This is a genomic window from Actinoplanes flavus (genome assembly GCF_017592555.1).
Taxonomy (GTDB): domain Bacteria; phylum Actinomycetota; class Actinomycetes; order Mycobacteriales; family Micromonosporaceae; genus Actinoplanes; species Actinoplanes flavus.
Genome location: NZ_JAGFNS010000037.1, coordinates 1 through 57293, shown reverse-complemented (window position 1 = coordinate 57293; position 57293 = coordinate 1). Strand labels below are relative to the sequence as shown.

At 71.4% G+C, this 57293-nt stretch carries 51 protein-coding genes (1 of these 51 running past the window's edge); 24 read left to right on the top strand and 27 right to left on the bottom strand.

Annotated features, from left to right (window positions below):
- Nucleotides 1-810, top strand: the end of a protein-coding gene (locus J5X75_RS38135) for a non-ribosomal peptide synthetase/type I polyketide synthase (protein ID WP_208472579.1). It extends 13902 nt beyond the left edge of the window; 810 of the gene's 14712 nt are visible here — the last part of the coding sequence; its start codon lies beyond the left edge, outside the window; the stop codon is at nucleotides 808-810.
- A gap of 71 nt (nucleotides 811-881) precedes the next feature.
- Here J5X75_RS38135 and J5X75_RS38130 read toward each other — a convergent pair whose 3' ends face one another.
- Entirely contained in the window at nucleotides 882-1604 is a 723-nt protein-coding gene (locus J5X75_RS38130) for a GntR family transcriptional regulator (RefSeq protein WP_208472578.1), read from the bottom strand.
- A gap of 69 nt (nucleotides 1605-1673) precedes the next feature.
- On the opposite strand from J5X75_RS38130, the gene deoC reads away from it, so the two are divergent.
- A complete protein-coding gene (gene deoC / locus J5X75_RS38125) occupies nucleotides 1674-2369 on the top strand; it encodes a deoxyribose-phosphate aldolase (protein ID WP_208472577.1) in 696 nt (231 codons plus the stop codon).
- Between the two features lie 183 nt (nucleotides 2370-2552).
- A complete protein-coding gene (locus J5X75_RS38120) occupies nucleotides 2553-3464 on the top strand; it encodes an aminotransferase class IV (protein ID WP_208472576.1) in 912 nt (303 codons plus the stop codon).
- Nucleotides 3465-4383: 919 nt separating this feature from the next.
- Here J5X75_RS38120 and J5X75_RS38115 read toward each other — a convergent pair.
- Nucleotides 4384-5091, bottom strand: coding sequence for a sulfotransferase-like domain-containing protein (locus J5X75_RS38115; protein ID WP_208472575.1), 708 nt, complete (start codon nucleotides 5089-5091; stop codon nucleotides 4384-4386).
- Nucleotides 5092-5110: 19 nt separating this feature from the next.
- Nucleotides 5111-5290 (bottom strand): hypothetical protein, encoded by a 180-nt coding sequence (locus J5X75_RS38110; RefSeq protein ID WP_208472574.1) that lies wholly within the window; start codon nucleotides 5288-5290, stop codon nucleotides 5111-5113.
- A gap of 219 nt (nucleotides 5291-5509) precedes the next feature.
- On the opposite strand from J5X75_RS38110, the gene J5X75_RS38105 reads away from it, so the two are divergent.
- Nucleotides 5510-6022 (top strand): flavin reductase family protein, encoded by a 513-nt coding sequence (locus J5X75_RS38105; protein ID WP_208472573.1) that lies wholly within the window; start codon nucleotides 5510-5512, stop codon nucleotides 6020-6022.
- Between the two features lie 159 nt (nucleotides 6023-6181).
- On the opposite strand, the gene J5X75_RS38100 is transcribed toward J5X75_RS38105, so the two are convergent.
- The 3 genes from J5X75_RS38100 to rfbB all read right to left on the bottom strand — a co-directional run bounded on the left by J5X75_RS38100 (nucleotide 6182) and on the right by rfbB (nucleotide 9457).
- On the bottom strand, nucleotides 6182-6934 hold the full coding sequence (locus J5X75_RS38100) for a sulfite exporter TauE/SafE family protein (protein ID WP_208472572.1): 753 nt from the start codon (nucleotides 6932-6934) through the stop codon (nucleotides 6182-6184).
- 700 nt (nucleotides 6935-7634) lie between these two features.
- Nucleotides 7635-8480, bottom strand: coding sequence for a dTDP-4-dehydrorhamnose reductase (gene rfbD / locus J5X75_RS38095; RefSeq protein WP_208472571.1), 846 nt, complete (start codon nucleotides 8478-8480; stop codon nucleotides 7635-7637).
- Nucleotides 8480-9457, bottom strand: a complete 978-nt coding sequence (gene rfbB / locus J5X75_RS38090; protein WP_208472570.1) for a dTDP-glucose 4,6-dehydratase — start codon at nucleotides 9455-9457, stop codon at nucleotides 8480-8482. Before rfbB ends, rfbD begins: the two co-directional genes overlap by 1 nt.
- Nucleotides 9458-9503: 46 nt before the next feature.
- Between rfbB and rfbA the strand changes: the two genes are divergently transcribed.
- From rfbA to J5X75_RS38065, 5 genes are all read left to right on the top strand, one after another.
- Nucleotides 9504-10358 (top strand): glucose-1-phosphate thymidylyltransferase RfbA, encoded by an 855-nt coding sequence (rfbA, locus tag J5X75_RS38085; RefSeq protein ID WP_208472569.1) that lies wholly within the window; start codon nucleotides 9504-9506, stop codon nucleotides 10356-10358.
- Nucleotides 10355-10966, top strand: coding sequence for a dTDP-4-dehydrorhamnose 3,5-epimerase family protein (locus J5X75_RS38080; protein WP_208472568.1), 612 nt, complete (start codon nucleotides 10355-10357; stop codon nucleotides 10964-10966). The genes rfbA and J5X75_RS38080 overlap by 4 nt, the downstream gene beginning before the upstream one ends.
- Nucleotides 10967-11184: 218 nt before the next feature.
- Nucleotides 11185-12681, top strand: a complete 1497-nt coding sequence (locus J5X75_RS38075; protein WP_307798528.1) for a sugar transferase — start codon at nucleotides 11185-11187, stop codon at nucleotides 12679-12681.
- Complete coding sequence (locus tag J5X75_RS38070) at nucleotides 12606-14027, top strand: UDP-glucose dehydrogenase family protein (RefSeq protein ID WP_372451017.1); 1422 nt, start codon at nucleotides 12606-12608, stop codon at nucleotides 14025-14027. Before J5X75_RS38075 ends, J5X75_RS38070 begins: the two co-directional genes overlap by 76 nt.
- Nucleotides 14024-14959 (top strand): glycosyltransferase, encoded by a 936-nt coding sequence (locus J5X75_RS38065; RefSeq protein WP_208472565.1) that lies wholly within the window; start codon nucleotides 14024-14026, stop codon nucleotides 14957-14959. Before J5X75_RS38070 ends, J5X75_RS38065 begins: the two co-directional genes overlap by 4 nt.
- On the opposite strand, the gene J5X75_RS38060 is transcribed toward J5X75_RS38065, so the two are convergent.
- Genes J5X75_RS38060 through J5X75_RS38050 form a run of 3 tightly spaced genes read right to left on the bottom strand, consistent with a single transcriptional unit; the run spans nucleotide 14951 to nucleotide 17751 of the window.
- Nucleotides 14951-15619, bottom strand: a complete 669-nt coding sequence (locus J5X75_RS38060) for a polysaccharide deacetylase family protein (RefSeq protein WP_208472564.1) — start codon at nucleotides 15617-15619, stop codon at nucleotides 14951-14953. The two genes, J5X75_RS38065 and J5X75_RS38060, sit on opposite strands and share 9 nt — an antisense overlap.
- Nucleotides 15620-15625: 6 nt before the next feature.
- The gene (locus J5X75_RS38055) at nucleotides 15626-16471 is read right to left on the bottom strand and encodes a glycosyltransferase (RefSeq protein ID WP_208472563.1); all 846 of its coding nucleotides are present in this window, start codon (nucleotides 16469-16471) and stop codon (nucleotides 15626-15628) included.
- Complete coding sequence (locus tag J5X75_RS38050; RefSeq protein ID WP_208472562.1) at nucleotides 16468-17751, bottom strand: glycosyltransferase family 4 protein; 1284 nt, start codon at nucleotides 17749-17751, stop codon at nucleotides 16468-16470. The genes J5X75_RS38055 and J5X75_RS38050 overlap by 4 nt, the downstream gene beginning before the upstream one ends.
- 397 nt (nucleotides 17752-18148) lie before the next feature.
- On the opposite strand from J5X75_RS38050, the gene J5X75_RS38045 reads away from it, so the two are divergent.
- From J5X75_RS38045 to J5X75_RS38020, 6 genes are all read left to right on the top strand, one after another.
- Entirely contained in the window at nucleotides 18149-19042 is an 894-nt protein-coding gene (locus J5X75_RS38045) for a YveK family protein (protein WP_208472561.1), read from the top strand.
- On the top strand, nucleotides 19039-20418 hold the full coding sequence (locus J5X75_RS38040) for an O-antigen ligase family protein (protein ID WP_208472560.1): 1380 nt from the start codon (nucleotides 19039-19041) through the stop codon (nucleotides 20416-20418). Before J5X75_RS38045 ends, J5X75_RS38040 begins: the two co-directional genes overlap by 4 nt.
- A gap of 103 nt (nucleotides 20419-20521) precedes the next feature.
- Nucleotides 20522-21316, top strand: coding sequence for a hypothetical protein (locus J5X75_RS38035; protein WP_208472559.1), 795 nt, complete (start codon nucleotides 20522-20524; stop codon nucleotides 21314-21316).
- Between the two features lie 43 nt (nucleotides 21317-21359).
- Entirely contained in the window at nucleotides 21360-22910 is a 1551-nt protein-coding gene (locus J5X75_RS38030) for an acyl-CoA ligase (AMP-forming), exosortase A system-associated (protein WP_208472558.1), read from the top strand.
- Nucleotides 22907-24115, top strand: coding sequence for a pyridoxal-dependent decarboxylase, exosortase A system-associated (locus tag J5X75_RS38025; protein WP_307798526.1), 1209 nt, complete (start codon nucleotides 22907-22909; stop codon nucleotides 24113-24115). The genes J5X75_RS38030 and J5X75_RS38025 overlap by 4 nt, the downstream gene beginning before the upstream one ends.
- Before the next feature lie 20 nt (nucleotides 24116-24135).
- Nucleotides 24136-24396, top strand: a complete 261-nt coding sequence (locus J5X75_RS38020; RefSeq protein WP_208472557.1) for an acyl carrier protein — start codon at nucleotides 24136-24138, stop codon at nucleotides 24394-24396.
- A gap of 131 nt (nucleotides 24397-24527) precedes the next feature.
- Here J5X75_RS38020 and J5X75_RS45755 read toward each other — a convergent pair whose 3' ends face one another.
- Entirely contained in the window at nucleotides 24528-24659 is a 132-nt protein-coding gene (locus J5X75_RS45755; RefSeq protein WP_274383782.1) for a hypothetical protein, read from the bottom strand.
- On the opposite strand from J5X75_RS45755, the gene J5X75_RS38015 reads away from it, so the two are divergent.
- Genes J5X75_RS38015 through J5X75_RS37995 form a run of 5 tightly spaced genes read left to right on the top strand, consistent with a single transcriptional unit; the run spans nucleotide 24649 to nucleotide 32440 of the window.
- On the top strand, nucleotides 24649-28266 hold the full coding sequence (locus tag J5X75_RS38015) for a DUF4082 domain-containing protein (protein WP_208472556.1): 3618 nt from the start codon (nucleotides 24649-24651) through the stop codon (nucleotides 28264-28266). The genes J5X75_RS45755 and J5X75_RS38015 overlap by 11 nt on opposite strands.
- 37 nt (nucleotides 28267-28303) lie before the next feature.
- Nucleotides 28304-29407 carry a glycosyltransferase family 2 protein gene (locus J5X75_RS38010; RefSeq protein WP_208472555.1) on the top strand — a complete coding sequence of 368 codons (1104 nt, stop codon included), beginning with the start codon at nucleotides 28304-28306 and terminating at the stop codon, nucleotides 29405-29407.
- Nucleotides 29404-30402 carry an ABC transporter ATP-binding protein gene (locus J5X75_RS38005; RefSeq protein WP_208472554.1) on the top strand — a complete coding sequence of 333 codons (999 nt, stop codon included), beginning with the start codon at nucleotides 29404-29406 and terminating at the stop codon, nucleotides 30400-30402. Before J5X75_RS38010 ends, J5X75_RS38005 begins: the two co-directional genes overlap by 4 nt.
- Complete coding sequence (locus tag J5X75_RS38000) at nucleotides 30399-31229, top strand: ABC transporter permease (RefSeq protein ID WP_208472553.1); 831 nt, start codon at nucleotides 30399-30401, stop codon at nucleotides 31227-31229. Before J5X75_RS38005 ends, J5X75_RS38000 begins: the two co-directional genes overlap by 4 nt.
- Nucleotides 31226-32440, top strand: coding sequence for a rhamnosyltransferase WsaF family glycosyltransferase (locus J5X75_RS37995; protein WP_208472552.1), 1215 nt, complete (start codon nucleotides 31226-31228; stop codon nucleotides 32438-32440). The genes J5X75_RS38000 and J5X75_RS37995 overlap by 4 nt, the downstream gene beginning before the upstream one ends.
- Here the strand turns inward: J5X75_RS37995 and J5X75_RS37990 are convergent.
- From J5X75_RS37990 to J5X75_RS46260, 9 genes are read right to left on the bottom strand one after another with little or no spacing between them, the layout of a single operon-like run.
- The gene (locus J5X75_RS37990; RefSeq protein ID WP_208472551.1) at nucleotides 32425-34233 is read right to left on the bottom strand and encodes a hypothetical protein; all 1809 of its coding nucleotides are present in this window, start codon (nucleotides 34231-34233) and stop codon (nucleotides 32425-32427) included. The two genes, J5X75_RS37995 and J5X75_RS37990, sit on opposite strands and share 16 nt — an antisense overlap.
- A gap of 32 nt (nucleotides 34234-34265) precedes the next feature.
- Nucleotides 34266-35384 carry a hypothetical protein gene (locus tag J5X75_RS37985; RefSeq protein ID WP_208472550.1) on the bottom strand — a complete coding sequence of 373 codons (1119 nt, stop codon included), beginning with the start codon at nucleotides 35382-35384 and terminating at the stop codon, nucleotides 34266-34268.
- Nucleotides 35381-36424 (bottom strand): TolB family protein, encoded by a 1044-nt coding sequence (locus J5X75_RS37980; RefSeq protein ID WP_208472549.1) that lies wholly within the window; start codon nucleotides 36422-36424, stop codon nucleotides 35381-35383. The genes J5X75_RS37985 and J5X75_RS37980 overlap by 4 nt, the downstream gene beginning before the upstream one ends.
- Nucleotides 36421-37647: an MFS transporter gene (locus J5X75_RS37975; RefSeq protein WP_208472548.1), complete on the bottom strand. Its 1227-nt coding sequence runs from the start codon at nucleotides 37645-37647 to the stop codon at nucleotides 36421-36423. Before J5X75_RS37975 ends, J5X75_RS37980 begins: the two co-directional genes overlap by 4 nt.
- Before the next feature lie 12 nt (nucleotides 37648-37659).
- Nucleotides 37660-38757: a DegT/DnrJ/EryC1/StrS family aminotransferase gene (locus tag J5X75_RS37970; protein WP_208472547.1), complete on the bottom strand. Its 1098-nt coding sequence runs from the start codon at nucleotides 38755-38757 to the stop codon at nucleotides 37660-37662.
- Nucleotides 38754-39401, bottom strand: coding sequence for an acetyltransferase (locus tag J5X75_RS37965; protein ID WP_208472546.1), 648 nt, complete (start codon nucleotides 39399-39401; stop codon nucleotides 38754-38756). The genes J5X75_RS37970 and J5X75_RS37965 overlap by 4 nt, the downstream gene beginning before the upstream one ends.
- Complete coding sequence (locus J5X75_RS37960) at nucleotides 39398-40540, bottom strand: DegT/DnrJ/EryC1/StrS family aminotransferase (RefSeq protein WP_307798524.1); 1143 nt, start codon at nucleotides 40538-40540, stop codon at nucleotides 39398-39400. The genes J5X75_RS37965 and J5X75_RS37960 overlap by 4 nt, the downstream gene beginning before the upstream one ends.
- Nucleotides 40522-41487 (bottom strand): NAD-dependent epimerase/dehydratase family protein, encoded by a 966-nt coding sequence (locus tag J5X75_RS37955; protein WP_208472545.1) that lies wholly within the window; start codon nucleotides 41485-41487, stop codon nucleotides 40522-40524. Before J5X75_RS37955 ends, J5X75_RS37960 begins: the two co-directional genes overlap by 19 nt.
- A complete protein-coding gene (locus J5X75_RS46260) occupies nucleotides 41484-42551 on the bottom strand; it encodes a Gfo/Idh/MocA family protein (protein WP_208472544.1) in 1068 nt (355 codons plus the stop codon). The genes J5X75_RS37955 and J5X75_RS46260 overlap by 4 nt, the downstream gene beginning before the upstream one ends.
- Before the next feature lie 233 nt (nucleotides 42552-42784).
- Here J5X75_RS46260 and J5X75_RS37945 point away from each other — a divergent pair, with 233 nt between their 5' ends.
- Nucleotides 42785-43402 carry an acyltransferase gene (locus J5X75_RS37945; RefSeq protein ID WP_208472543.1) on the top strand — a complete coding sequence of 206 codons (618 nt, stop codon included), beginning with the start codon at nucleotides 42785-42787 and terminating at the stop codon, nucleotides 43400-43402.
- Here the strand turns inward: J5X75_RS37945 and J5X75_RS37940 are convergent.
- The 5 genes from J5X75_RS37940 to J5X75_RS37920 all read right to left on the bottom strand — a co-directional run bounded on the left by J5X75_RS37940 (nucleotide 43356) and on the right by J5X75_RS37920 (nucleotide 48344).
- Nucleotides 43356-43925, bottom strand: coding sequence for a GTP-binding protein (locus tag J5X75_RS37940; RefSeq protein ID WP_208472593.1), 570 nt, complete (start codon nucleotides 43923-43925; stop codon nucleotides 43356-43358). The two genes, J5X75_RS37945 and J5X75_RS37940, sit on opposite strands and share 47 nt — an antisense overlap.
- Before the next feature lie 4 nt (nucleotides 43926-43929).
- Nucleotides 43930-44259 carry a DUF742 domain-containing protein gene (locus J5X75_RS37935; protein WP_238490676.1) on the bottom strand — a complete coding sequence of 110 codons (330 nt, stop codon included), beginning with the start codon at nucleotides 44257-44259 and terminating at the stop codon, nucleotides 43930-43932.
- A 73-nt stretch (nucleotides 44260-44332) separates the two neighbouring features.
- Entirely contained in the window at nucleotides 44333-44758 is a 426-nt protein-coding gene (locus tag J5X75_RS37930) for a roadblock/LC7 domain-containing protein (RefSeq protein ID WP_183218178.1), read from the bottom strand.
- Between the two features lie 12 nt (nucleotides 44759-44770).
- The gene (locus J5X75_RS37925) at nucleotides 44771-46984 is read right to left on the bottom strand and encodes a sensor histidine kinase (RefSeq protein ID WP_238490675.1); all 2214 of its coding nucleotides are present in this window, start codon (nucleotides 46982-46984) and stop codon (nucleotides 44771-44773) included.
- Nucleotides 46985-47159: 175 nt separating this feature from the next.
- Nucleotides 47160-48344: an FAD-dependent monooxygenase gene (locus J5X75_RS37920; protein ID WP_208472540.1), complete on the bottom strand. Its 1185-nt coding sequence runs from the start codon at nucleotides 48342-48344 to the stop codon at nucleotides 47160-47162.
- 87 nt (nucleotides 48345-48431) lie between these two features.
- Here J5X75_RS37920 and J5X75_RS37915 point away from each other — a divergent pair, with 87 nt between their 5' ends.
- Complete coding sequence (locus tag J5X75_RS37915) at nucleotides 48432-48965, top strand: TetR/AcrR family transcriptional regulator (RefSeq protein ID WP_208472539.1); 534 nt, start codon at nucleotides 48432-48434, stop codon at nucleotides 48963-48965.
- Here the strand turns inward: J5X75_RS37915 and J5X75_RS37910 are convergent.
- The 3 genes from J5X75_RS37910 to J5X75_RS37900 form a co-directional block, all read right to left on the bottom strand.
- Nucleotides 48962-49582, bottom strand: a complete 621-nt coding sequence (locus tag J5X75_RS37910) for a hypothetical protein (RefSeq protein ID WP_208472538.1) — start codon at nucleotides 49580-49582, stop codon at nucleotides 48962-48964. The two genes, J5X75_RS37915 and J5X75_RS37910, sit on opposite strands and share 4 nt — an antisense overlap.
- 255 nt (nucleotides 49583-49837) lie before the next feature.
- Nucleotides 49838-51955: a Pr6Pr family membrane protein gene (locus J5X75_RS46495; protein WP_372451016.1), complete on the bottom strand. Its 2118-nt coding sequence runs from the start codon at nucleotides 51953-51955 to the stop codon at nucleotides 49838-49840.
- A gap of 714 nt (nucleotides 51956-52669) precedes the next feature.
- Nucleotides 52670-53632, bottom strand: coding sequence for a pectate lyase family protein (locus J5X75_RS37900; protein WP_208472536.1), 963 nt, complete (start codon nucleotides 53630-53632; stop codon nucleotides 52670-52672).
- 334 nt (nucleotides 53633-53966) lie between these two features.
- Here J5X75_RS37900 and J5X75_RS37895 point away from each other — a divergent pair, with 334 nt between their 5' ends.
- Together J5X75_RS37895 and J5X75_RS37890 are read left to right on the top strand one after the other, a co-directional pair.
- On the top strand, nucleotides 53967-55361 hold the full coding sequence (locus tag J5X75_RS37895; RefSeq protein ID WP_238490674.1) for a M28 family peptidase: 1395 nt from the start codon (nucleotides 53967-53969) through the stop codon (nucleotides 55359-55361).
- Between the two features lie 190 nt (nucleotides 55362-55551).
- Nucleotides 55552-57273, top strand: coding sequence for a hypothetical protein (locus tag J5X75_RS37890; RefSeq protein ID WP_208472535.1), 1722 nt, complete (start codon nucleotides 55552-55554; stop codon nucleotides 57271-57273).
- The last annotated feature ends 20 nt before the right edge of the window (nucleotides 57274-57293 follow it).

The following is a 57293-nucleotide window of genomic DNA, read 5'->3' as shown; positions in this document are numbered from 1 at the left end:
GCGGACCTGGCGGCCGCCCACGGAGCGCGCACCGTCTCGCTGGCGGGCATGATCCCGGCGCATACCGGCTACGGCGGGGCGCTCACGCCGTACCTCCGCTCGGGAATCAGCCTGACCACCGGCCATGCCGTGACCGCCGCTTCGGTCGTGCGCACGACGGTGGCCGCGGTGGCCGCGCCGGGACGGATGACGAGTGGGCGGAAGTTGAGCGAATGCACCGTCGCGATCCTAGGAGTCGGGTCCATAGGAACCTCGTCACTGCGGCTTCTGCTGACCGAAGAGGATCACCGGCCGGCGAGGTTGATCCTTGGTGATCTGCCGTCCGCCGCGAGCCGTCTCGCCGAGCTGGCCGCCACCCTGGACGTGCCCACGTCGATCGTGCTGAGCCCGGCGGGCGTGTACCCGGCGGACGTCATCGTGGCCGCCACCAGCGGCGGCCCGGGCACCCTGGACGTGGACCGGCTGCGGCCCGGCACGATTCTGGTCGACGATTCGTTCCCGCACTGCTTCGACACCGGCCGGGCGCTGGCCCGGATGCGGCAGCGCGGTGACGTGCTGATCGCCGGCGGCGGGCTGCTCGACTGTGGGGAGATCCGCCAGACGGTGGCGGAGGGGCTGCCGGCGGTCGCCGTCCAGTTGCCGGGTGCGATCGCGTCCTGTCGGCTGGAGTCGCTGCTGCATGCGGCGCGCCCGGAGTTGCCGCTGGTCACCGGCCCGGTCACGGCCGAGATGGCGGCCGCCTACCGGAGCGCGCTGGACGATGCCGGGATCGGGGCGGCCCCACTGCACCTACTGGATCAGCGCGTGTGAAACGGAGGGCGGTCGGACGGAGAGCGGAGCGGTCCGGGCGGAAGGTGGCGGATCGGAGGGGCGTGGCGGCGCTATCCGATCAGCGGCTCGACGCCGAAGGCGACGTCGAGGCGGTAGCGGTCCGCCGCGTACCGTGACTCGCTCAGCTCCAACGGCCGCTCATGCTGGTCGAGGATCAACCGCTCCTCCACCAGCAGGGCCGACCCGACCGGCACATCCAGCTCCCGCGCATCCTCCTCGGTGGCCGACTGCGCGCCGATCGTCGCCGTACCCCGGACCGGGGTGTGTCCGAGTTTGACCAGCGCCTCGTGGACCGACAGCGACAGGTCGGCGTCCAGCAGTCCCGGGATGCCGCCCGGGTAGATGGCCCGCTCGTACGCGATCGGCTCCTCGTCGGCGAAGCGAACACGATGAATCGCGTACACGTCACCGCGGCGGAGCCGCAAGCGCGTCGCCTCGATGGCGGTGGGCGCGCGCAGTTCGGCGACCACCACCTTGGCCCAGGGCCGTCGGCCCTGCTTGCGGATCTCCTCGCTGAGCCGGATGAGGTGGTCGGCGCGGCGCGGCCCGCTGGGCACCGCGACGAACGTGCCGCGGCCCGGGGCCCGGTAGACGAGGCCGTCGTTGACCAGCTGGGTGACCGCGGCGCGGGCGGTCATCCGGCTGACGCCGTGTTCGCGGGCGAGTTCGGGTTCCGACGGCAGCGGGTCGTGCGGCCGGGACTTGGCGATGAGCGCGCGCAGCGACTGTTCGATGCGGAAGTAGCGTGGCGCGAAATCGGGATCCCCGGACATGCCGCCACCATACCGATCCCCCGAACCTGTCTAGACAGCTACCTGTCTAGACAGCTACTGTTCGGTGCCATGAATTTCACCGTGCCGCAGATCGCCAAGATGATCGACCATTCCATCCTCCGTCCCGAGTTCACCCTGGAGGACCTGCGTGAAGGTTGCGCGATCGCCAAGAAGTACGACGTCGCCTCGGTCTGCGTCCGCCCGTGTGACGTGACCGTCGCCGTCGACCTGCTGCGCGGCACGAACGTCGCGGTCGGCACGGTCGTCGGCTTCCCGCACGGCGACATGCCCACCGGGATCAAGATCGCCGAGACCGAGCTCGCCGTGCACCAGGGCGCGTCCGAGATCGACATGGTCCTCAACATCGGGTGGCTGCGCTCCGGCGACATCGCCGCCGTCGAGCACGAGATCGGCCTCGTGGTCAAGGCCGCCGGCGCCGCCCACGTCAAGGTCATCCTCGAGACGGCGTACCTCACCGACGAGGAGAAGCTGGCCGCCTGCTGGGCCGCCGAGCGCGCCGGCGCGGCGTTCGTGAAGACCTCCACCGGATTCGCGCCACACGGCGCCACCATCGACGACCTTGCGCTGATGCGCTCGGCCGTCTCGGCGAAGGTGCAGGTCAAGGCGTCCGGCGGGGTGCGGACCCTGGACGCGATGATCGCGATGGCCGGCGTCGGCGTGACGCGTTTCGGCACGTCTGCGACGGCCGAGATCCTGCAGGACCTGGCCCGTCGCCAGGTTTCGGTCGCGGGTGGCCGGGCCTGATTCTTCTTCGGTACGGGGTGAGCGTTCCCGATCTCCGCTCCGTACTACCGGATGACGGTCCCCCGGGTCGTCCCCGCCCCCCCCAGGCCCCCCCCCCGCGGGGGGGGGGGTCCGCCCGGGCGGGGGGCCCCGCCCCCCCCCCCGGGGCCCCCCCGGCCCCGGTGAGCTCCGTATGCTGACCCGATGCTGCAGCGGTACGACGAGCGCAACGCGGACATCGTCTACTGGGTCAACGGCGAGTTGCTGCACCGTGACCAGCCCGGACTGTCCCCCTTCGACTCGGTGGTCCAGGGCGGCGACGCGGTCTGGGAGGGCCTGCGCCTCTACCAGGGAGCGATCTTCGGCCTCGCCGCGCACCTGTCCCGGCTGCGCCGCTCGGCGTGTGCGCTGGGCTTCACCGGCATCCCGGCCGACGACACGATCATCGACGCGATCACCCGCACGCTGCGGGCCAACGAGATGTCCGACGGCGTACACATCCGGCTCACCCTGACCCGTGGGGTGAAGCTGACCAGCGGCATGGACCCGCGGCTCAACACCACCGGCCCGACGCTGATCGTGCTGGCCGAGCACAAGCCCCCGGTCTACGACACCGGCGGCCTGACCCTGGTCACCTCCAGCATCCGCCGCCCGGCACCGGACGTCCTGGACCCCAAGATTCACCACAACAACCTGCTCAACTCGATTCTCGCCAAGATCGAGGCGAACGCGGCCGGCGCCGACGACGCCCTCATGCTCGACCAGCGCGGTTTCGTCGCCGAGACCAACGCCACCCACCTGTTCGCGGTCACCGAAGGCGCCCTGATCACCCCGACCACGGCCGCCTGCCCGGAGGGCATCACTCGCCAGACCGTCCTCGACCTGGCCGGCCAACACGGCATCCCGGCCACCGTCCGCGACATCTCCCTGACCGAGATGTACGCCGCGAGCGAGGTCTTCTGCACCGGCACCATGGGCGAGATCGCGGCCGTGACGACCATCGACGGCCGCGTCATCGGTTCTGGCGCGGTCGGCTCGCTCACCACCCGGATGGCCAAGCTCTACCAGTCGCACGCCGCCACCCACGGCACCCGCCTGCTCCGGGCCCTCACCTAACCGCCCTTCGTCCGGCGCTCCTCACCTGTCTTGCGCCGTCTTGCGCCCATCCTCGGCGCGATCTTGGACGTTCTGCCACCGATTCCGGTGGTCGGGCGCCCAAGGTCGCGGAGCCTGTTGCGGCGGTTGCGTGCCCATTCTGGATCTTGTGGAGTTGGCCACCGATTGCGGTGGTGGAGCGTCCAAGATTGTGGAGGCTGTTGCGGCGGTTGCGTGCCCATTTCGGATCTTGTGGGGTCGGCCACCGATTGCGGTGGTGGGGCGTCCAAGATCGCGGAGGCTGTTGCGGCGGTTGCGTGCCCATTTCGGATCTTGTGGAGTTGGCCACCGATTCCGGTGGTGGGGCGTCCAAGATCGCGGAGGCTGTTGCGGCGGTTGCGTGACCATTTCGGATCTTGTGGAGTTGGCCACCGATTCCGGTGGTGGGGCGTCCAAGATTGTGGAGGCTGTTGCGGCGGTTGCGTGACCATTCTGGACCTTGTGGGGTCGGCCGCCGATTTCGGTGGTGGGGCGTCCAAGATCGCGGGAGAGAGGGTGGGTGCGCGGCTAGCTGCGGACATTAGGCCAGCGGGGCAGTGGTCAGCGAAGCGGCGGGTCAGCGAAGCAGCGAACCAGCAGAGCAGCGGGCCAGCGGAGCAGCAGGCCAGCGGAGCGGCGGGCCAGCGGAGCGGCGGGTCGGCAGAGCAGCGGGCCAGCAGAGCAGCGGGGCGGCAGAACGGCGGGGCGGCAGAGCGGCGGGGCGGCAGAGCGGCGGGGCGGCAGAGCGGCGGGCCAGCAGAGCAGCGGGCCAGCCGAACAGCAGGCCAGCAGAACGGCAGAACGGCGGGCCGGCAGAACGGCAGAACGGCGGGGCGGCAGAACGGCGGGGCGGCAGAACGGCGGGGCGGCGGGGCCGGGGCCGGTGGGGCAGGGGGCGAGGTTAGTGGGGGCGGGCGGCGGCCAGTTCCTCGTAGTACGGGCGGGCCGCGTCGACCAGCGGGAGTAGGTGCGGCGGGACGTCGGCGGGGGACGGGTCGTAGGGGGCGAAGCCGGTGGAGGCGTGCACGGAGGCGTACCAATGTGGTGCCCAGACGCCGTCGGTGGGACGGGGACCCGGTGCCCAGGCCAGCATCGCCGGGTCGAAGGCGAAGCCGAGGCCGGTACAGAGATTCCGTAGCGTGCCTTCCGGGTCGCGGAGCACGTCGGCCGCGTCGACCACCGGGCCGCCGAAGGCGCGGAAGATCTCGCGCTGCTGCGGATAGCCGAGGTCCTCGAGGGTGGGCGTGCCCCGCACCTTCGCGTACGAGGCGACCACCCGCTCCGGTTCCCGGATCAGGAAGGCGTGCCGGAGCCCGGCCAGCCAGCCCCGGTCGATCCCCGGCAGCAGGTGGTGTGTCATGTGTTTCTGGTAGAAGACGGCCGGTTCGCCCGGCAGCGGCCCGGTCAGCCATCGGGCCACGTCCGGCCAGCGGGTCGGTTGCGCGGCCAGGATCGCCTCCCGGCCGGGATGATCGAGACCGGTCATCGCCAGGTAGTGGGCGTAGAGCGGCTCGTCGGCGACCACGGTGTCGGCGCGGGAGCCGAAACTGCGCATCATCGCTGTCGAGATGTTGCGGGGACCCGACCACATCGCCACGCGGATCGTCATCCCCACATGTTCACATCTGTTACGGCCTGGTGGGGTGGTGGTCCACGTGCGGCTGTCCCATCCAGAGTTCGCGGCTGCCCACGGTGGCGCCGCTGATCGCCTCGGCGCGCCGCATCCCGCTGGTCTGGGCCGTGTCCGGGTGCAGTGAATGGGACCCGATGTGATGCGGCCCGCGGTGGAACGGGTCCTCGTCGCTCATGCCCGCATCCTGAGCCGCCCTCCGCCGGATGTGAATGTGAACCTATCGGTTTACTAGGATTTGGGAACCGTGTTGACGCGACCGCCGGTCGGGGAGCAACGTCGGTGGTGCCGGCCGGGCAGCGCGTGACCTCGGGCATCACACGCTGGACGGACCGGCCGAGTGGCGATGGGGCCGCTCTGATGTGATCTTCGTGCACCAGCAAGATGGAGGCCCGTCATGACCCTGCAGACCGTACCGACCGGAGCCGTGGACACCGACCTCTTCCGGCAGCTGCTCCGCCGCCACGCCGCGGCGGTCGTGGTGATCACCGCTCCGGGTGAGCCGGCGACCGGCTTCACCGCCACCTCCTTCACCTCGGTCTCGCTGGACCCGCCGCTGGTGTCGTTCTGCCTGGCCCGGACCGCTTCGGCGTGGCCGGCCGTCGAGGCGGCGGACATCGTCGCCGTGCACGTGCTCGGCCAGGAGCAGGAGCACGTGGCCCGGACGTTCTCCACCCGGGGGATCGACCGGCTCGCCGAGCACGGCGCCTGGCGGCCGGGCCCGGACGGGGTGCCCCTGCTGGACGGGGTGCTGGCCCGGCTGGTCTGCCGGGTCGTCGACCGCGTCCCGGCCGGCGACCACACGATCGTTCTGGCCAGCCCGCTCGACGGCGAGCACGGGCTGGGCGAGTCGGAGACGCCGCTGGTCTATCACGCCGGACGGTATGCGGAGCTGCGTCATGCCGACTGACATGGTCGCCGGCCGGTCAGCCGGCGACCGTGAGGATCCTGGTCAGCGCGGGGCGGTGCCCTCGACCAGTTCCGGTGGCCGGCCGCGGCGCGGCCAGACCGACAGTTTCAGGGGCTCCGGCCGCGGCAGGTCGTCGCGGGCCGCCACTGCGGAAGCGGGTCAGGTGGCGTCCATCCAGAGGTAGCAGGCCAGGCCCAGGGCGGCCAGCGCGATCACGATGCGCAGGGGGCGTTCCGGGGTGCGGCGGACCAGGGACGGGCCGATCCAGCTACCGATCAGGCAGCCCAGGCCCAGCAGCAGGGCGGCGGCCCAGTGCACCGGGGCGACCACCGCGTACAGGATCGCGGCGGCCGCGTTCGACGCGCACAGCACGACGCTCTTCACGGCGTTGCTCACGGCGAGCGGTTCGACCACCGACATCGACAGGACGGCCAGCATGAGTACGCCGGCGGCCGCCCCGAAATAGCCGCCGTAGACGCCGATCAGGAACACCGCGAGGCCCAGTGGCGGCTGGGTGAACCGGGCTTTCGGCCGGGTGTACCAGCCGCGCAGCCGGTCGCGCAGCAGCAGCACCAGCGCGGCTAGGGCGATCAGCACCGGCACGATCCGTTCGAACACGGTGGCCGTGGTGTTCATCAGCAGGATCGCGCCGACGGTGCCGCCGAGCAGTGCGTAGCCGCTCTGCCGCAGGATCCGCGGCCCCTGCCCGCGCAGCTCCACCCGGGAACCGGCGGCCGAGCCGGCGCCGCTGGCGAGCAGACCCACCGAGTTCGTCACGTTCGCGGCGATCGGCGGGAGCCCCACGGCCAGCAGGGTCGGATAGCTGATCAGCGAGGCCAGCCCGGCCATCGAACCGGTCAGCCCGGATCCGACACCGCCGGCCAGCAGCAGAGCCGCATGATCCCATTGCACTTCCAGAGTCTCGCCCGGAACACCCCGCCGACCGGTCATGGATCGCTGTCGTCTTCGTCACGCGACGCCGCCCGGATCAGCAACGGTGTCCGGAAAGCCGATCTTGTCCAGCCGGTCCTCAGTGCTGCCTCAGCACCGTGGAGACAGCACTGACAGCCAGCCGATCGACTCCGGCTGGTTGTGGGCTGTTTCAGCGGCGTTGAGACAGCTCTGGGAGCTAGCCGATCGACTTCGGTTGGTTGTGGAGGTTGTTTCCGCGGCGTTGAGACAGCGCTGGGAGCTAGCCGATCGACTCCGGCTGGTTGTGGGGGCCGTCGGCATGGGCGAGACAGCGCTCGGAGCCAGCCGGATCTTCGCGGCTGGCTGTGGAGACGTTGCGGCTCGGGCGCGGCAGCGCAATGAGCCAGCCGATCGACTCCGGCTGGTTGTGGGCTGTTTCAGCGGTGTTGAGACAGCGCTGGGAGCCGGCTGGCTCTTGCCGGCTGGGTTTCGTGGGGGTGGGACAGGGCGGGGGCGGCGGCGAATGAGGGGGTGCCGGGGTGGGTGGCTCGCCCGGCCACCGATCTGAGCCCGGTGGGCGCGGCACAGGCTGGAGTGGCAGCGAGATCGCGTGGGACGGACGGGACGGGTGGGGTGCGTTTTGGGACGACGCGGCGCGTACCGGGGAAAAGGGGTGGGAGGACGTCCTGGCTGGACCACGTCAGGGCAGGAACAGGGGCATCGCTTCGGCCAGGAGGGCTCGCCAGTGGGGGAGCGGGGCGACGCCGGTGCCGGACCAGCGGGCGTGGGAGAGCACGCTGTAGGCGGGTCGGCGGGCCGGGCGTGGGAAGCGGTCGCTCGTGGCGGGGCGGATCCGGTCGGGGTCGAGGCCGGCCTGTTCGAAGACGGCGCGGGCCAGGCCGAACCAGGTGGTGGAACCGGCGGCGGTGCCGTGGTAGGCGCCGGGGGCCGCGTCGCCGGAGATCGCGGCGCGGGACAGGGCGACCAGCTGCTGGGCGAGGGCGTAGGACCAGGTGGGTGGGCCTTCCTGGTCGTCGACCACGTCCAGGGTGTCGCGGGTGGCGGCCAGGGTGAGCATAGTGCGGACGAAGTTGGGGCCGTGGGCGCCGTAGAGCCAGGCGGTGCGGACCACGTAGCCGCCGGTGTCGAGGACCGCCTGCTCGCCGACCGCCTTGCCGCGGCCGTAGGCGTTGATCGGGGCGTGCGGGGTGTCCTCGGGGACCGGGGTGGTCGCCGTGCCGTCGAAGACGTAGTCGGTGGAGATGTGGACGAGGCGTTTGCCGGCCACGTGCGCGAGCAGCCGGACCGCGTGCCCGTTGGCCGCGGTGGCGTTCTCCTCGTCGGTCTCGGCGCCGTCGACATTCGTCCAGGCGGCGGTGTTGAGGACGATGTCGGCCCCGGCCACCGCGTCGCGGACCTCGACCGGGTCGGTGATGTCGAGGTCGGCGCGGGTGGCGGCGACCACGTCGGTCTCGCCGGACTCGGCCAGGACCCTCTGGAGGTCGCGGCCGAGCATGCCGCCGGCGCCGGTGATCAGCCAGCGCATCAGAGGCCGGCCCGGGCCTTGAGGGGCTCCCACCAGGCGCGATTGTCGCGATACCAGGCGACCGTCGCGGCCAGGCCCGCGTCGAGGGTGATCCGCGGGGTGTAGCCCAGTTCGTTGCTGATCTTGCTGATGTCCAGGGAGTAGCGGCGGTCGTGGCCCTTGCGGTCGGCGACCGGGCGGACCATGTCCCAGCCGGCGCCGCACGCCTCGAGGAGACGCTCGGTCAGCTCGCGGTTGGACAGTTCGGTGCCGCCGCCGATGTGGTAGACCTCGCCGGACCGGCCCTTCTCCAGCACCAGCTGGATGCCACGGCAGTGGTCGGCGACGTGCAGCCAGTCGCGGATGTTGCCGCCGTCACCGTAGAGCGGGACCGGTTCGCCGTCCAGCAGGTTGGTGACGAAGAGCGGGATGACCTTCTCCGGGAACTGGTGCGGCCCGTAGTTGTTGGAGCAGCGGGTGACCACCACGTCCATGCCGTGGGTGCGGTGCGCGGCGAGGGCGAGCAGGTCGGAGCCGGCCTTGGAGGCGGCGTACGGCGAGTTCGGCGCGAGTGGCCACGTCTCGGTCCACGAGCCCTCGGCGATCGAGCCGTACACCTCGTCGGTGGAGACGTGCACGAAGCGGCCGACCCCGGCGGCGCGGGCCGCGTCGAGCAGGATCTGGGTGCCGAGCACGTTGGTGGTCACGAACGGGAGCGCGCCTGAAATCGAGCGGTCCACGTGTGATTCGGCGGCGAAATGGACGACGGCGTCGTGGCCGGGGAGTAAGTCCCGGAGAAGATCAAAATCGGAAATGTCTCCCTGGATGAAACGCAGTCGGGAATCCGACAGTGGGAGGTTGTCACGATTTCCTGAATAGGACAACAGATCCAGAACGGTCACCGACGCACCGGTCATGCCCGCGTACTCGTCCTGCAAGAGGGCCCTGACATAGGCCGATCCGATGAAGCCGGCACCACCGGTCACGAAAATCTGCACGAGTGGCGAGTGTAGACGGTTGGCGGACCCTGATTAGGGTCGCCCGGTGCGCGGAATTCTGCTCGCCGGGGGGACCGGCTCACGGCTGTGGCCCATCACCATGGCCATGTCCAAACAGCTGATGCCCATCTTCGACAAACCGATGATCTACTACCCGCTGTCCACGCTGGTGTCGGCCGGGATCCGCGAGATCCTGGTGATCACGACGCCCGAGGACCAGCCGCACTTCCACCGGCTGCTCGGTGACGGGAGCCGGTTCGGCCTGGAGCTGACCTACGCGGTGCAGCCCCGGCCGGACGGGATCGCCCAGGCCTTCCGGATCGGCGCCGGCTTCATCGGCGACCAGCCGGTGGCGCTGATCCTCGGCGACAACATCTTCCACGGTCTGGGCGGCTTCGCCGAGCCGTCCGGCGGGCGGGTGTTCGCGTACCCGGTGGCCGACCCGGAGCGGTACGGCGTCGTGGAGTTCGACGACGACGGCCGGGTGCTGTCGATCGAGGAGAAACCCGAGAAGCCCAAGTCGACGTACGTGGTCCCCGGCCTGTACTTCTACGGCGCCGACGTGGTGGAGATCGCCGGCCGGCTGGTGCCGAGCGACCGTGGCGAACTGGAGATCACCGCGGTGAACGAGGAGTACCTGCGCCAGGGCCGGCTCGACGTGACGGTGCTGGACCGGGGCACCGTGTGGCTGGACACCGGCACGTTCCAGTCGATGGTGCAGGCGTCGGAGTACGTCCGGGTGATCGAGGAGCGGCAGGGCCTCAAGATCGGCTGTGTCGAGGAGGCGGCCTGGCGGGCCGGGTTCATCTCCGGCGATCAGTTGCGGGACCTGGCCGATCCGTTGCTGAAGAGCGGGTATGGGCAGTACCTTGTCCGGCTCCTGGACGGGGGCCTGCGATGAGGATCCGTCAGCTGAAGATCGAGGGCGCCTTCGAGGTCACGCCGGTGCAGCACGGTGACGACCGGGGCAGTTTCCTGGAGTGGTACCGGTTCGACGCGCTGGCCGAGGCGGTCGGGCATCCGCTGGACCTGGCCCAGGCCAACCTGTCGACGTCGGCGCGCGGTGTGGTCCGCGGCATCCACTTCGCCGACGTGCCCCCGGGTCAGGCGAAGTACGTGACGTGTGTGTCCGGCGCGGTCCTCGACGTGGTCGTGGACCTGCGTGTCGGATCGCCGACGTTCGGTTCCTGGGAGGCGGTCCGGCTGGACGATGAGGACCGGCGCGCCGTCTATGTGGCCGAGGGGCTGGGGCACGGGTTCTGCGCCCTGACCGAGGGGGCGACGGTGGCGTACCTGTGCTCGTCCACCTATCGCCCGGGCCACGAGCACGGGATTCATCCGCTTGATCGGGAACTCGGCATTGCCTGGCCGGTGGGGGAGCCCGTACTGTCCGCGAAGGACGCCGCCGCGCCGGATCTGGGGGAGGCGGGCGCGAAAGGGCTACTCCCGCGTTACGACGCCTGTAACAACTTTGTCGAAACGTTGCGTCAGATTGACGACAGTCGATAGCTGGGAATGCCGGATAGTCCGAGTTGGACAGCTTCCGACGCATCGGTTCCCGGCATCATCCGAATCGTCATTTCCATCGAACGGAAAGATGTAGCGCGAGCCTGGGGGCGTTGAGAGTCTGTCTCATGTGTCCCGTGGGTTTCGTCCATGGGAAGTTCCAGGGCGTCCGAGCGCCCGGATCAATGGATCATGAGTCCAACGCAGTGTGGGGGCAAGGCGTGCAGACAATTGAATCCGTCGAGACCGTCGACCTCGCGGCGACGGCTTCGCAGCTCAAGGCCCGCTCCAAGGCCAGTGCGGCCCGTAGCGGATGGCAGAGCCGGTATGCCTGGACCCTCTACCTCATCGACTTCGTGGTCGGCCTCAGCGCCGCCTCCTGGGCGCTCGTGCTGCGGTTCGGCGCCTCCGGGACCGATCCGCACCAGCGCGATTACCTGCTGGTGACCCTGCTATTACCGATCGCATGGGTGGCGTGCCTCGCGATCAACCGAGCGTACGAGCCCCGTCACCTCTTCGTAGGCACCGAGGAGTACGCCCGGGTATTCCGCGCCGGATTGGCGTTGACCGCCGCTCTGGCCATTGTCTCCTTCGCGTTCGATCTGCGTTTGGCCCGCGGTTATGTGAGCATCGCGATGCCGCTCGCCATCCTGGTCGACCTCGGCGCCCGCTACGTCTACCGGCAGCGCCTGCACCGGTCCTGGGCCCGCGGCCGGCATCTCAACCGGGTGGTGCTGGTCGGCCACGAGCGGGCCGTCATCGACATGACCCGCCGGCTGAGCCGCGAGCGCTACCACGGCCTCGGCGTGATCGGCGCCTGCCTGCCGCCCGGCCCGGCCCGCACCGCCGCCACCCCCGGGCTGCCCCCGCTGTACGGGACGTTCGACGACGTCGCCACGGCGGTCGCCCGCTCCGACGCCGACACCGTCATCGTGCTCTCCTGCCCGGAGATCGACGGGCCCGCGCTGCGCCGCCTCGCCTGGCAACTGGAGCGGGACGACATCGACCTGATCGTGGCCAGCACCCTGGTCGACGTGGCCGGCGACCGCACCACCATCCGCCCGGTCGACGGCCTGCCGATGCTGCACGTCGAGCACCCACGGCTCAAGGGCAGTGCCCGCGCGGTCAAGGAGATCTTCGACCGGGTCGGCGCGCTGCTGCTGCTGTTGCTCGCCTCGCCGGTGCTCGCCACGGTCGCCGCCCTGGTCCGGTTCCTGCCCGGCGGCCGCGGCCCGGCCATCTTCAAGCAGGAGCGGGTCGGTAAGGACGGCCGTCTGTTCACGCTGTACAAGTTCCGCACCATGCAGGTCGACGCCGAGGCCCGCCTCTTCGAGCTGGGCGACCTCAACGACACCGACGGCGCGCTGTTCAAGATGCGGCAGGACCCCCGGATCACGCCGATCGGCCGCTGGCTGCGCCGGTTCTCCGTCGACGAGCTGCCCCAGCTGCTGAACGTGGTGAAGGGCGACATGTCGCTGGTCGGCCCACGCCCGCCGCTGGCCAAGGAGGTCGCCGACTATCCGGCCGACATGCGCCGCCGGCTCGTGGTGAAGCCCGGGCTCACCGGCCTGTGGCAGGTCTCCGGACGCTCCGACCTGTCCTGGGAGGAGTCGATCCGGCTCGACCTCACCTACGTCGAGAACTGGTCGCTCGCCATGGATCTGGCCATCCTCTTCCGTACCGTGAGCGCGGTGGTCCGCAGTTCGGGGGCGTACTGATGAGGCTCACCGTCATCGGCACCGGCTATCTCGGCGCCACCCACGCCATCTGCATGGCCGTCATGGGCCACGACGTCCTCGGCGTCGACGTCGACACCGCCAAGATCGAGAAGCTGGCCTCCGGCCAGGTGCCGTTCTTCGAGCCCGGCCTGCCCGAGCTGCTCAGCAAGGCCCTGGACTCCGGCCGGCTGCGGTTCACCACCTCGTTCGCCGAGGCCGGCGACTTCGGCGACGTGCATTTCATCTGCGTGGGCACGCCCCAGCAGGCGGACTCCGAGGCCGCCGATTTGACGTACGTGGACGCGGCCGTCACCGTGCTGGCGCCCTACCTGCGCCGCCGCGCCCTGGTGGTCGGCAAGTCCACCGTCCCGGTCGGCACGGCGGCCCGCCTCGCCGGGCTGCTGCGCGAGCTGGCCCCGGCCGGGGACGAGGCGGAACTGGCGTGGAACCCGGAGTTCCTGCGCGAGGGCTACGCCGTCGACGACACCATGCGGCCCGACCGGCTCGTCTTCGGGGTCACCTCGGCGTGGGCCGAGGAGCGGCTGCGCGACACGTTCGAGCCGGTGCTCGCCCAGGGCGTGCCGGTGAAGGTGACCGACCTGCAGACCGCCGAGCTGGTGAAGGTGGCGGCCAACTCGTTCCTGGCCACCAAGATCTCCTACATCAACGCGATGGCCGAGATCTGCGAAGCCACCGGCGCCGACGTGCACGACCTGGCCGAGGCGCTGGCCTACGACGACCGGATCGGCGGGCGGTTCCTGCGGCCCGGCCTCGGGTTCGGCGGCGGCTGCCTGCCCAAGGACATCCGCGCGTTCGCGTACCGGGCCGAGGAGCTCGGGGTCGGCCAGGCGGTCGGGTTCCTGCGCGAGATCGACGGCATCAACCGGCGGCGGCGCGCCCGTACCGTGGATCTGGTCGTGGAGATCTGCGGCGGTGACGTGGCCGGCAAGCGGGTGGCCGCACTGGGCGCCGCGTTCAAGCCGAACTCCGACGACATCCGCGACGCGCCCGCCCTCGACGTGGCCGAGCGGCTGCGGGCCGCCGGCGCCACGGTGGTCGTCTACGACCCCGCCGCCCTGGAGAGCGCCCGGCGCGCGCACCCCCACCTGGAGTACTCGACCAGCGCCCTGGACGCGGCCCGCGGCGCCGACGTCGTGGTGCTGCTGACCGAGTGGAACGAGTTCCGCGAGATCGAGCCGTCCGCGATGGCCGCCGTGGTCGGCCACCGCAAGATCGTCGACGGGCGGCACGCGCTCGACCCGGCCGGCTGGCGGGCCGCCGGCTGGGAGTACCGCGCACTCGGCCGGCCCACCATGGCACCCCTCGAAAAGGAGCACCGTAGGTGAACAGCACGGAGACGGTCGCTGTCGTCGTCGTCACGTACAACAGCGAGGGCCTGCTCGCCGACCTCCTCTCCTCGCTCGGGCCCGGCCTCGACGGCGTCGACTGGCACCTGACCGTCGCCGACAACGATTCGGCCGACGACACGGTGGCCACGCTGCGGCGGCTGGCGCCGGACGCCACCGTCGTCGAGATGGGCCGCAACGGGGGCTACGCGGCCGGCATCAACGCCGCCGTCGCCAAGGCCGGCCCGTTCACCGCGGTACTCGTGCTCAACCCCGACGTCCGGCTCACTCCGGGCTGCATCCGGACGCTGCTCGGTGTCCTGCGCACCGAGGGGACCGGCATCGCCGTACCCCTGCTGCTCGACGGTGACGGTGAGCTCATCCAGACCATGCGCCGCGAGCCGGCGGTGCGCCGCATCCTCGGCGACGCGTTCCTCGGCGCCCGGCGGGCCGGCCGGATCCCGGCCCTCGGCGAGGTCGTCACCGACCCGCGCCGCTACCGGGCCGAGACGGTCACCGACTGGGCCGAGGGCTCCACCGTGCTGATCAGCGCGGAGTGCTGGGAAGCCGTCGGACCCTGGGACGAGTCGTTCTTCCTCTACTCCGAGGAGACCGACTTCGCCCTGCGCGCCCGCGACGCGGGCTTCGTCACCCGGTTCACCCCGGCGGTCCATGCCGTCCACCTGGAAGGCGACTCGCGGGTTTCGCCGGCGCTGTGGGCCCTGCTCAGCGTCAACCGTGTGCGTCTCTACAGCCGCCGCCACCATCGGCTGCTCGCGGTCGCCTTCTGGGCGGCGCTGCTGCTGCGGGAGGGCAGCCGTGCGCTGCTCGGCAAGGCGCCCAGCCGCCGCGCGGTCCGTTTCCTGGTGAGCCCGGCGCGTCTCCGGGAGACCCCGGGCCCGCACACCGTCCACGGCCGCGCGTCATCGTAGCCGTTTGATCACACCGACCGTCTCCAGCTTGAGACGGGACATCGGGGACGGGCCCTGGAGCGCTTCGGCGCGCAGCGAGCCCGGGGTGTCGTCGTTGCGGACCGTGTAGCGGGGCTGGAGCCACTGCGTGGCACGGGCCGGGCGGCGGTCGCTGGTGAAGACCCGGGTGTAACCGAGGCGCCGCATGCGGGTGAGAAGCGTGCGGTCGTACCGGCCGAGCGGGCAGGCCGCCGTCGACACGTCGGCGCCGACCATCTCGGTGAGGCGCTCGCGGGCGGTGACCAGCTCCTCGTCGGACGCGACCGGATCCAGGCCGCGCCACGGGATGTGCCGCATGCCGTGCGTGCCGACGGTCATGCCGCTGCGGTGCAGCAGCCGGACCTCCTCCGGTCCGAGGCTGCCGGGACTGTCGAGCCGGCCGGCGAGAACGAAGAAGTCGGCGGTCAGACCACGCTGCAGGAGCGCGGGCAGGCCGATACCGACATCCGAGGTGTTGCTGTCGTCGAAGCTGATCCGCAGGCCGGGCCAGTCGCGGATCTCGTCGAGGACGGCGCCGAACAGGTCCTCGCTGATCCAGTACCGGTCCTCGCCGGGTTCGAGCTCGCGCTGCGGGGCGCCGATGCCGTGGAAGCAGATGTTGATGACCGAGTCGTTAGCCATGATTCCCTAGGAGTCGGATTGCCGGGAGGATTCGTCGCGGCCCCAGGCGGCGCCACCGTCACCGGCCCGTTTCGCGGCGACCGCCGCCAGCACGGTGATCGTCACGTAGCAGAGCGCGGCGGGAGCCAGCCACGGCCGGGGCAGGACGACGTCACGCAGCCAGGAGGAGCGGTCCGCGGACCGGACCGGCACGGTGATCTCCCCGCGGTCCGCCGCCGCGCGCATCGCGGCGTTGCCGCCCCGGACCCGGACCAGGCGGCGGATCAGGTCGCCGGTGCGGCGCGGGGTGGCGACCGTCGACGTGTACGCCGTGACGTGCGCCTTCTCCTGGCGGGTGAATTGGGAGTCGAGGAAGAGGTCGTCGGCGACCAGGTCGGGGAACCGGCCGAACCGGGCCCGGCCCTTCTCCGACAACGCCACCACGCCCCGCCCGAACAGTCCGTCGCGCAGCACCGGCAGCCGCCCGTGGATCGCGTAGTACGCGCGGACCGGCAGCGGCCGCCCGGCGACGTCCAGCGCCCGCCCGACCGTGGCGGCCGGCGCGGTCTCCAGGGCCGCGGCGAGGGATCGCACCGCGGCGGTGGTCAGCACCACGTCGGCGTCCAGGTAGACGCGCGGGAATCCGACGGCGGCCTCGTCACCGGCGTTGAGGGCCGGGGACTTTCCGGCGGTCGCCAGGTCGATGACGCGGACGCCCGGGCGGCCGCGGGCGACCGCGACGGTGTCGTCGGTGCACCCGTTGGCGACGACGGTGATGTCGAACTCGCCGGGCCGCGCGTCGCTCAGCAGCGCGTCCAGGCAGCGCCCGATCACCGCCGCCTCGTTGTGCGCGGCGATGACGACGCTGGTCATCGCTTCTCCGGCGCCGGCTCGGTGCTGCCGGTGCGCTGCCGGGGGATGCGGGCGCCGGTCGCGGGCGGCGGCAGGCGTCTGGCGAGCAGCCGCCGGAAGACATCGGCGTACGGACCGGCCTGGTGCTCCCAGGACAGCAGGCCGAGGAACCGCTCGCGGCCCAGTTTGCGCATCCGTTGACGCCGTGCGTCGTCGTCGAGCAGTTCGTCGATGGCCTCGGCGAACTCCTCGGGGGCGCCGGTCGGCACGTAGACGCCGGCGTCACCGAGGGTGCGGCGCGTCTCGGTCAGGTCGGCCGCGATCACCGGGAGTCCACGACCCACGTACTCGACGGTCTTCGCCATGGTCGACAGATCGTTCATCCGGGTCGGCAGGTCCGGCTGGACGGCGATGACCGCCTCGCGCAGCAACTCGTCGACGGCCGGGCCGTCGAGCCAGCCGGTGAACTCGACCACGTCCTCGACCTTGCGCTCGGCGGCGAGGCGGCGCACCGACGGCATGCTCTCGCCGTCACCGGCCAGGATCATCCGCCAGCCGGTGCGGCCCCGGCGGCGGGCCAGCTCCTCGGCGGCCAGCACGACGCCCTCGACGTTGTCCTGTGGGCCGAAGACACCGAGGTAGACGATCCGCGGCACGCCGTCGGCGGGGGTGACCTCCGCCGGCTCGCCGGTGATCTCCCGGCCGGCCGGGCCGTTGCGGACCACGGTCACCTTCTCCGGCCGGACGCCGCGGCGGACCGCGTTGTCCTTGAACGACTCGTTGGTGGCGACCACCTCGGTCGCCGTGCGCAGGGTGAGCCACTCCATCGCGACCAGGATCCGGGTGACCCACCGGTTCGGCTCCCGGGCGATGCCGTCGCTGCCGACCCGGGACGCGTAGACCTCCGGGCACAGGTCGTGGTGGTCGAAGACCCACGGCCGGCCGAGGGCACGCAGCAGCAGGGCGAGCGGCCAGTAGACGTCCGGCGGGTTGCAGACCTGGACGGCGTGCGCGCGCCCGGCGAGGACCTCGCCGATCAGGCGGACCGCGATGCAGAGGAAGGACCAGGCGAACTCGACGGCGAAGGTCAGCACGCCACTGCCGTAGACCTTCACCGGGTACGGCTTGAGCCGGGTGTTCCGGCTGCCCGGCAGCACGCGCAGGCTCTTGTCACCGCGTGGCGCGATGACGGTCACCTCGAAACCTCTCTCCTCCAGTGTCAGGCACTCCCGGATCACCCGGCGGTCGCGTTCGGCCGGCAGGTTGGCGATGAGGATGGTGACGTGCGGGCTGCGAGCCATGGTGTCGTCCGTCTCCTTTGCTCACTGCGGACCTGTGAACAGTGCTCGATGGAACGAGCCGCCAGCAACCGTCCGACCGGGCAGCGTCGGCGGTCGTCTGTTCTAAGTGGAGTCGGATCTGCGGCGAGTTCTGCAGTAAGGCCCGAATCGCACGTCCATCCGCATAGTGGTGAATGTCCGTACATCGTGGATGGACCTTGCGGGGATATGGTCAAATTTCGGCTTTCGCTAGACCAGGCATTGACGTGGCTGAAAGGGCTTGTCGGTTTTACGACAGCGTTCGCGACGGCACTCGATTCGGTCCGGACGGCCGGATGCCTAAGATCGATGGCGGATGGACGGCTCGCCACCGAGTCGTGCAGGGTCCCCTGTGGCCCGTTCGATCGAGAGGGAAATCGTGGACCTCTGGGACCTCACCAGACTGCTGCTCCGCCGGTGGTACTTCGCGGTGCCGATGCTGGTGGTCACGGTCGCGGTCGTCTATCTGGCCGCCCAGACGGTCTCGCCCGACTACAAGGCCACCGGGTACATGCAGTTGATCCCGTCGCCCAGCAGCGGCAAGCCGGCCGATCCGGACGCCAAGCCGCGCCCGGCGAACCCCTGGCTCGACCTCGGTTACGCGGCGCTGGGCAACGCCGCCGCGCTGACCGTCACCAACCCGACCGCGCTGGAGAAGCTGGTCGACGAGGGCTTCTCGGACAGCATCACGGTCGTGCTCAACGAGCGCACCCCGCTGTTCGAGATCGAGGTGGTGGGCGACAGCAAGGAGCAGGCCACCGGCACCATCCAGCGGGTGATCAAGCTGCTCCAGGACGACATCGCCGCCAAGCAGAAGCAGTACGGCGCCCTGCCCGAGGACACCATCTCCACCCTGGTGATCAACGACGGCAGCGCGCCCGAGCAGGACACCGGCACCCGCAAGCGGGTCCTGATCGTGGCCGCCGGCCTGGGCGTGCTGCTCACCACCGCGTCCACCATCGTTCTGGACTACTGGCTGCGCCGCCGTAGGCACCGTGACGACGAGGGCGACGGCGCGGGCGGCGACCCGCCGGGTCCGGTGCGGTCCGAACCGGTGCGCGCCCGGCCGTCCGACGAGGCGGAGAAGACCCAGGTGCTGCGCCCGCAGCAGCGGCAGGGCAACCACGCCGGCGGCGTGCGCCACTCGACCGAGACCCGGCCCCGCCAGTCGCACGCACAGCGGGACACCAACGGGCCGGTGGACCCGGTCGACGCCACGGTCATCCTCCCGACCTCGTACCAGCCCTGGAACGCCCAGAAGAAAAGATCATGACGTCGTCGGCGGTTCATCCGGTCGATCTCGAGCCGTCGCTGATCGCACCGGGTACGTACACCTCCCGGCGCCTCCAGGTCCGGCTGGACACCGCGACGGTCATCGCGTTCCTGGTCTGCCTGCTCTACTGCCTGCCGGCCGCGCTGATCGTGCCCGGCCTGACCTTCGCCGGCCGGCCCGCGCTGGTGGTGGCGATGGGGCTGTTCGCCTGGTGGCTGATCGCCCGGCTGAGCCCGACGCTGTTCCTGATGGGGCCGCAGCCGCTGCGCTGGGCGATGCTGTTCTACCTGGTGTCGATGCTGCTGTCGTACATCTCCGGGATGCTGCGGGGGCTGCCCTCCCTGGAGGCCAACCGGCAGAACTTCACCCTTCTGGTCACCTTCCAGTTCATCGGCCTGGTGTTGATGGCGGCCGACGGGGTCAACAACTGGGACCGGCTGCGCAAGGTCCTGCGGGTCTTCGTCTGGGCGGCCGCCTTCATGGCGGTGATCGGCCTGATCCAGTCGCTGTTCGAGTACGACATAGCCCAGCGGCTGATCGTGCCCGGTCTGGAGATCAAGGCCGAGATGGCCGACTTCCAGAAGCGTGGTGACGAGGGCCTGTTCCGGGTCGCCGGCACGGCCATCCACTACATCGAGTTCAGCACCGTGCTGGCCATGGCCGTCCCGTTCGGACTGCACTTCGCGATGTACTCACCGGCGAAGGCCGGTCGCCGCTTCTACGCCGCGCTGACCGCGGTGATCGCCGCGGCCGTGCCGATCGCCATCTCCCGGACCGGCGTGCTGGCGCTGGGCGTGGCCATGACGGTCATGTTCTTCGCCTGGAGCTGGCGCCTGCGCTACAACATGCTGCTGATCACGGTGGTCGCGCTGGGCGCCATGACGGTACTGCGGCCCGGCCTGCTCGGCACGCTGAAGTCGATGTTCCTGATGGCCGACCAGGACCCGAGCATCACCGGCCGGACCGAAGACTACGAGATGGTCTCCCACTGGTTCAGTCAGCGACCGTGGCTCGGTCGTGGGCCGGGCACGCTCATCCCCGACCTGTACATCATGCTCGACAACCAGTGGCTGATGTCGCTGGTGACCACCGGCATCGTCGGAGTGCTGGCGCTCGCCGCGCTGCACGTCACCTGCATCGCGCAGGCCGGGATGGCCCTGCGGCGCTCCACCGCCGCCGAGGACAAACACCTCTGTGCGGCGCTCATCTCCAGCCAGGTCGTCGCGATCCTGGTCGGAGCCACCTTCGACTCGTTCAGCTTCACCACCTTCGCGTTCACCCTCGCTCTGATGTCGGGCCTCGCCGGTGCGGTCTGGCGCTTCACCCATCCCACCCGCGTGATCCGCACCTCCCATGTCAAGCGGCTGTTCGAATGAGCCTCGGACGACGCACCGACAGCGGCGACGACCTGTGAAAGGGTTAGTGACACCCCTGATGGCCCTCCGGCTGGCGCCCATCACGACCGCTGACATTCCGGCGGTGGCCCGCTTCTTGCAGGAACACCTCAACACCCGGGTGACCGTGGAGGCCTGGGAACGGGCGATGCGGGTCCCGTGGAAGGTGTCCGCGCCCAACCACGGTTTCCTGCTGCGTACCGAGCAGGGGGAGGTGGCCGGCGCATACCTGGCGTTCTACTCCGAGCGGCGCGGGCGGCGGATCTGCAATCTGGGCGCCTGGTGCGTGCTGCCGCAGCACCGGTTCCACAGCCTGAAGCTGCTCAAGGCGCTGCTGGCCCAGGAGGGGCACGTCTTCACCGACCTCTCGCCGAGCGGCAACGTGGTGCCGCTCAACACCCGGTTGGGCTTCTCGTTCCTGGACACCGCCACCGCGGTCGCGCCGAACCTCCCGTGGCTGTCGCCGCGCGGCCGGCTCAGCACCGATCCGGCGATGCTGGAGGGCACGCTGCGCGGGGACGACCTGCAGATCTACCGCGACCACGTGGACGCCGCGGCGGCCCGGCACGTGCTGCTCACCCGCGGCGGGCGGCACTGCTACGTCGTCTACCGGACGGACCGGCGCAAGAACCTGCCGTTCTTCGCCTCGCTGCTGTACGTCAGCGACCCGGACCTGTTCCGCGCCCTGCGCCGCCGGTTCCAGAGCCACCTGTTGCTGCGCCACGGGATCCTCGCGCTGCTGGCCGAGCCGCGGGTGGCCGGTCACCGGCCCCGGCTGTCCCGGATGCTGCCGAACCCGCGCCGCAAGATGTTCCGCGGCGAGGTGGCCGAGGAGGAGGTCGACTACCTCTACAGCGAACTGACCTGCCTCAGCTGGTGACGTCCCCGCCGAACCGGGGACGTTCTCGACGATCGGAAGAGACATGCGTATCCGACTGCACGATCTGCTGGCCGGGGCGGCCGGCCGGGCAGCCGACTCACCGGCCCTGACCTACCGCGACGAGACGGTCTCGTACGCCGCGCTGTGGGACGATGTCCGCTCCCGGGGCGCCGGCCTGCGCGAGCTGATCTCCCGCGGCGACCGGGTGGCTGTCTACCTGGACAAACGGATCGAGACCATCTCGGCGATCTTCGCCACCTCGGTGGCCGGTGGGGTCTTCGTGCCGGTCAACCCGGTGCTGCGGGCCAAGCAGGTGGCCTACATCCTGGCGGACTGCGACGTCCGGGTGCTGGTCACCACGGCGGAGCGGCTGGAGAGCCTCCGGGACGAGCTGGCGCGGGTCCCGTCGTTGCAGCGGGTGATCCTGGTCGGCGGCGGGTCGCCGGCCCCCGTCGGTGATGCCGCGGTCGACTCGTGGGATGCCCTGGCCGGCGCCGGCGATCCGGCGCGCGAGGGCGTCGACGTCGACGTCGCCGCGATCCTCTACACCTCGGGCAGCACCGGCCGGCCCAAGGGCGTCGTGCTGTCGCACCGCAACCTGCTCGCCGGCGCCGAGAGCGTCAGCACCTACCTGGAGATGAGCGGCGACGACGTGGTCCTGGCCGCCCTGCCGCTCAGCTTCGACGCCGGGTTCAGCCAGGTCACCACCTCGTTCGCGGTCGGCGCGCACGTCGTCCTGCACAACCACCTGCTGCCGCGGGACGTGGTCCGGCTCTGTTCGAAGCACGGTGTCACCGCTCTGACCTGCGTGCCGCCGCTGTGGATCCAGATCGCCGGCCAGGACTGGCCGGAGGAGACCGGGCGGCGGATGCGCTTGTTCGCCAACACCGGCGGCCGCATGCCCAAGACCACGCTGGACCGCCTACGGTCGGTCTTCCCCGGGGCCCGGCCCTATCTGATGTACGGCCTGACCGAGGCGTTCCGGTCGACATACCTGGACCCGGCGGAGGTGGACCGGCGTCCCGACTCGATCGGCAAGGCCATCCCGAACGCGGAGATCCTGGTCGTCCGGCCGGACGGCAGCGTCTGTGACACGGGCGAGGAGGGTGAGCTGGTGCACCGGGGCGCCCTGGTGGCTCTCGGCTACTGGAACGACCCGCAGCGCACCGCCGAGCGTTTCCGGCCGCTGCCCGGCGCGGACGGCGGCATCCCGCCTGAGCTCGCCGTCTGGTCCGGTGACTCGGTGGTCCGTGACGAGGACGGCTTCCTCTACTTCGTGGGCCGTTCCGACGACATGATCAAGACGTCGGGATACCGGGTCAGCCCGACCGAGATCGAGGAGGTCGTGTACGCGACCGGCCTGGTTCGCGACGTCGTCGCGCTCGGTCTCCCGGACGCCCGGCTGGGTCAGCGCATCGTGCTGGTCGTCAGCCCGGCCGGCGACGGGTTCGACGTGCACACGCTGCGGACGCTGCTCAAGAAGGAGCTGCCGCTCTACATGCTGCCCTCGGACGTTCAGGTGCGGCCGGAGCTGCCCCGGTCACCGAACGGCAAGTTCGACCGCAACCTGCTGCGCCAGGAGATGATCGCGTGAACGGATTCGACCGGATCGACGGGCAACTCGCGGTCGGCGGGGTGCCGGTGGAGCGGCTGGCCGAGCGGGTCGGCGGCACACCCTTCTTCGCGTACGACCGGCGGCTGCTCACCGGGCGGGTCCGGGAGCTGCGCGCGGCCCTGCCGGCGGATCTCCAGCTCAGCTATGCGATCAAGGCGAACCCGATGCCGGCCGTGGTGCAGCACATGAGCACCCTGGTGGACTCCTTCGACGTGGCCTCGGCGCTGGAGATGCGTACCGCGCTGGACACCACCATGCCGCCGCGGCGGGTGAGCTTCGCCGGGCCCGGCAAGACCGACGCGGAGCTGCGGCAGGCCGTGGCGGCCGGCGTGACGATCGAGCTGGAGTCGGAGAACGAGGCGGCGCGCATCGTCCGTACCGGTGCGGCTCTGGGTATCCGGCCGCGGGTCGCGGTGCGGGTCAACCCGGACTTCGCGATCAAGGGCTCGGGCATGCGGATGGGTGGTGGGCCGCAGCAGTTCGGCGTCGACGCGGAACGGGTGCCGGCGCTGCTCAAGGAGCTGGCCGGGGCGGAGCTGGAGGTGCTCGGCCTGCACTGTTTCGCGGGATCGCAGAACCTGCGGGCGGACATCATCATCGAGGCGCAGCGGCGGACCGTGGAACTGCTGCTGCGGTTGGCCGACGACGCGCCCGGCCCGGTCCGGTACCTCAACCTCGGCGGCGGCTTCGGCATCCCGTACACCGAGAAGGATCAGCCCCTCGACCTGGCCGCGGTCGGGGACAACCTCGCCGGTCTGCTGGCCGGCGAGGTCCGCCCGCGCCTGCCCGAGGCGCGGGTGGTCGTCGAGCTGGGCCGCTACCTGGTCGGTGAGGCCGGCGTCTACGTGACCCGGGTCGTCGATCGCAAGGAGTCCCGCGGGAAGACCTACCTGATCGTCGACGGTGGCCTGCACCATCAGCTGGCCGCGTCCGGCAACTTCGGCCAGGTGATCCGCCGCAACTATCCGATCGCCGTGGCCGGCCGGCTCACCGCCGAGCCGACCGAGCAGGTCACCGTCGTGGGCTGCCTGTGCACCCCGCTCGACCTGCTGGGCAACGACGTGATGTTGCCGGCCGCCGGTGTCGGGGATCTGATCGTGCTCTATCAAGCGGGCGCATACGGTCTGACCGCCAGCCCCACCGCTTTCCTCAGCCATCCGGCGCCCGCCGAGGTGCTGCTGTGAACCCTTCCGGAGGTAGTTCCATGTCCCTGACCGGTACGACCATCGACGACGTCAAGGCGGTGCTGGTGTCCGTCCTCGGCATCGAGGACCGGGCGGCGGCCATCGGCCCGGACACCCAGCTGCTCGGCAACCTGCCCGAACTGGACTCGATGGCGGTGCTGGAGCTGATCGCCGCGCTCGAGGAACGCTTCGGGGTCAGCGTCGACGACGACGAGGTGACCGCCGAGGTCTTCGACACCCTCGGTTCCCTGACCGCGTTGATCGACGAAAAGCTCGCCTGACATTTCATTTTCTCGTCACTTTGTCCGAACGGATGAGTGGCAAGCGTCGACCGGCTGTCCGAACCGGTTGGACGTGTCTTGTGTGGACTCTCTCGCGGTGACTACCGTCGCGCTCGAATGGACGAGTGACGCTACGGTTGCGTCGCGATCTCGTGCGCAATTTGGGGAGCAATCGCGTTGAGCAGTTTGCGCGCTGTCGCCGTACCACGCAGGCGGCGACCGATATTGGCGGCGATCGCTGCCGTAATGCTGGTGCTGAGCACCGGTGTCCACATTTCTCCGGCTTTCGCCGCCGACCCCTGTGCGGCCCCGGTCAACGCGATCGCCTGTGAGAACAGCAAGGCGGGCGTCGACCCCAACACCTGGGACAACATCTGGGGCGCCGGCGACCACACCATCCAGGGCTTCACCACCGACATGAGCGTCAACGTCGGCCAGACGGTGACCTTCAAGATCGAGTCCGAGGGGCCGTACCGGATCGACGTCTACCGGCTGGGCTACTACGGCGGGTCCGGCGCCCGGCTGCACCGGGCGATCGAGAACCTGCCCGCCCAGGCGCAGCCGGACTGCGTCACCGACCCGACCACCGAGATCCTGGACTGCGGCCTGTGGGGCGCGTCGGCGACCTGGACCGTCCCGTCGGGCACGGTGTCCGGCGTGTTCGTCGCCCGCCTGACGCGCACCGACACCAACGGCGCGAGTCAGATCCCGTTCGTGGTCCGCAACGACTCCAGCACGTCGAAGCTGTACTTCAAGACCTCCGATGCGACCTGGCAGGCGTACAACACCTACGGCGGGTCCAACTTCTACTGGGGCGGCCCGATGGGGCGCGCGCTCAAGGTCAGCTACAACCGGCCGTGGGAGACCAGGAACGTCGGCTACGGGCGCGACTTCGTGTTCAGCAACGAGTTCCCGATGATCAAATTCCTGGAGCGCAACGGGTACGACGTCAGCTACACCACCGACGTCGACGCCGACCGCCGCGGGCAGTTGATCCGCAACCACAAGGTGTTCCTGTCGGTCGGCCATGACGAGTACTGGTCCGGCCCGCAGCGGGCGCACGTCGAGGCGGCCCGCGACGCCGGTGTCCACCTGGCCTTCTTCAGCGGCAACGAGGTCTACTGGAAGACCCGGTGGGAGAGCAGCGTCGACGGTACGAACACGCCGTACCGGACGCTGGTCTGCTACAAGGAGACCTGGGCCGCCGCCAAGATCGACCCGTCCGCCGAGTGGACCGGGACCTGGCGGGATCCGCAGTTCAGCCCGCCGTCCAACGGCAACCGGCCGGAGAACGCGCTGACCGGCACGATGTACATGTCCAACAACACCGACCTGGCCATGAAGGTGCCGGCCGCACAGGGGAACAACCGGTTCTGGCGGCACACCGACGCGGCCGGCCAGGACCCGGACGACGTGCTGACCCTGGCGCCGCACACCGTCGGCTACGAGTCCGACGAGGACCTGGACAACGGTTTCCGCCCGGCCGGCCTGATGCGGCTGTCCACCACCACCGGCCCCGCTCCGGAATACCTGCAGGACTTCGGCCTCCAGGTGGCGCCGGGCACCACGACCCACCACATGACGCTCTACCGGGCGCCCAGCGGGGCCCTGGTCTTCGGTGCCGGCACCATCCAGTGGGCGTGGGGCCTCGACCAGCAGCACGACTCCATCGACACCGAGCAGAACGCCCCGGCCGACCGCACCATGCAGCAGGCCACCGTCAACCTGCTCGCCGACATGGAGGTTCAGCCCACCACGCTGATGGCCGGGCTGACCGCCACCCCGGCGTCCACCGACGCGGTGGCCCCGGAGACCGGGTTCACCTCCCCGGCCGCCGGGAGCCGGGAGACCAACGGCACCAAGGTGACCGTCAAGGGCACCGCCACCGACTCCGGCGGTGGCCGGGTCGCCGCCGTGGAGGTCTCCGCCGACGGTGGCGAGACCTGGCACCCCGCCGAGGGCACCACCTCGTGGACCTGGTCCACCTACAGTCACGGCGCGGCGGCCCAGGTCTTCAAGGCACGCGCGGTCGACGACAGCGGCAACATCGAGACCAGCCCGGCGAGCCTCACCCTCGACCTCACCGGCCCGAGCACGCTGTTCGGCAACCGGGTGCCGAAGGTTCCGGCCGCCGACGACGGCTCCGCGGTCACGCTGGGCGTCAGGTTCACCCCGCAGACCGACGGGACCGTCACCGGGGTCCGGTTCTACAAGGGCCAGGGCAACACCGGCACCCACCGCGGGACGATCTGGTCGGCGGACGGCGAGCAGCTGCGCACCGGGACGTTCACCGACGAGACCGCGAGCGGCTGGCAGACGCTGAAATTCTCCAGCCCGCTGCGGGTCACCGCGAACACCACGTACGTGGCGTCCTACTACGCGCCGAACGGGCGGTACTCCGCGGACGAGCGGTTCTTCAGCTCGCTGCCGTGGCGGTCGTACCCGCTGGTGGCGCCGCGCGGCACCAGCACGTCCGGGCAGGGCGTCTACCGGACCGGCAACGGGTTCCCCGTCGAGTCCTCGCGGACCAGCACCAACTACTACGTCGACGTGCAGTTCGTGGACGGCGACACGGCACCGCCGAGCGTGCTCGTCACCACGCCGGAGGACGGGGAACGCGGTCTCGACCTCGACGCCGGGGTGTCGGCGCTGTTCAGCAAGCCGCTGAACGGGGCCACCGCGTCGATCACGCTCCGGACGCCGTCCGGTGCGACGGTCGCCGGGACGACGTCGTACGACAACGCGACCCGGGCGGTCACCTTCGACCCGTCCGGTGACCTGGCCGCCGGGACGGTGCACACCGCGACCGTGACAGCGCAGGACACCCAGGGACGGCCGATGACCGAGCCGTACTCGTGGTCGTTCACCACCACGCCGTACGACGACGTGCGCACCCTGCTGCCGCTGAACGCACTGCCGCAGAACGCCTCCTCCGGTGACGGCGCGGAGGTCAACCTGGGCGTCAAGTTCACTCCGGCGGTCGACGGCAAGGTCATCGGCATCCGTTACTACCAGGGGCCCGGCAACACCGGGGCGCACATCGGCACGCTCTGGGAGGCCGACGGCGACGAGCTGGCCAAGGCCACCTTCGGGTCCGGCACCGGCTCCGGATGGCAGAAGGTTTACTTCGCGGAACCGGTGGACGTGACCGCGGGCCAGACGTACGTGGCGTCCTACTGGGCGTCGAACGGCAACTACTCGTACAACCCGGGCTTCTTCAACGAGCCGTACGCCACCGCCGACCGCTACCTGACCGCCCCGGCCGGGAACAACGGCGTCTACCGGTACGGCCCGGACGGTTTCCCGGGCAGCAGCTGGAACTCCACCAACTACTGGGTCGACCCGCTGTACGTGCCGGACGGCCCGCCGCCGCCGGAGCCGACCCAGCCGGATCCGCCGGCCGGCGCCGTCACCCTGCTCGGCGGCGCGACCCCGGCCGTCCCGGCGCACAGCGACGGTTCGGCGGTCGAGGTCGGTGTCCGGTTCTCGTCCAGCGTCGCGGGCACCGTCCGCGGGCTCCGGTTCTACAAGGGCGAGGGCAACGGCGGCGTGCACACCGGCACCCTGTGGACCGCCGACGGGCAGGAACGAGGACGGGGCACGTTCCGGTACGAGTCCGCGTCGGGCTGGCAGACCCTGCTGTTCGACGAGCCGGTGACGATCGCGGCGAACACCCCGTACGTCGCGTCGTACCACACCGGCGCGGGCCACTACGCGGTCGATCTCAACGGTCTGACCTCGCCGGTGTCCAACGGGCCGCTGACCATCGCGGCGCAGGGCGGCCGGTTCTCGTACGGGTCGCCGGCCTTCCCGGAGTCGGCGTCGAACCACAACTTCTGGGTCGACGTCTACTTCTTCCCCGCCGGCTGAACCCACCCGCCGGACAACGACGACGAGAGGAGCACCGGTGGCCAGGAGACTGAGGCCGGTTCCACTGCGGAGCCGGCCCCGGGTCACGGTCGTGATTCCGTGCTACAACTACGGCCACTTCCTGGCCCCGTGCCTGGAGAGTTTCATCGACTCGGACGGCCTGGACGTCGACGTGATCGTCGTCGACGACGCGTCACCGGACGGCAGCGCCGCCGTGGCCCGGGAGATCGCGGCCCGCGACGCCCGGGTCCGGGTGATCGCCCACGAGACCAACAAGCGGCACATCGCCACCTACAACGAGGGGCTGGCGGCGGCCGAGGGCGAGTACGTCATGCTGCTCTCGGCCGACGACCTGCTCGCCCCCGGCGCGCTGACCCGGTCCGCCGCCCTGCTGCAAGCCAACCCCGAGGTCGGGATGGTCTACGGCTTCTCCCGCCGGTTCACCACCGGCACCCCGCCCCCGGCCCGCTCCACGGTGACCTCGTGGACCGTGTGGGACGGGCCGGAGTGGGTGGCCGAGGTGAGCCGCCGGGTCAGCAACCCGATCTACACCCCCGAGGTGCTGATGCGGACCTCGGTGATGCGGGAACTGGCCGGCTACGACGCCCGCCTGCCGCACGCCGCCGACTTCCTGCTCTGGCTGCGTGCCGGCACCCGCGCCGCGATCGGCCGGGTCAACGGCGTGGACCAGGCGTTCTACCGCATCCACGGGGCCAACATGCACGTCGAGCAGTACGCCGGTGCGGTGCTCGACATCGAGCAGCGCCACCTCACGCTCCAGATCCTGTTCGACGAGGACGGCGACCGGCTGCCGGATTCCGCGTCGTTGCGGGAGCGGTCGTTGCGGGCGCTGGCCAGGGAGGCGCTGCTGCTCGCCTGCCGGCCCTACGACCACGGCACACCGGTCGGCGACCAGGCCGGCCAACTGGACCAGCTCGCGCGCCTCGCCGTCGAGATCTGGCCCGAGGCTAAGGAGAGCAAACTGAGCCGCCGCTATCAACGTCACGTGGCGCGGTCCCGGGCCGGTCGTGGACCGGTCGTGACCGCCCCGGTGAGCGCGTTCCGGGATCGCGTCGTCGAACACCTCGGCTGGCGCCGCTGGCGGGCCACCGGTATCTCGGCGGCGGTGGGGTCGCTGTGAGCCTGCCCGGCGACGAGGTCATCAAGCTCCGTGGGCTGACGAAGCTCTACGAACCCACCCCGCGCTGGATGCGGGTGTTCGCCCGATCGCACATGGTCGAGCCGGTGAAGGCCCTCGACGGCGTCGATCTCACGGTGCGCGCCGGCGAGATCTGCGCGATCGTCGGGCCCAACGGCGCCGGCAAGACCAGCATGTTCCGCATCCTGGTCGGCCTGACCACGGCCACCGGGGGCACCGCGACCGTGCTCGGTCTGGACGCGGGCCGCGACTCCGAGCAGATCCGGCAGATCGTCGGCTGGATGCCGTCGGAGGACCGGAGCCTGCTGATGCGGGCGACCGCGAAGGAGAACCTGCAACTGCACGGCCGGTTGCAGGGCATGCCCCGGCGGGAACTGGCCGAGCGCATCCCGTACGTCCTGGAGACGGTGAACCTGGCCGCCCAGACCGAGTCCGTGGTCGCCGGACTCTCGGCCGGCATGCGCGCCCGGCTCCGCCTCGCGCGTGCCCTGCTTCCCGGGCCGCGCGCGCTGATCCTGGACGAGCCCACCGGCGCGGTGGACCCGATCGCCGCGCACGGCCTGCTCACCCTGATCATGGAACTGGTCAAGCAGGAGCGACTGGCCGTGCTGATCTCCTCGCACCGGCTGGAGGAGATCGAGGCCCTGCAGTCGCAGGCGCTGTTGATGGACCGTGGCCGGGTGAGGTATTCCGGCGACCTCGACAGCCTGCGCCGCGAATGGGAGCGCCCCGAGGTCGAGTTCGTGCTGGCCGACCCGGCGACCGCGCACGCGCTGGCCGACAACCTGGTCGCACAGGGACTGCACGCCGTGGTCGACGGCGACAGCGTGCGCTGCCAGCCGAACCCGCACGAGCCGGTCGGCGCCGTGCTGTCCCGGCTCGGGCCGCTGACCTCGCAGATCCGGCACGTCCGGGAGATCCCCATGCCGTTGCGCGATCTGATCGCCCAGGTCTACGAGCGAGGAGAGGCCCGATGAGCCTGGCCTACCCCAGCGCGGTCCACCGGCGCGGCCGGGCCCGCAAGGTCCTCGACACGTTCGAGGGCTACATCCGGATCGACCTGGTCGAGGAGCGGATGTTCCCGGCCTCCACCATCCTGCGCTACCTCGCCGTGGTCTTTCCGGTGCTGCTCTACTACTTCCAGAGCACCTTCCTGGCGATCAGCGACGACCTGTTCATGACCATGCTGATCGGCACCGCGGTCATCGCCGGCCTCCAGGACGCGCTCACCGGTCTGACCGGCCGGCTCAGCTTCGCGATGGAACGCGGCACGCTGGAGACGTACCTGGTCGAGCCGGTGCCGTGGGCGCTCATCCCGGTGGCCATGAACATCTGGCGCAGCTTCACCGGCGCCCTGCTCGCCTGCGTCATGGTCGCCATCGGTCTGTTGCTGGGCGGCTCCATCGACGTCGGCGCGATCCCGCTCGCCCTGCTGGTGCTCTTCCTCGGGGTCGCGGCCTGCAACGCGCTCGGCTCCTTCGCCGCCGCGTTCATCCTGCTGTTCAAGCGCGGCGAGCCGGTGGTGGCCCTGTACAGCCTGGCCGCGTCGGTGCTCGGTGGCGCGCTGTTCCCGATCGACGTGCTGCCGCCGTGGATCCGGTGGGCCAGCTACCTGGTCCCGCACACCTACGTGATCGACGCCGAACGCCAGCTGTTGATGGGCTCCGCCTCCGGCGGTCACATGGACCCGGCTCTGTCGATCGGCATCCTCGCCGTCTTCTGCGTGGTCGCGTTCGCGACCGGCCTGTTCGTCTTCGACCGGGCGCTGCGCCTGGCCCGCCGTTTGGGGATTCTGAGCATATGAGTGGCATGTTCTCCGCCGCCCGGGGCCGGGAGGCTCTGCGGGTGCTGCGTTCCGCCGGTGCCCGGGGCCTCGCCCAGCGGGCTGTGCGGGCGGCCTACGACCGGCTCGGCGCCTCCGAGCTGAACGCCAGGCTGGACCTGGACCTGATCGCCGACTCGCGGCGGCTCGACCTCCGGACGCCGGCCCAGCGGCCGGCCCGCGGCACACCGCTGACGGTCGGGTGGATCTGCACGCCGCCGGCGCCCGGCTCCGGCGGTCACACCACCCTCTTCCGGATGGTCGAGGGCATGGAGTCGGCGGGTCACCGGTGCGTGCTATACACCCATGACGTGTACGGCGGCGAGCTGGCCCGGCACGCGCGGGTCATCCGCGACCACTGGCCGGCCATGAAGGCGGAGGTGCGGTCGGTCGCCGACGGTCTGGGGCCGCTCGACGCGTACGTGGCCTCCGGCTGGGAGACAGCGCACGTGCTGGCGGCGCACCGGGACCTGGTGACCCGGCGGCTGTACTTCATCCAGGACTTCGAGCCGCTGTTCTATCCGATGGGCTCGCACCATGTCCTGGCGGAGGACACGTACCGGTTCGGGTTCCGCCCGATCGTGGTCGGCCCGATGCTGCGTGACCTGCTCCGCGACCGTTTCGGCGTCGACGCCGCGGTCGCCGAGTTCGGCGTCGACACCGACGTCTACCAGTTGACCAATCCGGACCGGCGCAACGGTGTGGTGTTCTACGCCAAACGTGACTACGCCCGCCGCGGGTTCATCCTCGGGGCGCTGGCTCTGCGGGAGTTCCACCGCCTGCACCCGGACCAGGAGATCCATCTGTTCGGTGACGCCACGGTGAAGCCGCCCTTCCCGCACACCAACCACGGCACGATGCGCCCCGCCCAGCTCGCCGAACTGTACAACCGGTGCGCCGCGGGCATCGCCATGTCCTTCACCAACCTGTCCCTGGTTCCGGACGAGATGCTGGCGTGCGGTGTGGTGCCGGTCGCGGTCGAGAACGAGTACGCCAAGGCCAGCATGGACAACCCGGCCGTTCGCTGGGTGAGCCCGACCGGTTCCAGCATCGCCGAGGCGCTGAGCGATGTCGTCTCCGGCACGGCGCCCGCACCGGCGGAGGTGGCGGGCACCATCCGGCGGACGCCGTGGGAGACGGCGAAGCGGGTCACCCGGGAGGCCATCGAGGACGAGGTCTACGGCTCCGCCTGAGGGGCCGGTCCACCCCGGAGCGGTCCGGGCTCCGGGGTGGCGGCCAGCAGGTTGATCAGGAAGGCGATCGTGGTGGCGTCGGCGTCGTGCGCGCCGGTCAGCAGGCCGTCGAGCCACTCCGCGCGCAGCGACGGGACCGTGTAGAGCGGTGCGCAGACCTTCGGTTCGGCTCGCCAGTGCGTGAGGACCAGGGTGGCGTACTCGGTGGCGCCGAGTTGCGGCCGCCGTCCGCGGGTGAGGCGCTGACCGACCTTGCCGGCGATCTTGCGGGCTTCGACCGTACGGGTGGCCAGTCGGCTGCGCAGCGAGCGGGCGCCGAGCCGGGCCGGGACCAGGCCGGTGTCCAGGGGTATCGCGGCCAGGGCCGGGTCGAGGCGGCTCATCAGGCGGCCCAGCAGCTGGGAGTCCCGTTTGTCGGCGGGGGAGACCGCCAGCGCCAGCTCGATGAACCGGCGATCGAACATCGGGTTGATGAAGTGCCGGCGGACCGCGGCGACCGTGCCGTGGACGCCGGCCCAGCGGTGCATGCGGTGCAGCAGATAGAAGTCGTCGGTGGCGCGCATCCAGTCGCCGCCGGGGAAGAGTTCGGTGAGCCGGCCCAGCGTGGACGCCCGGGCGGCGGCCAGCACCGACGGGTCCAGGGCGTCCGGCGCGACGGCCTCGTTGCTGAACAGGCGCCAGCGGGCCAGGCGCTCGACTAGCTGTGGGGACGTGGTGGCGTGGGCCGGCTGGCCGGCGTAGTAGAAGCCGCGGGCCACCTCGCCGCCCAGGCCGGAGAGCCGGTGCCCCTGCTCCAGGTGGCTCTCGGCGAGCAGCAGCGGGGCCAGGGCGAGTGGGCTGGCCAGGCACTCCAGAGCGCGGGCGGCGTCCAGGGCCAGGTGGTGAGCCGCTTCGGGCTCGGGCCAGCGCTGCTCGTCCATCCGGTGCACCTGGTGCCGCAGGCCGAGGCGCCGGGACAGGTCGGCGGCGATCCGGACGTCGGCGCTGCCCGGCGTGCCCAGGGTCATCGCGCGCAGGCCGGGGCGCAGCGCCGGTGGGACGGCTGCCAGCAGGATGCGGGAGTCGTGCCCGCCGGTGAGCTGGAGAACCGTGTCCGGGTGCTGGTCGACGTAGGCGGTCTCGAAGGCGCGCAGGATGTCGGCCATCTCGGCCACCGCGTCGTCCAGGGCCGGGGGTGTCGCGGCGCGCGCGGGCGGCGCGGCGTACTGCCGGACGGTCAGTGTGCCCTCGTGCAGGGTGGCGATCGAGGCGGGCGGCAGGGCGGTGACGCCGGGGAAGATGGTGGCGTCGCCGATCTGCCAGCCGATCAGGGCCTGTGCGCCGAGGCCGGCGGCGTCGAAGCCGGCGCCGGCCAGCACGGCCAGGGCGCGGGCGCTGGTGGAGACGGCGGCGACGCCGGGGGCGGTCCATCGGTAGAGCTGGCGGAAGCCGAGCCAGTCGCCGGCGACCAGGACCGGGCCGCCGGAGGTCGCCCGGTGGGCGGCGGCGAACGGTGGCAGGAGGCCGGCCAGCGCGGATCCGCCGGCGGTGAGCAGGGCGCCGAGGTCGGCGGTGTCCAGCGAGGATTCCCGGGTACGCACGGCGCGCGCCAGCCGTACCGTGAAGGGTCTGTCGTCTGCCGGAGGGGTGTCGCCCGGCTCGCCCCCCGCGACGGCGATCCACTCGGAGGCGGACCGCTGCGGGTTCTCGACGGTGGTGTCGGCGTCGGTGAGGCAGTCGAGAGCCGCCTGAACCGGCCGGCGCAGGCGCTCGGGCGCGCCCGGCGCGAGGGACACGCAGAGGAAGGCTCTCATCGGACGGTGCTACCTCACTATCGACGTGGGGATCAGTTCGCCGGCGGAACGGGCTTGCCGTCGGACCAGATGTTGCCGGTCCAGCGGTTGCCGGGCAGCTTGGTGTCGAAGCTGGTGACCGGACCGTAGCCGCCGCATTTGCGGTTGGAGCCGCGTTCGAACACGTTGTTCTCGACGACGATGTCCCGTACGCCGTCGTTGTACTGCTTGTTCTCCTCGGAGCCGCCGTAGAGGCAGTACGACACGTGCTCGCTGGCGCCGAGGAAGTTGTTCCTGATGACGATGCCGGAGACCGGGCCGAAGTCGGGGAAGAGGTTGACGTTGCCGGAGCAGCCGCCGCCCGCGCTGTTGCTGGCGGCGTCGCAGACGATCGTGTTGTGGATCAGGGTCACGTTGCTGCGGCCGTTGCCGTTGGTGTCGTTGGCCAGGAAGCCACCCAGATGCCAGTCGGTGCCGTCCTTGAGCAACTGGCCGTGCAGCCACGAGTCGCGGATGTCGCAGTTGGCGTAGCAGCTGACCGACGTCTGCCCGCCGTGGATGTCGGAGCGGCGGATCGTCATGTTGGTGCTGAGCACGGCCGGGCCCTGCCACATGCCGGCGGCGACCTCGGAGTCCTCGAGGGTGAAGGAGAAGCCGGTGCCCTCGGTCGTGGTCAGGGTGCCCTTGATCAGGCTCTTGCGGATCACGACGTCGCGGGCGTTGATCAGGAACGGGTCGCAGTTGATGATCTTGCCGGTGACCACGGTTCGGTTCGCCGTGACCGTGCACGGGCCGGAGTACCTCGTCAGGTTGGTGCCGGCCGGGACACCGGTGTTGTGGGCGCCCGGGAATCCGCCGGTCGACGGTTTGGCCGCCGTCGTCTTCGACGGCGACGGCGACGCCGGTCCGGACGCGCTCGCGCTGGCGGTGGCGGCCGAGGCCGACAACGACGGCGGCAGCGAGCCCGCCGGCGCGGACGGGGTGACCGCCGTGGCCGGCGCGCCGTCGGCGGGCGCGTTCGGTGAGCCGGCGACCAGTGGGCCGCCGCCGTCGGTGTCGCGGTACTGGATCGCCACGTACCCGGCGGCGGCCAGCACGGCCACGCCCAGGACGGCGATCACCGCCCGGCCGCGCCAGCCGCGGACGCGTCCCTCGGTACCGGTGTCGGTCACGGGTGGTTCCCTTCTGCGAGGGCGGTGCGGACGACCGCGGGAGACCAGGCGTCCCTGATCAACAGTTCGGGTGCGCCGGCGCCGTCGGCCGGGACCTTCCACACGTCGCTGGAGGCGGTGCCGGAGGCCTGTCGCGGCAGCCCGTAGACGATCGTGCCGTCGTCGAGCCATTCCACCTGGTCGTCGACGCTGCGCGTTTCGGCGAGCAGGGTCTCGGCCCCGGTACGCAGATCGTGGACGGCCAGCCGCCACCGGCCGGCCGGCAGGTCGCCGTGCTTCTTGAAGGCGATCCGGGTGCCGTCCGGCGACAGCGACGGGCACTCCACGTCGCCGCGCAGGGCCGTGACGGTACGCGCGGACAGGCTGCCCCGCACCAGCCAGGTCTTCCCACCCGAAGCGGCGGTGGCGTAGAACGTGTCGCCGCCGGCGAACGTGACACCCCAGAGGTTGCGGTCCGCCGCGGTGATCGTGCGGCCGTCGACGACCAGCCGGAACTTCTCCAGGTCGCCGATCACCTCACCCCCGGTACGGGTGACGACGGTCCGCGTGGAGAACTGCCCCGGGTTGGCGTAGGAGTCGCCGAACACGAACGTCGTCGTGGCCGCGAGAGCCCCGTCCCGGGACAGCCGGGCCCGGCTGGGGATCCCGGTCAGCGGCAGGTCCCGGACGGGCGCCCAGTCCGTGCCGAGCAGGCGAGCCTGGTACGTGGTGACGAGACCACGGTCGGCGGACAGGCAGATCGCGTCCACCGCCGTGGCGTGGACCCGTTCGCAGGTGGCCGGGGTGAACGTGCGTGCGCCGCCGGGGTCGCTCAGCGGGACCACGGCGACCCGGCCGTACTCCCGGCCCAGCGCGGTGCTGCGGAACACCAGGTGGGGCGCCGCTCGTACGGTCGCGAGATCGCCGCCCCGCGCGACCGCGGGAGCCGCGGCCAGGGACGCGGCCTGGTCCGCCCGGACCTTCCACACATAGCCCGCCGCCCCGGTCAAGGCCATGATCAGGACCGCCGCGAGGACGGCGGCCCGCACGCGTGCGCTCATCGGGCCACCTCGGCGCCGCGCAGCATCCACGCCGCCACCGGGATGGCCGCGGTCAGCAGCGCGGCGAACAGCAGCAGCGACGACGCCGGGCCGCCGACGCTCCAGAGCAGGCCGAACAACAGCGACGACGCGAACCGGGCCAGCGCCACCACGGTCTGCGCGGCGGCGATCGCGCTGCCCCGGGCCCGAGCCGGCGCGAGACGGCTGATCAGCGCCGGCAGCACCCCGTCGGTGGCCGCGTAGAAGACGCCGAGCAGCAGCAGGACGGTCACGGTCGACCCGATCCCGCCGGACGGAAACGCGCCGAGCAAATAGCAGACGACGAGCGCGACGTGCCCGGCGACCAGGACCCGGGCCCGGCCCACCCGGTCGGCGAGGCGGCCCAGCGGCACGGCCAGCGCCAGGTACGCGACGTTGGTCCCCACGTACAGCAGCGGGAACCACACGGCCGCGAAGTCGTCGCGGTCCTGCAACGTCAGGTAGAGGAATCCGTCGCCGACGGTCAGCAGGCCCAGCATCCCGGCGGCGAGCAGCGGCCCGCGCAGCCCACGGCGGCCGATCTCGCGTACGGCGTTCCGCAGCCCGATCCGGGCCGTCGCGCCCGCGGTCCGCAGGTTCGGGACGAACAGCACCAGCACCGCGAGTCCGACGACCGCGAACGCGAACGACACCACGAAGATCGAGTCGTAGCTGCCGGGCACGCTCCACAGCAGCGCGAACGCGACAAGCGGCCCGAGCGCCGCGCCGACCGTGTCCAGTGCCCGGTGCACCCCGAAGGCGCGGCCCAGCATCGCCGGATCGGACGCCTCGGCGATCAGCGCGTCCCGGGGCGCGGTCCGCAGGCCCTTGCCGAGACGGTCGGCGGTGACCACCGCGGTGATCGCGGCGAATCCGGTGGCCGCGAGCATGGCGATCCGGCTGATCGCGGAGGCGCCGTATCCCACGACCGCCACCCACTTGGGCTGCCCGCCACGGTCACCGGCGTAGCCGCCGGCGATCCGCAGGAACGCGCTGACCCCCTGGTACATCCCGTCCAGGAAGCCGAACGCCACCGGGTTCAACCCGACCGCCGCCGTCAGGTACAGCGGCAGAACCGACGCCACCATCTCGGAGGAGACGTCGGTGAGCAGGCTGACCGTGCCCAGCAGCAGCACGGTCGCGGAGACCTTCCCGGCGGTGGCGCCGGCCCCGTCGGCCGGGCGGTCGCGGATCGTCACATACACGGTGCGCTTTCCTCAGGGGCGCAGCGCCCCGGCCAGGGCCTCGGCCACGCGGGCCTGCTGGTCCGGGGTGATCTGCGGGTAGATCGGCAGGGACAGGATCTCCGGGGCCACCCGCTCGGCGTTCGGGAACGAGCCGCCGAGCGACGCGAACGCGCCGGTCCGGTGCACCGGGATCGGGTAGTGGATGGCGGCGCCGACCCCGGCCGCGTTCAGTCGCGTGAGGACCTCGTCGCGGTTCGGCACCCGGACACAGTAGATGTGCCACACGTGCACGTTGCCGTCCAGAACGACCGGCCGGGTCACCTCGCCGAGCCCGGCGAGCAGTTCGTCGTAGCGGGCGGCCGCGGCCCGGCGCCGCTCGTTCCAGGAGGCCAGCCGGGCCAGCTTCGCGCGCAGCACGACCGCCTGGAGACCGTCGAGGCGGCTGTTCACGCCGACCAGGTCGTGGTGGTACTTGCGCAGGCCACCGTGGCTGCCGAGGGTGCGGACCGTGGTGGCCCACTCGTCGGAGGCGGTGGTGACGGCGCCCGCGTCACCGTAGGCGCCGAGGTTCTTGCCGGGGTAGAAGCTGGTCGCCGCGATGCCGTCCACACCGGAGCCGCGCCCGTGCCGGGTGGCGCCCTGCGACTGGGCGGCGTCCTCGACGACGGCGATGTCCCGGCCGCCGATCCCGGCGCGGAGCCGCTCGACCGGGGCGAGCTGGCCGTACAGGTGGACCGGCGCGATGGCGCGGGTCCGCGGCGTGATCGCGGCGAGCGCGGCCTCGACGTCGATCAGATAGGTACGCGGATCGCAGTCCACCAGCACGATGTCGGCGCCGGCCCGGGCGACCGCCTCGGCGGTGGCGATGAACGTGTTGGCCGGCAGGATCACCTCGGTGCCGGGCCCGACACCGACCGCCTTGAACGCCAGCTCCAGCGCGTCGGTGCCGTTGGCCACGCCGACGCAGTGCGGCAGCCCGGAGAACGCGGCGTACTCCCGCTCGAACGCGGCCACCTCGGCCCCGCCGATGAACGCCGTGTCGGCGATGATGCGCTTGAATCCGGCCTCGACCTCCTCGGCCACCTCCGCGTGCGCGGCGGCCAGGTCGACGAGCGGGATGCGGGTCATGAACTCTGCCTTTCCGGGACGGACGACTTGCGGAGAAAGCGGGCCGGGCTGCCGGCCCAGACCTCGGCCGGGGGCACGTCGCCGAGCACGACCGAACCCATCCCGACCAGCGACCAGGCGCCGACGGTCACGCCCTCACGCAGCAGCGCGCCGGCCCCGACGTAGGCGCCCTCGGACAGCACCACCCCGCCGCCCAGCCGCACCCCGGACGCGATCGTGACGTACGGGGCCACCAGGTCGTCATGGGTGAGCACGGCCTGCGGCATGACCGCCACGTGGGCGCCCACGGTGACGTCGGCGGTCAGCACGGCGCCGGCCAGCAGCACGGTGCCCTCGCCGACGGTGCTGCCGGCGCCGATCGACACCGAGGGGTGTACGACGGTCGCGTACCGCCGCGGGGGCAGGGCGAGGCGCTCGACGATGCGCCGCCGGGCGGTGTAGGCGCGTGGATTGCCCACGCACACCACCACGGCGGCGTCCATCCCGAGCACACTGTCGACCGGCCCGAGGATCGGCAACCCGGAGCGCTGGGTCCCGTGCAGCGCCGGATCGTCGTCGACGAAACCGAGGACCCGCCAGCCGGTGGCGGCCGCGGCCGTCTCCCGGGCGAAGCCACCGGCTCCGACGATGACCAGGTCCCTCACCGGGCGGCCAGCTCGCGCAGCACCCCGGCGATGTGGTCCTGGTCCGCTTCGGTGAGCTTGTGGTGCAGCGGCAGGATCAGCGACTGCCGGGTGATCCGCTCGGTCACCGGGAGCGGGCCCGGTGTCACGTCCGCGTAGGCCGGCTCCAGGTGCGCCGCCATGATGCCCCGGCGCGCCGACACGCCCCGGGCCGCGAGCTCGGCGAGCACCTCGTCGCGCGCCCGTTTGTAGGCCGGGGTGAGCAGCACCCAGAACGACTGGTAGTTCGTCTGCCCGTAGGACGGATCCGTCACCGGGATGAGCCCGGCTATGTCCGCCAGGAGGGTCTGATAGCGGGCGGCGAGCCGCCGCCGCTGCGCGACCAGTGCCGCCAGCTTGCCGAGCTGCACCAGGCCGACCGCGGCCTGGATGTCGGTCATCCGGTAGTTGTAGGCGGTCTCCAGATACGCCTCCAGCACCGGCTGCTTCGACGCGTGCCGGTCGGCGGCGGACACGTTCATGCCGTGCTCACGCAGCCGTCGCAGGCGGGCCGCCGCGTCCGCGTCGTCGACCGTGACCATGCCGCCCTCACCGGTGGTGATGAGCTTGCGCGGGTGGAACGACCAGGCCGCCACCTTCGCGCCGGTGCCGGCCGGGGCGCCGTAGGCGGTGGATCCGGCCGCGCACGCGGCGTCCTCCACCAGGCCGACCCCCCAGTCGTCCGCGGCCTTGCGCAGCGCGACGGTGTCGAACGGCACGCCGCCCTGGTGCACCGCGATGATCGCCCGGGTCCGCGGCGTGCGCACCGCGCCGACCGTGTCCACCGTGAGGTTCCCGGTGGCCAGGTCGACGTCGGCGAAGACCGGGGTGGCGCCCACGTAGCGGACCGCGTTGGCGGTCGCGATGAACGACAGCGACGGCACGATCACCTCGTCGCCGGGCTTGATGTCGAGCAGCACCAGCGCGAGGTGCAGGCCGGTCGTGCAGGACGACACCGCCACACCGTGACCGGCGCCGACCGCGGCCGCGAACTCCCGCTCGAACCGGGCGACCCGGGGCCCCTGCGCGACCCAGCCGGAGCGGACCGCCTCGGCGGCGGCCCGCGCCTCCTCCTCCCCGAGGTCGGGGATCATCACCGGGATCACTGGGACGACCGCCACCAGTCGACCAGGCCCTGGAGGCCCTCGGTGAGGGTGAGTCGCGGCTTCCAGCCCAGCCGCTGCTCGGCGCGGGAGATGTCGGCCAGGCGGCGGGTGACGCCGTTGACCGCGCGGGCCGGCCCGTGCTCCGGCGCCAGGTCCGACTTCATGACGGCGCTGAGCGCGGCGGCCAGCTCCTTGAGGCTGGTCTCCTCGTTGCTGGCGATGTTGAACACCTCGTCGGTGACGTCCGCGCGGGCGGCCAGGATGTTGGCGCGGGCGATGTCGGCGACGTGCACGAAGTCCATGGTGGCCAGCCCGTCGCCGAGGATCAGCGGGGGAGTGCCGGCCTCGATCCGCTCCATCCAGCGGATCAGCACCTCGGTGTAGAGGCCGTGGATGTCCATCCGCGGCCCGTACACGTTGAAGTAGCGCAGCGCCACGTAGTCCAGGTCCTTCATGGCCTTGAAGCTGCGCAGCGTGGCCTCGTTGAACGCCTTCGCCGCCCCGTAGAAGGTGTCGTTGTTGTACGGGTGGTGCCGCTCGGTGGTCGGGAACTGCTCGGCGAGGCCGTAGACCGACGCCGACGACGACGCGACCACCTTCTTGACGCCCGCGTCGGCGGCCGCCTCGATGACGTTGAAGGTGCCGTCGACCAGCACCTCGTTGGCGAGCCGGGGCTCCTCGGCGCACTGGGTGATCCGGATCGCGGCCAGGTGGAAGACGAGATCCTGGCCGTCGGTGAGCGACCGCACCAGCGCGTTGTCCCGGATGTCGCCCTCGACCACCCGGACGTTTCCGGATGCGAGCGCCCCGGCGAGATTGTCGCGCCGGCCCCGTACGAAGTTGTCGAGAACGACGATCTCCGACGCGCCCCCGCGCACCAGCTCGTCGACGACGTGCGAGCCGATGGTGCCCGCCCCGCCGGTCACGAGAGCACGCGCGCCCTCGATCGGTACCCCAGTCACGCCGTGTGCCCTTCGTTCAGCTTGATCATCGTTCCGCCCTCGGCCAGGCTGCGGGAGGCGGCCTGGAGCAGCTCCAGCACCCGCAGCCCGGAGCGGCCGTCGGTCAGTGCCGGAGTGCCGGTGGTGATGGCCCGCGCGTACTCCTCGACCATGGTGCGCAGCGCCTCCCGCTCGGTGAGCGCGGGCGCGACCATGTCGCCGGACCGGTACGACACGAGGATGTCGCGCCGCTGCTCGTCGCCGAGCTCCTCGGGGGACGCCACGTCCACCCCGCGGTCGTAGATCGACAGACGCTGGCTGGGGTTCAGGTCGTCCCACACCAGGGTCCGCTTGGACCCGCCGAAGATCGCGGTGCGCACCTTCACCGGGGACAGCCAGTTGACGTGGATGTGCGCGATCGCCCCGTTGCTGAGCTGCAACGTCAGGTACGCCACGCAGGCCCGCCCGGCGCCGATCCCGTCCGCGCCGTGCGCCGCCACCGCGATCGGCCGGACCGCGGGCGGCAGCACGAAGTCGAGGATCGACAGGTCGTGCGGCGCCAGGTCCCACACCACGTCGATGTCGCGCTGCACCAGGCCCAGGTTGATCCGCACCGAGTCGAGGAAGTGCAGCTCGCCCAGCTCGCCGGCGGCCAGCAGGTCGCGGATGTGCAACACGGCCGGGGTGTAGCAGTAGGTGTGGTCGCACATCAGGGTGAGCCCGCGCCGGTCGGCCTCGTCGACCAGCCGCCGGCCCTCCTCGTAGGTGGCCGCGAGTGGCTTCTCCACCAGCACGTGCTTGCCGGCGCGCAGCGCGGCCAGGGCGACCGGGAGGTGGGTGCCGGCCGGGGTGGCGACGGCGACGGCGTGCACGTCCGGGTCGGCGAGAACCTCGTCGAGGTCGGCCGAGACGCCGACGGTGGAGTAGCCACCGAGCACCTTCCGGGCCCGGTCGACGTCGAGGTCGCAGAGCCACCGCAGATGGAAGGCGGGGCTGCCCTGGAAGTTGCGGACGAGGTTGGGGCCCCAGTAGCCGGCCCCGATGACGGCCACGCCGATGGGCTCGTCGGGCGCGTGAGAGGTCACAGGAATCCGTTCGTCGAAGTGGCGGACGCGGTCCGTCGGGAAAGCTATCGATCCCTTGTGGCCGGACGCCAGATCACTGACGGATTTACGGCGGAGCCGGGGTCAAGGCGAACCCTTCGGCCGATCGGGGGACCCCTCAATGGCCATTTTGGACCGTCGATGTCGGCTGGCCGACATCGCGGGCGGGCTCCGGCGTCTACCCTGTGCCGGATCGATGACGAGGAAGGTTCACGATGACCGTCGCACCGACAGCCGATGTGGACGAGCGGGCCGTGATCGGCGCCGGCACCCGCGTCTGGCATCTCGCGCAGATCCGTGAGGGCGCCACGATCGGGCGGAACTGCACCGTCGGCCGGGGGGCGTACGTGGGTCCCGGCGTGGTCCTCGGCGACAACTGCAAGCTCCAGAACCACGCCCTGGTCTACGAACCGGCCCGGCTCGGCGACGGCGTGTTCGTCGGCCCGGCCGCGGTGCTCACCAACGACGAGTACCCGCGCGCCGTCACCCCGGACGGCCGGCTCAAGACCGGCGACGACTGGACCGCGGTCGGCGTGACGATCGGTGAGGGCGCCTCGATCGGCGCGCGGGCGGTCTGCGTGGCCCCGGTCACCGTCGGCCGGTGGGCGCTGGTCGCGGCCGGCGCGGTGGTCACGGCGGACGTTCCCGACTTCGCCTTGGTCGTCGGCGTGCCGGCGCGCCGGGTCGGCTGGGTGGGCCGGGCCGGGCACCCGCTGACCGCCAAGGGCGACGGCGTCTGGCTGTGCCCGGAGACCGGCGCCGAGTACGCCGAACGCGACGGCGTCCTCATCCCGCCAGCCGGTCCAGACGGCGGGCCAGCACCCGTTCGGTGAGCGCGACCAGCACCGCCTTCACCGAATCCCGTTGCCGGGCGTCGCACTCCAGCAGCGGCATGGTCTCCGCGAGGCCGAGCGCGTCGCGGACCTCGGGCAGCTCGAAACGGCGCGCCCCGTCGAACGCGTTGACCCCGATGATGAACGGGATGTCGTGCTCCTCGAAGTAGTCGATCGCCGGAAAGCAGTCCTCGATCCGGCGGGTGTCGACCAGCACGATGGCGCCGAGCGCACCGGTCACCAGGTCGTCCCAGAGGAACGCGAACCGGTCCTGCCCCGGCGTGCCGAACAGGTAGAGCAGCAGCGCGTCGTCCAGGGTGATCCGGCCGAAGTCCAGCGCCACGGTGGTGGTGGTCTTCGCGGCGACCGCCGAGGTGTCGTCCACCCCGATCGACCGCTCGGTCATCTCCGCCTCGGTGACCAGCGGCTCGATCTCCGAGATGGCGCTCACGAAGGTCGTCTTGCCGACCCCGAACCCGCCACTGATGACGATCTTGACGGCCATCGGTGACGACGGCGCCATCGGGTTAGAGCGCCCGAACACGATCCCTGATCCTCTCGATCAACGCGGTGGTCAGCTCGCCGGGCATCTCGCCGGCCCGGACCAGCCCCTGGGTGAGCAGGTCGGCGACGATCACCCGGACCACGCCCATCGGGGCGCCGAGCGCGGACGACAGGTCGGCGATCGACCGTGGCCGCTGGCACAGCTCGACGATCCGGCGGGCCTCGAACCGCAGCGGCGCGGACAGGGCGGCCGGCTCGGCGTACAGCTGGGTCTCGATCCGCAGCCCGTCGTGCAGCGGCTGGGTGCGCCCGTTGGTGAGCATGAAAGGCCGAACGACCGGATCCTCGCTCAAGGCGCCACCTCCGCTTCGCTCCGGCGTCGCCATGAGGACGAGACTGCGCCCGATGATTCGCTCGCAAGCTCGCTCATCGCGGGAGGTGCTGCCGCGATTCGGCGATCAGGGCCGGGGTCAGCAGGTCGCCGAAGCGGTCCGCAAGCAGGGAGATCTCGTAACCGACCAGGCCCAGGTCGCTGTCCCCGCCGGCCACCACGCCCAGGCAGCTGCCGCCCGGGATCACCGAGATCACCAGGAAGCCCCGGTGCATCTCGATCATGATCAGTTTCAGTCCCTCGAAGTCGTACCGGCGGGAGGCGCTGCGGGCCAGGCTGGCCATGCTGGACACGATGGCGCCCAACTGGTCGGCCTCGGCCCGGCTCAGCCCCTCCGAGCTGGCGATCAGCAGGCCGTCCGAGGACACGGCCACCGCGTCGCGTACCCCGTCGGTCTGATGGACGAAGTTGCCGAGCAGCCAGTTGCACTGGTGCCGGTCAGCCGTCGCCTCGACGCTCATTGGCAAAGCTCCTCACTGATTCCGGTGCCGGTCCCGGCCGGCACCGCGCTGGATGCCCGCGCGCAGGGCGGTCAGGCGGCTCCGGACCGCCTCCGGCGAGTCCGGGACCGGAGCGGACGGTTCCGGCCGCACGGCCGGCGCCGGCTCGGTGCGGGATCGCTGTGCCCTCGGGGTACGACGTCGCAGACCGTTGACGGTGTGCCCGCCGTCGGCGTGGGCGGGCCGCCGGGGCGCGGGCACCATCGGCCGCGACTCCAGGACCACGTAGTCGACCTCGACGGCGAGCGGCCCCGGCTCCGGCGGTTGCAGGGAGGGCCAGTCGACCGGTGGTTCGCCGGTGTCGGCCACCGGCGCGGGTGCGGGCAGGGCCGCGGCCGGGCTGACCGGCGCCGGCTCGTCGAGGGCCGCGGCGCCGCCCAGCAGGCTCACCGGCAGTGACACCCGGGCGGTCACCCCGGTCACCGCCGACCGGGCCAGCTGGACCTCGATGCCCATCTCGGCGGCCAGCCGGCCGACCACGTAGTGACCGAGGAACCGGGCCGGCGCGGTGAGGAAGTCGCCCTCACCGCGCAGCCGCCGGTTGGCCCGCTCCAGCTCCTCCACGCTCATCCCGACGCCCTGGTCGCAGATGGCGATCAGGTAGCCGTCGTCGACCAGCCGGCCGTGGATCTCCACGTCCAGGTCCGGCGGCGAGAACGACAGGCCGTTCTCGATCAGCTCGGCGAGCATGTGCGCCAGGCCGCTGGCCACCGACCCGGCCACCAGCGCCTCGTCCAGGCGGCGCAGCGACACCCGCCGGTACTCCTCCACCTCGGACACCGCGGCCCGGATCACGTCGGTCAGCGGCAGCGGCCGCGACCACTGCCGGGGGCTGGCCGCGCCGACCAGCACGAGCAGGCTCTCCGCGTTGCGGCGCATGCGGGTGGCCAGGTGGTCCAGCTCGAACAGGTTGGCCAGGCCGGCCGGGCTGGACTCCTCCCGTTCCAGCTTGGTGATGAAGCCGAGCTGGCGGCGCAGCAGGTTCTGGTTGCGCCGGCCCAGGTTGGCCAGCGAGTCGGCGGAGGCCCGGCGCAGTTCGGCCTGCTCGGTGGCGAGCGCGTACGCCGTCGCCTGCACCCGGTCGAACGCGTCCGCCACCCGGCGCATCTCGGCGCTGGCCCGGTCGGCGACCCGCACCGGCCCGGGCGGCCCGGTCGACTCCCCGGACGCGGTCCGGCGCACCGCCTCCGGCAGCCGCTCGCCGGCCAGCAGGTTGGCCTCGTCGGCGAGTTCGGCGAGCGGGCTGGAGACCGAGAGCGCGGCGATCGTACCCAGATAGACGGCGATCCCGACGCAGACCAGAACCACCGCGGCGAGCCCGGCCAACCGCAGGTTGGCCTCGTCGAGGAGCACCGCGGCGCGGGCCCGCAGCGCGTCGCCGATGGTCTGCGCCAGCTTCGACATGTCGTCGAGGACGGTGGCCATGGCGGCCCAGTAGCCCTGCGCGTCGACCCGCAGGGTCTGCCCGTCGCCGGAGCGCAGCGCCCGCGCCTCCAGCTGGGCGGCCCGCTGGGCCTGCGCCGTGTTGAACAGCCGGTCCTTGGCGGCCAGCGCCTCCGGGGTGGCGTACTCGTCGAACTCGGCGAGGGCGGCGTCCAGGTCGGCGCGCAGCTGCACGTACCGGAGGTACTCGCCGTCCTCGAACCCGCCGGCCGAGAACACCCCGTTGAGGTAGGCCCGCTGCTGCGCGCTCGCCTCCTTGGCCAGGTTGAGCATGGCCAGCGACTCGGAGCCGAGCCGCATGGTGGCGTCCGAGGAGTTGTCCAGCGCGAAGTAGACCTCGCGGAGCTCGTCGAGGACCTCGTTGTACTCCTCGAAGATCTCGCCCCGTTCGGCGCCGCCGCCGTCCACCTCCTCGCGGACCGCGGTCAGCGCGGTCGCCTGTTCGAGGGCCTCGGTCACCTGGCCGTCCAGGTCGCCGTCGTCGGCGATCAGCTGCCGGACCGAGCTGACCTGGGCGTCGACCCGCTGCCGTGCCGCCACGATCTCGGCGCGGAAGCCCTCGTTGCCGGCGAGCAGCCCGAGCGTCACGCCGCGCTCGTTCTGCACCTCCTGGGACAGCGCCTGGACGGCCAGATCCAGGGTGATCGCCCGGTCCGTCCGCGCCGCCAGCCGGTAGTTGCCGAGCTCCTCCACCACCACGACGCTGAGCAACAGCAGCATCGCCGCGACCGGAAAAGCCAGCATCCGGACGATGCGACCGCGGATCGTGTGCCCGCCCCGGCTCATGCCTCGCCCCGCTCCCGTGTCGACCTGCCGTGCCGCCGCACAGAATTGACGGACGTGCACATGGGGTCAACACCCCTAACGAGCGACGCTGTGCGTTTCTCCCGCTCCGGAGCGTGGCGGCGGAGGGCTGGTCCTACGAACGGGTGGCGCCCGCCGGAGGCAGGACGAGCCCGTCGAGCATCGCCGCCGGCCCGCCGCCGAACGAGGTGAGCCACCGCCGCGCCGGCCTCGGCAGCCGGGGCAGCAGACGGGTGGCCTGCGCGGTCAGCCACACCTGCGCCCGGTTGCGGGGCACGATCGCGCCGAGGACGGACGGGCCGATCCGCCGGCTGTGCCGCACCGGGCCGGCCAGCGCCGCCTCGTACCGCCGCAGCGCGTCGTCGACCGGGCCGGTGGCCAGTTCGGCGGCGAGCACGTAGGCCGCGGCCGCCGCCAGGCTGGTGCCGCCGCCCACGGCCGGGCCGGGGCCGTACCCCGCGTCGCCGACCAGCGTGACCGGGCCGCGTGACCAGGAGTCCATCCGGATCTGCGAGATGTCGTCGAAGTAGAAGTCCCCGGCCGCGCCGAGATGCTCCAGCACCGCGGCCACCCGCGGTCCCAGCCGATCCCCGGCGAGGCCGCGCAGGATCTCCTTCCCGTCGCCCCGGAGCTCCTGCTGGGAACGCACGAGGAACAGCGCCCGCGACAGTCCCGGGGTGAGCGTCGGGTAGACGGTGGCGGCCAGCCCCGGCGCGGTGAACGCCGCCACCGTCGGCCCGGTCCCGAGCACGTCGGGCAGCGTGTAGACGGCCAGGTAGGCGCCGAGGAACCGGCGGTACCGCTCCTCCGGCCCGAAGGCCAGCGCACGCACCCCGGAGTGCAGCCCGTCCGCGCCCACCACCAGGTCGGCGTCGACGGTGTCCCCGCTGGACAGCACCGCGGTGGCGCCGTCCAGCCGCTCGATCACCGTCCCGAACCGGTAGTCGACGTCGTCGCGGGTGACCTCGTGCAGCAGCCCGGCGAGGGGGCCGCGCATGATCTCGATGTGCCGTCCCGGGATCCCGGTGGCCAGGTCGGCGGTGGCCAGGGTGATCGGCGCACGCCCCTCCCGGAACAGGGTGATGGTGTCGTTGCGGGTGCGAGCCTCGCGCACCCGGTCGAGCAGCCCCATCCGCTCGATCACGTCGACGGCCGGCCCGAACAGGTCGACCGCGTGCCCGCCGTCCCCGGCCCGCGCGTCGGCGGCCCTCTCGACGACGGTGACCCGCCACCCGTGCCGGCGCAGCCAGTAGGCGAGAACAGGCCCGGCGACGCTGGCGCCGGAGATCAGTGCGTGCACGGCGACCTCCCCGGATCGTTTGTTGACCTATCGGTAAGTAAACCACCGGGAGTCAACGTTTACCGTCCGGTAAGTAGACTTCGGCACGTGCCACGCGCCCGAACCACGGAGACCGCCGACCGGATCCGCGCCGCCGCCCTCGAGCTGATCGCGGCCAAGGGCGTGCACCAGGTCAGCCTGCGGGAGATCGCCGAACGGGTGGGCATCACCAAACCGGCCCTCTACTACCACTTCGCGTCCCGCGACGAGCTGGTCCGCAGCCTGGTCCAGCCGTTCATCGACGAGGTGGAGGAGGCGCTGGCCCGGTTCGGCCCCGGCGCCGACGCCCGGGAACTGCTGGGCGCCTACTTCGACGTGGCCTACCGCAACCGCGACGTCACCGCGATGATCATGCGCGATCCGAGCATCCTGGCGATGGTCGACCTGGCGTCCGCCGTCGGCGACTGGCGCCGCCGCATGGTCACCATGCTGGCCGGACCGGACGCGCCCCTCGCCGACGTGGTCCGCGTCCAGATGGCGATCGGCGGCCTCGGCGACTGCACCGTCGTCCTGCCCGAGGCCCCACCCACCGAACTACGCGAGTCGGTCCTCGACGCCGCGTGCGACATGCTGCGCCGCTAATCGCCCTGGCACAGGTCGCCCTTGGCGACCAACCCCAGCGAGCCGACCTTGTCGTCCTTGATGGTGATGGCGTAGAAGGCCTTGCTGTTGCCGGGCACGTCGGCGTTCCCGTTGCCTTCGGTCTCACCCTCACCGAGATCGAACACGAAGTCCGGGTACGCCTTCGTCACCGCCTCGTGTGTGCTCCCCAGCCGGATCCCCTCCGGCGTGCCGACGCTGCCGTAGGTGTAGATGATGGACAGTCCCAGCTCGTTCGGCGTGAAATAGACACCGCCCTTGCCGTCGCCGTCCTCGAGTTTCGCGACGCCGCACCGGTGCAGATAATCCTCGACGTGGTAGTTGGTGATCATCCCGGTCGCCTGCGCCTCCTTCACGGTCATGCCCAGTCGCAGCTTCCCGAGCCCGCGCGGCCCCAGCGCCAGCGGCGCCGCCGACGTCCGCGACGGCGTCGGTGAAGCCGACGACACCGCCGGAGACGGCGAATTCGCTACCGAAGGCGACGTGGTTCCGGCGCCGTCCGGAGCGGCGGCCCCGTCGAGCCGTTCCACACCCTGCCCACAGCCACCCGTCACGACAACCGCGGCCACCATCGCCCCGGCCAGCCCCATCCTGCGCATCTCGCTCCCCGATCCCGTTCCCGTCGCACGCTGACATCAGGTGCGATGCGCGCCCACCCATCCGGGTTCTCCACCAGCGGTAACGGAAAGATAACAACCAAAGACCAACACCGTTCTCCGGTACGGGACCGGGCCCCGCAACCGCATCATCCCCGAACCGCGGCTCCCCGCGACCACCTGCCCACTCCAGGCCGCAGCGCGACCACCGGGCTGATGCGGTGGCTGAGGGCCACCGGCGGGCGTGGAAAGGGACACTCACACCCGCCGGGGCGGCTTCCCATCACCCTCGATCTCCTCCGAGGGCTCCCGAGTCCCGGCCCCACCGGCGGACCCGTCCACCTTTCGCGGCACGTTGGGCCAGGGCCCGTCCTCACCCAGGCGCCCCTGAGACCAGGCGCTGCCGTGTCCCGTGCGGCCGCGGGACCGGGGGTCGTCGTCTTCCGCATGGCCGTGGGGTCGGGGGTGGTCGTGTTCCGCATGGCCGTGGGGTCGGGGGTGGTCGTGTTCCGCATGGCCGTGGGGTCGGGGGTGGTCGTGTTCCGCATGGCCGTGGGGTCGGGGGTGGTCGTGTTCCGCATGGCCGCGGAGCCAGGAGCTGTCGTCTTCCGCATGGCCGCGGAGCCGGTCGTGCGGGTCGCCCGCACGGTCTTCCGGCCGGCGCGTGCCGGACGGCGGTCGGGCGCTGCGCCGGGCCTCCACCGGCTCGGTCGGCCGAGCCGAGCCGGCGCCACTCGGAGGCGCGGCCCATGCGGGGCCGGGCCCAGCGGGAACGCCGCGCCGATCGGCGGTGGGTTCCCCCGCGGCCTGTCGCCGACCAGCGCTGGTTTCGACTGGGGTTTGCCACCGATCAGGGGTGGGTTCCTCCTGGGCCTGTCGCCGAACAGGGCTGGTTTCGACTGGGGTTTGCCACCGATCAGCGTTGGGATCTGTCTTGGCCCATCGCCGGTCGGCGGTGGGTTCCCCTGCGGCTTGCCGCCCGTCGGCGGTGGGTTCCCCTGCGGCCTGTCGTCGTCCAGGGGTGGGTTCCCCTAGGGCTTGCGACCGATCAGCGGTGGGTTCTGTCTTGGCCTGCCGCCGATCAGCGGTGGGCTCTACTTCGGTCCGCCGCTGATCGATGATGGATTCTCCTCGGGCGTGCTGCCGGTCAGCGCTGGGTTCTCCTCGGGCCTGCCGCCGATCGGCGGGTGACGATGTGGGCGTGCCCAGCCAGGGGACGGTGGGTTCGGCGGGGGTGTACTGCCAGCCGGTGGCCTCCGCGGATTCCCGGGCGGGGCTGGGATCCGCGGAGGCGGTCGGCCAGCCGGAAGGGGGTGCCCCGGCAGCCTGTTCGCGCCGGTTCCGGTCATCGGAGGTTCGCCGGCCGGATCGGTGGGACCTGGTCGTCGTCGAATCCGGGCCGCGCGTCGCAGTGGCAGGCTCGCGCGGATCAGCTGCCGGCATCCGCGGACCGTGTATTCCTGAGTTTCCGGAACCTAGACTGCCCGCTCCCGGGATGCCTGCTCCCGGGATGCCTGCTCCCGGGATGCCTGCTCCCGGGATGCCTGCTCCCGGGATGCCCGTTCCCGGGATGCCCGTTCCTGACCTGTCCGTTCTGGGGGTGCCCGCTCCCGGGATGCCCGCTCCTGACCTGTCCGTTCCTGGGATGCCCGCTCCTGGGATGCCCGTTCCTGACCTGTCCGGTCTCGGGGTGCCTCTGTCCGTTCTCGGGGTGCCCGCTCCCGGGGTGCCCGATCCTGGACTGCCTCCTCTCGGACGGCTCGGTCCTGGGATGCCTGCTCCTGGACGGCCAGACCCTGGGATGCCCTGTCCTGGGATGCCCTGTCCTGGGATGACCTGTCCTGGGACTGGTGTCGGTGGATCCTCGGAGGGGCTCCATGGATCGTCGGGGTTGTCGGCGAGGTGCCAGGTGTCTTCGGGGCCGGTGCCGGTCGGGGCGGTTTCGGGCGGCCACGAGGATGGGATCCGGGGAGCGCGGGAGTGGTCGACGGCGATGAGCATCGCGCTTCCGGCCAGGTAGGCGAGGCTCAGCGTGAGGATCCAGGAACCCACCGCCGGGAAGCCGCGGTCCAGGTCGAGATAGCGATACGGGGCGCTGTAATCGGCCAGCGGCACCAGGGCGCTGCGGGCGACCGCGACGGTGGAATAGCCGAGGGGATAGAGCAGCCAGATCGGCAGATCGCGCCAGCGGGTGGCGCCGTAGGGACGGAACGCCAGCCAGTCGATCAGGACCATCAGCGGCAGGACGTAGTGCAGCAGGAAGAACGACCAGTTCGCGATCAGTGCGGTGGTGGCGGTGCCGAGGTAGTCGCCAGGGGCCTCGATGCGGGCCAACCCCGGCAGCGGGTTGTAGCCGCCGGTGAGGATCTGGAGCATCGCGGCGTCCAGGAGGATCCAGGACAGGACCGCGGTACGCAGGCGAGGGGCGGGCGCCTCGGTCGTTTCGCGGCGGGCCATCAGATGGAGGGCCACTGCGTAGTAGCCGATCACGAGGACCGCGCTCTGGGTGGTGAACTCCATGACGCGGTGCTGGTCGCCGTACAGGCCGGCCACCGCGACCAGGATGATCAGGACGCGCCAGAGGGATTGCGGACTCGCGAGCGCCTTCAATGGAGTCCCCTTCCGCGACCGGCCCTTTCCTCCGGCTACGCCGTGGCGGCGAATCGGGTTCACCGAACGCTGTGCCAGCCGGACCCCCTGTCCGCCGGCCGTGCCCCGGCAGCCGCCTGCCCCCAGGCGCGAAACGGGCGCCAACGGGCACGAAACTGCGCCAACGACTGCGAAACGGGCGCCAACGGGCGAGCAACGGTGCGGACGAGCGCGTAGCCGCGCGGACAGGTATGAAGCGGACAGGTATGAAACGGACAGGTATGAAGTGGACAGGTATGAAGTGGAGCGGACAGTCGTAAAGCAGGCGCGGGGGCGGCCGCATGCCGGACCACATCGCAAAGCCCGGCGGGCGCGCCGCCGGCTGGAGTGGCACCGGCTCGCGGGTCTGCTGGAAACGGTTCACGTAGGCGTACCTGAATGGAAAGCAGGCAGAGATGGCGCCCACCCGCTGAGGGTGAGCGCCATCGGGGTTGCCGTTCGTCAGATCTTGCCGGTGCCCGCGCCGGCCACGACGGTGGCCTTGACCGTGTTGTTGGCCTGCGGGGTGTACGAGTAGGGGATCGCCGCGACGCTGGCGCCGTTGCGGACCTGCTCGGTGCCGGAGTTGACCTTGTAGTTGTTGAGCACCTTCAGGTTGCCGGGGTCGGAGTCGCCGGTCTGGGTGACCGTGGGGGTGGCGACGTTCTCGAAGTAGTTGCGTTCGACGTAGACGCCCGCGTTCTCGGTGGAGGCGACGCCGTAGGAGCCGATGTTGCTGTAGTAGTTGTTCAGCACGTGCACCGGGTTGGCGAAGCGGACCCGCGGGTGCCGCTGGCCGGTGCCCTCGAACCAGTTGTGCTTGTAGGTGACCCGCAGCTTCCCGGTGTCCTGGGAGGCGTTGTCGTCACTGTGCCCGAGCAGCATCGACTTGTCGTGGTTGTGCAGCCGGTTCCAGGAGACCGTGATGAAGTCCGAGCCGCGCTTGATGTCGATCAGGCCGTCGTAGCCGCTGGCCAGGTCGTTGTGGTCGATCCAGACGTTGGTGGTGCCCTCCTGCACGTTGATCGAGTCGTCGCTGGCGTTGCGGAACACCAGGTTGCGGATGATCACGTTGCGGACGCTGGAGAGGTTGAGGCCGCCGCCGGTGATGCCGGAGCTGGAACCCACTCCCAGGATCGTCTTGTTCGAGGCGACGCTGTACATGCCGGAGATGGTGATCAGCCCGGAGACCCGGACGGTCTGCGAGGTGCTGGAACTGAGCGCCGACTTGAGGGCGGCCGCGGTGGTCACGGTGACCACGGTCGACGACGAGCCGCCGGAGGTGCCGCCGTTCATGCTGGCGTAGCCGACGGGGCTGGACTCGGCGGCCCAGGCGGGGGCGGCCGGGCCGATGACGGCGAGGCCGCCCGTGGCCAGAACGCCGGCGGACAGTGCGGACAGGACGGTACGGCGTGACGGGGACATGGGGGTTCCTCCGTTGGGGGACGGATGGCGGCGCCGCCCGGGGGTAGGCGGCGGTGACTCGCGGTCCGGTCGGTGGTCCGGGCCGCAAGCTGCGGGTAAGCGCTTTCCTCGGCTGACGGTAAGCGCTGCAATCGAACACTGTCAATGGATTGGACCGCACGAAAGGTTGATCAACCTGGGGATCTTGCCGCATGCCGGGCGATGGCCACGTACGTTCCGATGACGGGGCAGAACCGACACGTCATTGAAACTCAGCTATATAGATCATAGTGTTCCCCCTAATGTGGACCGGCCTTCCGACCGGAGCGCCGGTCCCCCGCCACGAGGGGGAGCCTTGGACACACCAAAGACCTCACTGAGCCGCCGCCGGATGCTCACCATCGCCATGGGCGGCGCGGCCACCGTCGCGCTGCCGGCCCCGGCCTGGGCGGTCACCGACCAGCGCCCGGGAGCGGTCCGCCCGCCCACGCTGACCGGTGGCGACCACCAGGTGGCGAAGCGCGTCTCCGCCGAACGCGCGCTCCAGCACCTCAAGGTGCTGTCCCTCGGCATCGGCCCGCGCATCGGCGGCACCCGCTCCGAGAAGATCGCGGCCGACTACATCGCCGGGGTGCTCGACCTCCTCGGCTACCACGTGACGTTGCAGCCGTTCCCGGTGGCCGACAAGTTCCTCGCCCAGCTCGACTCGCCCCGCGGCCTGCCGAAAGACCTCATCTGGCAGGCCGGCGCCTCCCCGCAGGCCGCCCTCGACACCCGGGTCCGCGGCGAGGTCGTGGACGTGAAAGCCGGCACCGCCGCCGACTACCCGGCCGACGTCACCGGCAAGATCGTGCTGGTCGACTACGTGCTCGCCGACCGCGAGACCCAGGTCGCCACCGCCGTCGCCCAGGGCGCCGCGGCCGTCATCTTCCTCCCCGTCGACCTGGTCGAACCGCGCCGCGCGTCCGCGTTCAGCCCCCAGCTGCCCGGCCTCGCGGAGAACCCGGCGCCGATCCCGGTCGTCGGCGTCGCCCAGGCACAGAAACACCGGCTCCGCGAACTGCTCGCCGCCGGGCGCCTCAAACTGACCGTCAAGACCACCGCGCACCGCGGGCTCACCTCGCACAACGTGATCGCCGACAGCCGCCGGACCAGCACCGGCAAGGTGGTCATGGTCAGCGCCCACTACGACTCGGTGATCGGGTCGCCGGGCGCCAACGACGACGGCTCGGGCACCGTCCTCAACCTGGAACTGGCGCGGGCGCTGCGCGGACTGCGCACCGAGGCGTCACTGCGGTTCGCGCTGTGGGGCTCCGAGGAGCAGGGCCTGATCGGCTCCCGCTACTACGTGGCCCAGCTGCCGCAGGAGGAACGCGACCGGATCGTCTGCGTCTACCAGAACGACATGGTCGCCACCAGCTGGGACCCGGCCACCCGGTACTGGCTGCTCTCCTTCACCGGGCTCGCCAACCGGGCCACCGACGAGGTCGCGGCGGCCGCCGTGCGGCTCGGTTACGACCCGCGGATCTCCCCGGTCACCCTGCGCGGGTCCAGCGACCACCAGTCGTTCCAGGAGGTCGGCATCGCGGCGGCCAACTTCTCCTGGCGCGGCGAGGCGTCGCCGGCGCTGCTCGAACCGCCCTACCACAGCCCGGAGGACACCATCGCCAAGAACATCAGCCTGGAGCGGTTGCAGGTGTCGCTCGAGCTGATCGGCTCGGCGGCGTACGCGACCGCGCTCAAGCCCTGACGGTTGTCCGGCCTGGTGGCGTTCGTGGTCGCGTCGCGATTTTGATCACTCCGCGATGGTGGGTTGTCCAGTCTGGGCGGCCCGCCATCGCTGTGCCGCCCTCGTCGCCCCGCCGGGAGCGGCTCATCCCGCTGCCCACCGGGCGGCCGCCCCGGGCGGCTTCCGCCCCACTTGCTTGTACGATGCGCCGGTGATTCAGGACGTGAAGGAGCCCTCGTGGGGCGAGGCGGTCACGGCGCGGTTGGAGCGGGTGAGTTCTCCGGCCGGGCCTGATCTGGTGCTGTGGTTGCACCGGGGGTTGAGCCTCGCCGCGGTGATGGGTCTGGTGGTCAACACCCGCTCGTTCTGGAACGCACACGCCCTGACCCGCCCGTGGCTGGCGCTGTTGATCACCGGCTGCTATCTGGCGATGCTGGTGTTCGCGGTGATCACGCTGTGTGCGGCGCACCGGCGGACGCTGGCCCGGCTCGACATCGGCGTCCTGGTCACCGCGATCACGATCAAGGCGGTCGGCGCGTGGGGCGGTGTCGCCGGGCTGAAGAAGCTGACGGTCGACGAGGGCATGCTGATGGACGCGGCGGCCCGCGGGCTGGCCGACGGCCGTAACCCCTACACGGCGACGTGGAAGGGCATCGAGCCCGGCCTGCCGACGCAGCTGATGGACGGGCGGACGGTCTTCGACTTCGGCTACCCACCCCTGGGTGTCGAGATCGGCGCCGCGGTGCAGAGGATCTTCCCGAACCTGGTCGGCATCGTGCTGGTCGCGTGGCTGGCACTGCTGGCGACGGTGCTGTTCATCTTCCTGGTGGCGCCGCGCCCGCTGCGGCCGCTCGCCACGCTCGGGGTGCTCGGCCTGGGCACGTTCACGGCGTACGCGGACAACGCCTACCCGTCGGTGATCGCCCTGCCGTTCCTGTGCCTCGCCCTGTGGAGCTGGCCGTCGATCGGCCGCGACGGGCGTCTCGGCCGGTTCGGCCTCGGCCGCGCCGCGGCCCTCGGCGCGGCCTGTTCGATTCACCAGCTGGGTTGGTTCCTCGCGCTGTTCCTGGTGGTCGGCCTGGTCATGCTGCGGCTGCCCACGCTGCGGCTGCGCGGCACCTTCCTGCTGCTTCTGCGGTACGGGGGGACAGCGCTCGCGGTGTTCGCCCTGTCCAGCCTGCCGTTCGCGATCAAGACGCCGCACGCGTGGCTGACCGGCGTGTTCGAGCCGCTGCTGCAGCATGCCGTCCCGCACGGTCAGGGCCTGATGGGCATCACCCACTACGTCGTCGGCGGCAGCGGCGCCCTGGACTTCTACGGCCGCGCCACCCAGCTGTTGCTGGCGGCGCTGCTGGTCACGTTCGCGCTGTTCCTGCGCAGAATCGGCCCGGCGATCGCCGTGCTCCCGTGGATGATCTTCATGGTGTCGACCCGCTCCCAGGACGGGTACTGGCTGCTCACCATGCCGCTGTGGCTGGTCGCCCTGGTCACCACGTCGCGTGCCGACTTCGCCGACGCCTTCCAACTTCGCCTCCCGTCCTCGGTACGTGCCCGCGCCGCCGTGACGGCCGCCCTGTTCCTGCCCGCCACGGCGTGTTTCGTGATCGCCGCGGCCACGCCGCAGCCGCTGACCTTCCAGGTGCAGACACCGGTCGCAGCCGGCGAAACCCTGAACACGCTCACGGTCGACGTGACGAACCGCTCCTCCTCCCCGGTGACCCCGCACTTCTCGGTGGTGACCGGGGTGACGATCGCCGACTTCTGGAAGATCCAGACCGGCCCGGAAACACTGCCCGCCGGAGCGACCGCGACCTACACCCTGGCCCCGTCGAAGAAGGACAAGGCCGTCAAGATCCCCCCGATCGATCCCGCCTTCCTCCGCGCCGTCTCCGACGCCCCGCAAACCTTGAGCAGCACTCGCCTGACCAAGTAGCCCCGGCCGCCCCGGCGGCC

Excerpts from the sequence above, each read along its gene's own strand:
- J5X75_RS38130 (WP_208472578.1), bottom strand. The coding sequence starts at position 1,604 with ATGTCCGGGGATCCCGATTTCGCGCCACGCTACTTCCGCATCGAACAG.
- deoC (WP_208472577.1), top strand. The coding sequence starts at position 1,674 with ATGAATTTCACCGTGCCGCAGATCGCCAAGATGATCGACCATTCCATC.
- J5X75_RS38120 (WP_208472576.1), top strand. The coding sequence starts at position 2,553 with ATGCTGCAGCGGTACGACGAGCGCAACGCGGACATCGTCTACTGGGTC.
- J5X75_RS38115 (WP_208472575.1), bottom strand. The coding sequence starts at position 5,091 with ATGACGATCCGCGTGGCGATGTGGTCGGGTCCCCGCAACATCTCGACA.
- J5X75_RS38110 (WP_208472574.1), bottom strand. The coding sequence starts at position 5,290 with ATGAGCGACGAGGACCCGTTCCACCGCGGGCCGCATCACATCGGGTCC.
- J5X75_RS38105 (WP_208472573.1), top strand. The coding sequence starts at position 5,510 with ATGACCCTGCAGACCGTACCGACCGGAGCCGTGGACACCGACCTCTTC.
- rfbD (WP_208472571.1), bottom strand. The coding sequence starts at position 8,480 with ATGCGCTGGCTGATCACCGGCGCCGGCGGCATGCTCGGCCGCGACCTC.
- J5X75_RS38080 (WP_208472568.1), top strand. The coding sequence starts at position 10,355 with ATGAGGATCCGTCAGCTGAAGATCGAGGGCGCCTTCGAGGTCACGCCG.
- J5X75_RS38060 (WP_208472564.1), bottom strand. The coding sequence starts at position 15,619 with ATGGCTAACGACTCGGTCATCAACATCTGCTTCCACGGCATCGGCGCC.
- J5X75_RS38055 (WP_208472563.1), bottom strand. The coding sequence starts at position 16,471 with ATGACCAGCGTCGTCATCGCCGCGCACAACGAGGCGGCGGTGATCGGG.
- J5X75_RS38050 (WP_208472562.1), bottom strand. The coding sequence starts at position 17,751 with ATGGCTCGCAGCCCGCACGTCACCATCCTCATCGCCAACCTGCCGGCC.
- J5X75_RS38040 (WP_208472560.1), top strand. The coding sequence starts at position 19,039 with ATGACGTCGTCGGCGGTTCATCCGGTCGATCTCGAGCCGTCGCTGATC.
- J5X75_RS38030 (WP_208472558.1), top strand. The coding sequence starts at position 21,360 with ATGCGTATCCGACTGCACGATCTGCTGGCCGGGGCGGCCGGCCGGGCA.
- J5X75_RS38020 (WP_208472557.1), top strand. The coding sequence starts at position 24,136 with ATGTCCCTGACCGGTACGACCATCGACGACGTCAAGGCGGTGCTGGTG.
- J5X75_RS38000 (WP_208472553.1), top strand. The coding sequence starts at position 30,399 with ATGAGCCTGGCCTACCCCAGCGCGGTCCACCGGCGCGGCCGGGCCCGC.
- J5X75_RS37995 (WP_208472552.1), top strand. The coding sequence starts at position 31,226 with ATGAGTGGCATGTTCTCCGCCGCCCGGGGCCGGGAGGCTCTGCGGGTG.
- J5X75_RS37990 (WP_208472551.1), bottom strand. The coding sequence starts at position 34,233 with ATGAGAGCCTTCCTCTGCGTGTCCCTCGCGCCGGGCGCGCCCGAGCGC.
- J5X75_RS37980 (WP_208472549.1), bottom strand. The coding sequence starts at position 36,424 with ATGAGCGCACGCGTGCGGGCCGCCGTCCTCGCGGCGGTCCTGATCATG.
- J5X75_RS37970 (WP_208472547.1), bottom strand. The coding sequence starts at position 38,757 with ATGACCCGCATCCCGCTCGTCGACCTGGCCGCCGCGCACGCGGAGGTG.
- J5X75_RS37945 (WP_208472543.1), top strand. The coding sequence starts at position 42,785 with ATGACCGTCGCACCGACAGCCGATGTGGACGAGCGGGCCGTGATCGGC.
- J5X75_RS37940 (WP_208472593.1), bottom strand. The coding sequence starts at position 43,925 with ATGGCGCCGTCGTCACCGATGGCCGTCAAGATCGTCATCAGTGGCGGG.
- J5X75_RS37930 (WP_183218178.1), bottom strand. The coding sequence starts at position 44,758 with ATGAGCGTCGAGGCGACGGCTGACCGGCACCAGTGCAACTGGCTGCTC.
- J5X75_RS37925 (WP_238490675.1), bottom strand. The coding sequence starts at position 46,984 with ATGCTGGCTTTTCCGGTCGCGGCGATGCTGCTGTTGCTCAGCGTCGTG.
- J5X75_RS37910 (WP_208472538.1), bottom strand. The coding sequence starts at position 49,582 with ATGCGCAGGATGGGGCTGGCCGGGGCGATGGTGGCCGCGGTTGTCGTG.
- J5X75_RS46495 (WP_372451016.1), bottom strand. The coding sequence starts at position 51,955 with ATGCTCCAGATCCTCACCGGCGGCTACAACCCGCTGCCGGGGTTGGCC.
- J5X75_RS37900 (WP_208472536.1), bottom strand. The coding sequence starts at position 53,632 with ATGTCCCCGTCACGCCGTACCGTCCTGTCCGCACTGTCCGCCGGCGTT.